The organism is Paraburkholderia sp., assembly GCF_026225065.1.
Taxonomy (GTDB): Bacteria; Pseudomonadota; Gammaproteobacteria; order Burkholderiales; family Burkholderiaceae; genus Paraburkholderia.
Map to the genome: position 1 here is coordinate 1 of NZ_JAMFSB010000237.1, position 41,938 is coordinate 41,938.

39 protein-coding genes are annotated in these 41,938 nt (G+C 61.5%); 25 read left to right on the plus strand and 14 right to left on the minus strand.

Annotated elements, in window-relative coordinates; all coding sequences use genetic code 11:
- Positions 1 to 998: amidohydrolase family protein (locus tag M0954_RS17260; protein WP_297354483.1), on the plus strand; the 998-nt coding region annotated here is incomplete at its 5' end.
- 12 nt (positions 999 to 1,010) lie between these two features.
- Complete coding sequence (locus tag M0954_RS17265; protein WP_297354485.1) at positions 1,011 to 1,682, plus strand: RraA family protein; 672 nt, start codon at positions 1,011 to 1,013, stop codon at positions 1,680 to 1,682.
- 136 nt (positions 1,683 to 1,818) lie between these two features.
- Here the strand turns inward: M0954_RS17265 and M0954_RS17270 are convergent, their stop codons facing one another.
- The gene (locus M0954_RS17270) at positions 1,819 to 2,751 is read right to left on the minus strand and encodes an HAD family hydrolase (protein WP_297354487.1); all 933 of its coding nucleotides are present in this window, start codon (positions 2,749 to 2,751) and stop codon (positions 1,819 to 1,821) included.
- Between M0954_RS17270 and M0954_RS17275 the strand changes: the two genes are divergently transcribed.
- The 6 genes from M0954_RS17275 (at position 2,750) to M0954_RS17300 (ending at position 9,021) form a co-directional block, all read left to right on the plus strand.
- Complete coding sequence (locus M0954_RS17275; protein WP_297354489.1) at positions 2,750 to 2,893, plus strand: hypothetical protein; 144 nt, start codon at positions 2,750 to 2,752, stop codon at positions 2,891 to 2,893. The two genes, M0954_RS17270 and M0954_RS17275, sit on opposite strands and share 2 nt — an antisense overlap.
- Positions 2,894 to 3,469: 576 nt before the next feature.
- Positions 3,470 to 4,264 (plus strand): hypothetical protein, encoded by a 795-nt coding sequence (locus tag M0954_RS17280; RefSeq protein ID WP_122152897.1) that lies wholly within the window; start codon positions 3,470 to 3,472, stop codon positions 4,262 to 4,264.
- A 27-nt stretch (positions 4,265 to 4,291) separates the two neighbouring features.
- Positions 4,292 to 5,707, plus strand: a complete 1,416-nt coding sequence (locus M0954_RS17285) for a DUF1254 domain-containing protein (RefSeq protein WP_297354492.1) — start codon at positions 4,292 to 4,294, stop codon at positions 5,705 to 5,707.
- A gap of 27 nt (positions 5,708 to 5,734) precedes the next feature.
- Positions 5,735 to 7,210: a DUF1254 domain-containing protein gene (locus M0954_RS17290; protein WP_297354494.1), complete on the plus strand. Its 1,476-nt coding sequence runs from the start codon at positions 5,735 to 5,737 to the stop codon at positions 7,208 to 7,210.
- 107 nt (positions 7,211 to 7,317) lie between these two features.
- On the plus strand, positions 7,318 to 8,292 hold the full coding sequence (locus M0954_RS17295; protein ID WP_297354496.1) for a transporter: 975 nt from the start codon (positions 7,318 to 7,320) through the stop codon (positions 8,290 to 8,292).
- An 87-nt stretch (positions 8,293 to 8,379) separates the two neighbouring features.
- Positions 8,380 to 9,021: an acetyltransferase gene (locus tag M0954_RS17300; RefSeq protein WP_122152895.1), complete on the plus strand. Its 642-nt coding sequence runs from the start codon at positions 8,380 to 8,382 to the stop codon at positions 9,019 to 9,021.
- Positions 9,022 to 9,074: 53 nt separating this feature from the next.
- On the opposite strand, the gene M0954_RS17305 is transcribed toward M0954_RS17300, so the two are convergent.
- A complete protein-coding gene (locus M0954_RS17305; RefSeq protein WP_297354498.1) occupies positions 9,075 to 10,190 on the minus strand; it encodes a DegT/DnrJ/EryC1/StrS aminotransferase family protein in 1,116 nt (371 codons plus the stop codon).
- A 122-nt stretch (positions 10,191 to 10,312) separates the two neighbouring features.
- Between M0954_RS17305 and M0954_RS17310 the strand changes: the two genes are divergently transcribed.
- Positions 10,313 to 11,998 (plus strand): hypothetical protein, encoded by a 1,686-nt coding sequence (locus M0954_RS17310; RefSeq protein WP_122152893.1) that lies wholly within the window; start codon positions 10,313 to 10,315, stop codon positions 11,996 to 11,998.
- Positions 11,999 to 12,041: 43 nt separating this feature from the next.
- Positions 12,042 to 12,602 (plus strand): dTDP-4-dehydrorhamnose 3,5-epimerase family protein, encoded by a 561-nt coding sequence (locus M0954_RS17315; RefSeq protein WP_297354500.1) that lies wholly within the window; start codon positions 12,042 to 12,044, stop codon positions 12,600 to 12,602.
- An 18-nt stretch (positions 12,603 to 12,620) separates the two neighbouring features.
- Here the strand turns inward: M0954_RS17315 and M0954_RS17320 are convergent, their stop codons facing one another.
- The 7 genes from M0954_RS17320 to M0954_RS17350 all read right to left on the minus strand — a co-directional run bounded on the left by M0954_RS17320 (position 12,621) and on the right by M0954_RS17350 (position 22,296).
- Entirely contained in the window at positions 12,621 to 13,844 is a 1,224-nt protein-coding gene (locus M0954_RS17320) for a class I SAM-dependent methyltransferase (protein WP_122152891.1), read from the minus strand.
- Positions 13,845 to 13,861: 17 nt separating this feature from the next.
- On the minus strand, positions 13,862 to 14,977 hold the full coding sequence (gene rfbG / locus M0954_RS17325) for a CDP-glucose 4,6-dehydratase (protein WP_297354502.1): 1,116 nt from the start codon (positions 14,975 to 14,977) through the stop codon (positions 13,862 to 13,864).
- Positions 14,977 to 15,753: a glucose-1-phosphate cytidylyltransferase gene (rfbF, locus tag M0954_RS17330; RefSeq protein WP_122152889.1), complete on the minus strand. Its 777-nt coding sequence runs from the start codon at positions 15,751 to 15,753 to the stop codon at positions 14,977 to 14,979. The genes rfbG and rfbF overlap by 1 nt, the downstream gene beginning before the upstream one ends.
- Positions 15,754 to 15,813: 60 nt before the next feature.
- Positions 15,814 to 18,444 carry a tetratricopeptide repeat protein gene (locus M0954_RS17335; protein ID WP_297354505.1) on the minus strand — a complete coding sequence of 877 codons (2,631 nt, stop codon included), beginning with the start codon at positions 18,442 to 18,444 and terminating at the stop codon, positions 15,814 to 15,816.
- 338 nt (positions 18,445 to 18,782) lie between these two features.
- The gene (gene fliT, locus M0954_RS17340) at positions 18,783 to 19,109 is read right to left on the minus strand and encodes a flagellar protein FliT (protein WP_297354507.1); all 327 of its coding nucleotides are present in this window, start codon (positions 19,107 to 19,109) and stop codon (positions 18,783 to 18,785) included.
- Positions 19,110 to 19,121: 12 nt separating this feature from the next.
- A complete protein-coding gene (gene fliD, locus M0954_RS17345) occupies positions 19,122 to 20,648 on the minus strand; it encodes a flagellar filament capping protein FliD (protein ID WP_297354509.1) in 1,527 nt (508 codons plus the stop codon).
- Between the two features lie 175 nt (positions 20,649 to 20,823).
- Entirely contained in the window at positions 20,824 to 22,296 is a 1,473-nt protein-coding gene (locus M0954_RS17350; protein WP_122152886.1) for a flagellin, read from the minus strand.
- A gap of 289 nt (positions 22,297 to 22,585) precedes the next feature.
- Between M0954_RS17350 and M0954_RS17355 the strand changes: the two genes are divergently transcribed.
- Together M0954_RS17355 and rpsU are read left to right on the plus strand one after the other, a co-directional pair.
- Complete coding sequence (locus tag M0954_RS17355; protein WP_297354511.1) at positions 22,586 to 23,539, plus strand: aldo/keto reductase; 954 nt, start codon at positions 22,586 to 22,588, stop codon at positions 23,537 to 23,539.
- Between the two features lie 236 nt (positions 23,540 to 23,775).
- Positions 23,776 to 23,988 carry a 30S ribosomal protein S21 gene (gene rpsU / locus M0954_RS17360; RefSeq protein ID WP_074262890.1) on the plus strand — a complete coding sequence of 71 codons (213 nt, stop codon included), beginning with the start codon at positions 23,776 to 23,778 and terminating at the stop codon, positions 23,986 to 23,988.
- A 126-nt stretch (positions 23,989 to 24,114) separates the two neighbouring features.
- Here the strand turns inward: rpsU and M0954_RS17365 are convergent, their stop codons facing one another.
- Positions 24,115 to 24,540 (minus strand): hypothetical protein, encoded by a 426-nt coding sequence (locus M0954_RS17365; protein WP_297354513.1) that lies wholly within the window; start codon positions 24,538 to 24,540, stop codon positions 24,115 to 24,117.
- Between the two features lie 344 nt (positions 24,541 to 24,884).
- Positions 24,885 to 25,481: a DNA-3-methyladenine glycosylase I gene (locus tag M0954_RS17370; protein ID WP_297354515.1), complete on the minus strand. Its 597-nt coding sequence runs from the start codon at positions 25,479 to 25,481 to the stop codon at positions 24,885 to 24,887.
- Between the two features lie 174 nt (positions 25,482 to 25,655).
- Here M0954_RS17370 and M0954_RS17375 point away from each other — a divergent pair, with 174 nt between their 5' ends.
- Together M0954_RS17375 and M0954_RS17380 are read left to right on the plus strand one after the other, a co-directional pair.
- The gene (locus M0954_RS17375) at positions 25,656 to 26,549 is read left to right on the plus strand and encodes a BadF/BadG/BcrA/BcrD ATPase family protein (RefSeq protein WP_123385068.1); all 894 of its coding nucleotides are present in this window, start codon (positions 25,656 to 25,658) and stop codon (positions 26,547 to 26,549) included.
- Positions 26,550 to 26,612: 63 nt separating this feature from the next.
- The gene (locus M0954_RS17380; protein ID WP_122155478.1) at positions 26,613 to 27,431 is read left to right on the plus strand and encodes a Cof-type HAD-IIB family hydrolase; all 819 of its coding nucleotides are present in this window, start codon (positions 26,613 to 26,615) and stop codon (positions 27,429 to 27,431) included.
- Here M0954_RS17380 and M0954_RS17385 read toward each other — a convergent pair.
- Together M0954_RS17385 and aqpZ are read right to left on the minus strand one after the other, a co-directional pair.
- Positions 27,428 to 28,117 carry a histidine phosphatase family protein gene (locus tag M0954_RS17385; RefSeq protein WP_133892545.1) on the minus strand — a complete coding sequence of 230 codons (690 nt, stop codon included), beginning with the start codon at positions 28,115 to 28,117 and terminating at the stop codon, positions 27,428 to 27,430. The two genes, M0954_RS17380 and M0954_RS17385, sit on opposite strands and share 4 nt — an antisense overlap.
- Positions 28,118 to 28,286: 169 nt before the next feature.
- Positions 28,287 to 29,030 carry an aquaporin Z gene (gene aqpZ, locus M0954_RS17390; protein WP_122152880.1) on the minus strand — a complete coding sequence of 248 codons (744 nt, stop codon included), beginning with the start codon at positions 29,028 to 29,030 and terminating at the stop codon, positions 28,287 to 28,289.
- Positions 29,031 to 29,324: 294 nt separating this feature from the next.
- On the opposite strand from aqpZ, the gene M0954_RS17395 reads away from it, so the two are divergent.
- On the plus strand, positions 29,325 to 29,627 hold the full coding sequence (locus M0954_RS17395) for an H-NS histone family protein (RefSeq protein WP_074262884.1): 303 nt from the start codon (positions 29,325 to 29,327) through the stop codon (positions 29,625 to 29,627).
- Between the two features lie 228 nt (positions 29,628 to 29,855).
- Here M0954_RS17395 and M0954_RS17400 read toward each other — a convergent pair whose 3' ends face one another.
- Positions 29,856 to 30,920, minus strand: coding sequence for a glycosyltransferase family 4 protein (locus M0954_RS17400; protein ID WP_297354518.1), 1,065 nt, complete (start codon positions 30,918 to 30,920; stop codon positions 29,856 to 29,858).
- A gap of 711 nt (positions 30,921 to 31,631) precedes the next feature.
- On the opposite strand from M0954_RS17400, the gene flhD reads away from it, so the two are divergent.
- The 10 genes from flhD to cheD all read left to right on the plus strand — a co-directional run.
- Positions 31,632 to 31,955, plus strand: a complete 324-nt coding sequence (gene flhD / locus M0954_RS17405; protein WP_123385064.1) for a flagellar transcriptional regulator FlhD — start codon at positions 31,632 to 31,634, stop codon at positions 31,953 to 31,955.
- A 60-nt stretch (positions 31,956 to 32,015) separates the two neighbouring features.
- The gene (gene flhC, locus M0954_RS17410; protein WP_122152877.1) at positions 32,016 to 32,591 is read left to right on the plus strand and encodes a flagellar transcriptional regulator FlhC; all 576 of its coding nucleotides are present in this window, start codon (positions 32,016 to 32,018) and stop codon (positions 32,589 to 32,591) included.
- A gap of 180 nt (positions 32,592 to 32,771) precedes the next feature.
- Positions 32,772 to 33,632 (plus strand): flagellar motor stator protein MotA, encoded by an 861-nt coding sequence (gene motA / locus M0954_RS17415; RefSeq protein ID WP_122152876.1) that lies wholly within the window; start codon positions 32,772 to 32,774, stop codon positions 33,630 to 33,632.
- Positions 33,633 to 33,656: 24 nt separating this feature from the next.
- A complete protein-coding gene (gene motB, locus M0954_RS17420) occupies positions 33,657 to 34,664 on the plus strand; it encodes a flagellar motor protein MotB (protein WP_297354520.1) in 1,008 nt (335 codons plus the stop codon).
- Positions 34,665 to 34,743: 79 nt separating this feature from the next.
- The gene (locus tag M0954_RS17425; RefSeq protein ID WP_122152874.1) at positions 34,744 to 35,121 is read left to right on the plus strand and encodes a response regulator; all 378 of its coding nucleotides are present in this window, start codon (positions 34,744 to 34,746) and stop codon (positions 35,119 to 35,121) included.
- 84 nt (positions 35,122 to 35,205) lie between these two features.
- The gene (gene cheA, locus M0954_RS17430; protein ID WP_297354522.1) at positions 35,206 to 37,503 is read left to right on the plus strand and encodes a chemotaxis protein CheA; all 2,298 of its coding nucleotides are present in this window, start codon (positions 35,206 to 35,208) and stop codon (positions 37,501 to 37,503) included.
- A gap of 75 nt (positions 37,504 to 37,578) precedes the next feature.
- Positions 37,579 to 38,094: a chemotaxis protein CheW gene (locus M0954_RS17435; RefSeq protein WP_122155477.1), complete on the plus strand. Its 516-nt coding sequence runs from the start codon at positions 37,579 to 37,581 to the stop codon at positions 38,092 to 38,094.
- 43 nt (positions 38,095 to 38,137) lie between these two features.
- On the plus strand, positions 38,138 to 40,030 hold the full coding sequence (locus tag M0954_RS17440) for a methyl-accepting chemotaxis protein (RefSeq protein WP_297354525.1): 1,893 nt from the start codon (positions 38,138 to 38,140) through the stop codon (positions 40,028 to 40,030).
- A gap of 201 nt (positions 40,031 to 40,231) precedes the next feature.
- Positions 40,232 to 41,182 carry a CheR family methyltransferase gene (locus M0954_RS17445; protein WP_133893072.1) on the plus strand — a complete coding sequence of 317 codons (951 nt, stop codon included), beginning with the start codon at positions 40,232 to 40,234 and terminating at the stop codon, positions 41,180 to 41,182.
- A partial coding sequence (cheD, locus tag M0954_RS17450) for a chemoreceptor glutamine deamidase CheD (protein WP_297354527.1) occupies positions 41,179 to 41,938 on the plus strand: 760 nt, incomplete at its 3' end. The genes M0954_RS17445 and cheD, both read left to right, overlap by 4 nt.

Genomic DNA, 41,938 nt, shown 5'->3' on the forward strand with positions numbered 1-41,938 from the left:
ACACGACCTCGCCGCCCGAACACGAAGCATGGCGCGCCAAACAGATCGCAGCCCTGAAAGACGGCACGCCGGTGCCGCCTCGTCCTGTCATCACGGATGAGCAGATTCGCGAGAGCATCGAACGCGGGCAGCTGCGCGTTCAGCGCGAACGCGGTACCGACCTCACCATCTTCTCGCCGCGCGCAGCCGGGATGGGCCACCATCTGGGCACGGAAGAGGCGAATGCGCGCTGGTCGCAGGAATGCAACGACCTGATTTATCGCGTGTGCAGACAGTTTCCGCGCAACTTTGTCGGCGTCTGCCAGTTGCCGCAGGCGGTTGGCGCAGCGCCCGCGAATTGCATCGCCGAGTTGCGACGGTGTGTGGAGGAACTCGGCTTTATTGGCTGCAACCTCAACCCCGATCCATCGGGTGGTCACTGGAACGGCTTACCGATGACCGACCGCTCGTGGTACCCGCTGTATGAAGCGATGGTTGAGCTCGACGTGCCGGCGATGATTCACGTTTCGTCATCGTGCAACCCGAATTTTCATGCGACGGGCGCGCACTACATCAATGGCGATACCTCGGTATTCATGCAGCTGCTGAGCGCCGATCTGTTCGCCGATTTCCCCACGCTGCGCTTCATCATCCCGCACGGCGGCGGCGCGGTTCCGTATCACTGGGGACGCTACCGCGGCCTCGCTCAGGACATGAAGCGGCCGCTTCTCACCGAATACCTGATGAAGAACGTGTTCTTCGACACGTGCGTCTATCACCAGCCAGGCGCCGAGCTTCTCGCCAAGGTCATCCCGGTCGGCAACATCCTGTTTGCGTCGGAGACGATCGGCGCGGTGCAGGGCATCGATCCCGAGACCGGTCACTACTACGACGACACGCGGCGCTATATCGACGCGATTCCGTGGCTCACGCCCGCTGACCGGCAACGCATCTACGAGGACAACGCGCGCGCGGTGTATGCGCGGCTGTCCAGTCAACTCGAACGCCAACTTTCCTGAAAGGAGACCACTGTGACGAACCCCATTGGATGGCACCATAACGAGTCCGCGCCGCAAGCCAGTCCGGAGATTCTTGAGACGTTGCGCGGCCTGGCCGTTTCGCTGCTGAGCGACAACATGGCACGCGCGAGCGGCACGATCGGGCTGCAGCCGTATCATCGACCCAAGCCGATGGCTGGAACCGCGGTGACGGTCCGCACGCGCGGTGGTGACAATCTCGCGATTCATCGCGCCTTCGATTTTTGCCGTCCGGGCGATGTGCTGGTGATCGACGGCGGTGGCGATCTTTCGCAGGCGCTGATGGGCGAGATCATGTCGAGCTTTGCGGAGAGCCTGGGGGTTCAAGGCCTGGTGATCGACGGCGCCATTCGCGACGTCGGCGCGCTCCGGCAGGGCGATTTCCCCGTGTATGCGCGCGGCGTGACGCATCGGGGGCCGTACAAGAACGGGCCAGGTGAGATCAATGTGCCGGTATCGGTCGGCGGCATGGTCGTGCATCCCGGCGACATCATCGTCGGCGATGAAGACGGTGTGCTGGCGATCCCGGTTGCCGAAGTCGAGGCGGTGATTGCCGGGGCGAAGAAGCAGGGGGAGAAGGAGGAGGCGGCCCTGCGATCTATCGCCAAGGGGGAGTTCGACCGCTCGTGGGTCGTCCCGCATGAAGCGCGGATGATGGGCAGCTGAGCCAGGTGCCCGGCACGCGGCTCGGCGCGGTGGCGGTCAGGGCAGGGCAGGGTCAGGCCAAGCCGCGTGCGCCGCCGCGTCACGGCGTAGGGCAGAGCACAGGGCGTAGCGCAAGGCACCGCCCATCACCGTCCCCTCATTTACCCGCTGGCGCTCCGTCCGCGTCGCCCTTGAACACCCTCCGCCAGTCGTCCTTCATATCGATCAGCAGCCAGCCTTTCACATTCGCTTCCTGTAGCCCCTTGTCCAGCTTCCCGCTGCGTGCCGTCTGATCGTAGGCATATTCGCGCTGCGCGTCGGTGTGATGCAGCAGGGCCGCAAAGCGCGGACCGTCGCCGGAGGTGGTCCATTCGAGCATCGGCAGGTCGCTGTCGGCATTGCCGAACGCCATTAGCGGCCGGCGTCCAGTCACAGCCTGAATGGCTTGCGGCTTCATCGCGCCGTCGTTGAGCGTGTCGACCTGCGCGAGCCGCGTCAGCGTCGCCGTGCCGTTCGTCAGCCCGTACTGATAGCGAACCGTGCTGCCGATCACATCTTCAGGCGGCACGCCGTACATGCTCTGCGAGATCGCGCGAATGAATTCGACGCTGTCGGCCGAGACGATATAGGTTCTGAAGCCGTTGGCGCGCAGGTAGGCGAGCAGCTCGACCATCGGCTGATACGCGAGCGCCGTATAGGGGCGGTTGAAACGCGGATCGCTCGCGGTATCGAACCAGTCGTGCACGATCGAGGCGAAACTGTCCGTCGTCATACCCGCGTGGGTGGCCGCAAGCAACTTCATCGCGCCTGCGTTGCCGCTGCTTGCCACCGGCTTCAGATTGCCGCGCAGGATCGATCGGAACGGCTCCTGGCGTTTCCACTCGGGATGATGCGGCGCAAGCGTCTTTACCTGTTGCAAGGTGAAGACGAGTTGCACGGACGCCGGCTGCTCGACCCAGAGCGTGCCGTCCAGATTGAACACCGCAATCCGCTCGGCGCGCGGCACGAAGTCTTTCGATTCGGGCGTCGTCACGCGCGTGACGAAATCGATGATCGAACGCTCCGCCGGGGTGTCGTTCCACGATGCCATGGTCGAATTACCAGAAGGCGCGCGGGCCGGACGCGAGCCCTGCGTCCCGCTCTGGTGGGGCGTGGTCGTGCACGCGCAGAGAGCGACAACGGTCAAGCCGATCCAGGATCTGCGCATCAAGCCAATCATGAAAGCCTCGTGAGTATGTGATGTCGTGCGGCGCTCGATGCGCCGTTAGTCTTTTCGCGCCTACTAAATAGCACATCCGGCGCGTTTGTTTAACGGTTTGCCGCGTATTTTGCCGACGTCAGGCGGAGGGGGACTCCTGCGCGCCGAGTTGGGACCCTGGTTCGCCTGGCCCAGCCGAATCAGGACCCGCACCAGGCCAAATTGTTTTTATATTCGAATCAATTCCCTGAAATTGACGTCGCCATTTCAAAAGGCGATTTATTTTGATCATTTTCAGCATAATAAAAACTGAAAAATCCGGCTTTCGTTCGTGTTACAAATTTATTCCCATGTTTTTTGAAAACGTTTGCTAGTATTTTCAGACGATGACCACGGCCGGCTACAGCGCGTGGTAGCTATTTTTCGCCCCCACAAGGTCCATGCGGGGTGTGTTTTCGCTTTCAGGCTATTCCTGCCACCGGCTAGTGAGACGGGGCCATCATAGTTCGATCCAGTATTAATCGATTAACTGATTTAATAGTCAGACTTCTATTTGCGTTAAGCAAATGGATACGCTCGTTTGTCAATTGCCATGAAGCCGGAAAATCCAATGACCACGAAGCGATGTCTTGCAGCGAGTGCGGTGTTGTGCGCGGCGGCATTCTCGTCAGGCGCTTATGCGCAGGCTTCGGCAGACGACGCCAACAAGAGCAATAACCCGCTGAATCTGGCGCCCTCATTCAACATCCAGGACTACTACACCCCGAGCCTGTTCGGCGTCGGCGGCCACACCAACGACTTGCTGCTGCGGCCGACTGTTCCGGTGGGGCCGCTCGGACCGATCGGCGTGCCGGAGATTTTCCGCGCGACGGTGCCGATCAGCACGCGCCCGGACCCGACCGGCGGCTATAACACGGGCCTCGGCGACATCAACCTTTTCGACATCTTTCTGCTCTCGCAGTCGGACGTGCAGATCGGCGTGGGCCCGCTGATCACCGCGCCCACGGCCACCGACCCAAGCCTCGGCACCGGCAAATGGCAAGGCGGTCTGGCGGCCGTCGCCGTCAATGCGACCCCTGCGCATCTGCTCGGCGCACTGGTTCAGTGGCAACACTCGTTCGCCGGTCAAAGCGGGCGCCCGACCACCCAGTCGCTTACCGCCCAGCCGTTCGCCATCTTCAACCTGCCTGGCGGCTGGTACATCCGTTCCACCGGTATCTGGAGCTTCGATCTGCAGCATGGCACCTATTACATCCCCGTCGGCCTTGGCGCGGGCAAGGCGTGGAAGAGCGGTTCGACCATCTACAACGCATTCATCGAACCGCAGTATTCGGTCGCTCATTCTGGTCCGGGCGAGCCGCAAGTGACGATTTTTGCCGGACTGAACCTGACGTTCGGCAAGTAGCCGACCCACTTCGAGAGACGCCAATCCATGAAAATATCCAGGCTCCTGCGCATTGGCGCGATATCCCTGGGGCTGACGCTGATGACGTTGTCGCACCCATACGCCAGTGCTCAGGCGAGCGCCGTTCCAGCGACGGTAACCGCGTCACCCGAGGAGGCGCGTGGCATCGCGAAAGACGCGTTCATCTACGCCTACCCGATGCTGTTCAACTACAAGACGCTATACGAGCAGGTGCTCGATCCCGGCTCGAAGTCTTACGTGGGCGGCTTTGGCAAATTCCGCAACTACTCACGTCCGTACGGTCCCGAGAACAAGGAGATCGTCACGCCGAACAACGACACGCCGTACTCGTGGGCGTGGCTCGATCTGCGCCGTGAGCCATGGGTGCTGACTGTGCCGGCGGTGAAGGACGACCGCTACTACGTGTTCCAGTGGATCGACCTGTTCACGTATAACTTTGCCTATGTCGGCTCGCGGGCCACGGGCAACGGCGCAGGCCACTATCTGTTTGCCGGCCCCGACTGGCACGGCGATACCCCGAAGGGCATCGACAAGGTATTCCGCTCGGAGACCGACATCATCCTCACCTTGGGCCGCACCGCCTTGAGCGGGCCGGCCGATGTGAAGAACGTTCAGGCGATCCAGAAGCAATACCAGCTCACGCCGCTTTCCGCGTTCGAACATACGAGTGCGCCGCCACCCGCGCCGAAGGTCACGTTCCCGAAGTGGGACGAAGCGAAAGCGACCTCGATCGATTTCATCTCATACCTGAATTTCATGCTGCAGTTCGCGCAGCCGACGGCGCCGTCTGAAGCGGACTTGATGCAGCGCTTCGCGAAGATCGGCATCGCACCGGGCCAGCCTTTCGATCCAGCCGCGCTGCCTCCCGCGACGCGCGAGGCCATCGAACAAGGCGTCGCCGACGGCAAAGCGGCGCTGGCCGACGCCGAGAAGCACACGACCAGCTCCTACGACCTCTTCGGCAGCCGGCAGGATCTGAACGGCGATTACATGAAGCGCGCGGTCGCCGCCGGGATGGGTATCTACGGCAATACGAAGGAAGAAGCGGTGTACGTCGGCACGCGTGTCAACGCCGATCACGAGCAATTGCTGGGCTCGCAACCCTACCTCATCCACTTCGACAAGAAAGACCTGCCGCCGGCGAAGTTCTTCTGGTCGATGACGATGTACGACCTGCCGGGCCGCCATCTGGTGGCAAACCCGATCAACCGTTATTCGATTGGCGACCGCACCAAGGGCATCAGATACAACCCCGACGGCTCGCTCGATATCTACGTCCAGCACGCCACGCCCGGTGCTGATAAGGAGTCCAACTGGTTGCCCGCTCCCGAGGGGGCCTACAACGTGATTGCCCGCATTTACGGACCGGACGCGTCGGTATTCGACGGCACCTGGAAATTCCCGGCACCGCAAAAGCGATGAACTCAAATGGACGAGTCGGAGCCCGACATGAATAAGAAGGCTGCAACGTGGGTCACCGCTGCGGTGCTGGCGTCGCTCGCGAGTCCGATCCTGGCGCGAGCGCCGAGCGGTTCGCAGGCACAGGCGGCAACCGTGCTCTCAGTTCCGGGCCCCGTGCCTGGCTATGCCATCTCGGAGGCCTACGCGCGGCTGGTGGCGCGCCAGACCTACTTCTGGGCGTGGCCGATGGTCAACGTCTACAACCGCCTGCTGGCAATGCAGAAGGTGCCGCATTCGGGCCTGAATGGCGGAATCGTGCCGGTTGCGCCGCCTAACCACCTGTCGATGCTGCATGACTATATCGAGCCGCAGGAGCGCTTCGTGGCGTGTCCGAATCAGGATGTGGTGTACGGCTCGGCCATCTTCGACCTGAACCAGACGCCCGTAGTGGTGCAGGTGCCGGATTTCGGCGAGCGCTTCTGGGTGTATCAGGCGGTCGATTTGCGCACCGACGGCTTCGCCAGTCTCGGCAAGCTGTACGGTACGAAGCCGGGCTTCTACCTGTTCGTCGGACCCGACTGGCACGGCCAGGTGCCCAAGGGGATCCGCCAGGTGTTCCGCTCCGGCACGGCAGTGGGTAGCTTCATTCCGCGCGTATTCATGGATGACACGCCTGAAGACCGGGTGGCCGTTCAGGCGGTGATCAGCAAGGTTGGTCTATACCCGTTGAGCGAATACGATGGCAAGATGAAGGTGACCGACTGGTCGAAGCTGCCGAGTTTCGGCTCGGGTGACGCGAGTGCCGAGGAGATCAAATGGGTTGACCCCGCAAAGTTCTGGGACGAACTACCGATGGTGCTCGAGCAGGCCCCACCGCAACCCGGCGAGGAGACGTTGTACGCCCAGGCGAAAGCGCTACTGGCGGCCGCACAGAAAGATCCCGCCATCAAGTCCGCGATCGTGGATGAGGCTACGCAGACGGACGCAAAGCTGGTCGCGCCGCTCTTCGACTTCAATACGTTCGGCAAGCCTTTGCCGGCGCATTGGAACACCATCAGCAACGGTGCGGAATTCGGCACGGACTACTTCACGCGCACGGCGGTGGCGAAGTCCAACATTTTCGTCAACAAGCCCAACGAGACAAAATATTTCTATGCCGACGTGGACGCATCCGGCACACGCCTCAACGGCGCGCAGCGCTATACGGTCACTTTCCCGAAGGGGCAATTGCCGCCAGTCAAGGGCTTCTGGTCGTTGACGCTGTACAACGCGCATCACTTCTTCTCTCCCAACGATCAGAAGCGGTACTCGCTGGGCACCAAGAACAAGAATCTGCAATACAACGACGACGGTTCATTGACGATCTACGTGCAGAGTTCGACGCCGGGCGCCGGCAAGGAAGGCAATTGGCTACCGGCGCCGGCTAGCGAGGATTTTTCGCTGTACGTGCGGGCCTATTGGCCGGAACAGGCGGCGCTGGACGGCACGTGGACGCCGCCGGGTGTCGTGCATGAAGCACAGTAGTGGATTGGGCCGAAGTCAGAAATTATCTAAGGGTTACGAAGTAAATAATAACGATGCGGGCAACTGTCCTGACCACGGGAGGTCAGGCGAAATTTGTGAGGATCACCATGAGTAAGCGTCGTCTCCTGTTTCGAGGTGGTTATCTTGCCGCGCGGTTTTCCGCTGGCGCGTTTGCTGTTGCCGCCGGCATGGCGTTTTCGCCGCTGGCTCTGGCCACAGAAGGCGGTATCGGGCGCCCCATCACCGGCATGCAGATCGCCCCGTATGCCGGTATTGTGCCGCCCACGGACGACTGGATCATCTCGGTCACCTCGATCTACTACGAGGGTTCGCTTGGCGCGAGCAAGACGTTGCCGATTGCCGGGAAGGTCACGGCCGGCCTCGACTACCACGTCTCGTACAACATCTTGAACGCGATCAAGACCTGGGGGATCACCGCGGGCGGATGGAATTTTGCGTCGTCGTTCGGCGTGCCGGTCCAGTACACCGATGTGTCTTCGTTTCACGGCCGCTTGCCCGACGACCACGCCACGCAGTTTGCCGATATCTTCTTCACGCCGGTGGTGGCCGGCTATCACCTGACCAAGACCGACCACATCGCGCTGAGCGTGCAGATTTATGCGCCCACCGGGGCGTACAACACCAGCAGGCTCGCCAACGCCGGTCAGAATACGTGGACGTTCACACCGACCTTCGCGTACACCAAGCTGCTGCCGAAAGAGAACATCGAGCTGTCGTTGAATTACGGAGTCGAGTTCTACACCGTCAATGACCAGACGCAATATCACAACGCGCCGATCAGCGTGCTCGATCTGCTGGCGCTCAAGCGCTTCGGCTCGGGCTGGGGTGTCGGCGTGGTGGGCGGCTATATCCAGCAGTTCGGTCATGACAGCGGCGGGATCGCGGACTTCGTGGGCGGCGCCGAAGGGCATTCGGTGGGTATCGGGCCGATGGTCACGTGGAACGGCAAGATCAGCAAAACCCCGGTCGGCGCGACGCTGCGCTGGGTGAATGAATTCAATGTGAGCAACCGGCCGAAGGGGAATTCCGTGGAGTTGTCGTTGAACGCGACGTTTCAGTAGGCGGGGCGCGATCGGGCGTTGGATTGCAACGCGCCTCGGTGCGTGTGCCGCATAATCTCTGTTCATGTCACAACAGAGGTGGTGAGAATGTCTAGGCCAGACATCGTCTTTTGGGGGGGAACCGGGCAAGCCAAAGTGCTGCGTGAACTGATTCGCGACGACTTCGACCTGCGGGCCGTATTCGACAACAGTCCCACGCTGCTGCCGCCGTTTGCGGATATCCCGTTGATCCGTGGCTGGGATGGCTTTCTCGCATGGCACGCTGCGCGGCAAGCTGTCCCTTGCCACTTTCTGGTGGCAATTGGCGGCGATCGTGGGAAGGTTCGCGTGGAGATCCACGAACAGCTCGCGAGTGCCGGGCTGCTTGCTTCGGTTGCCGTGCATCGCACCGCATTTGTGGCTGACAACGCCACGATAGGCGCTGGCAGCCAGATTCTCGCGAACGCGGCTGTGTGTGTCGAAGCCGAACTGGGCACGGCATGCATCGTCAACACGGCTGCCAGTGTCGACCACGAGTGCCGGCTTGGCAACGGTGTGCATGTTGCACCCGGCGCTCATCTCGCCGGCGAGGTCCAGGTCGGAGATTTCAGCATGATTGGGGCGGGCGCGACCGTCTTGCCGCGTATCCGGATTGGGCGTCACTGTATCGTTGGAGCGGGCGCGGTGGTGACCCGCGATTTGCCCGACGCAACGGTGGCCTACGGTAATCCGGCTCGCGTCGTCCGGTAGGCACGCGGGTCCCTTCGACATCCGCCCGAATGCTCAGGTAGCGCAGTGAGGAATCAGGCTGCGCAAACCTGCCGCACAACCGCCGCCACACGCTCAATTTCCGCAACACCCATATCGTGATAGCTCGGCAGGTTGACAGCGCGCCGGTAAATGCCGTGCGAGACCGGCGTATCCACAGGACGGTGCAGCCCTTCCAGGTCGAGCGCGCTGAGTGGCCAGAAGAACACGCGGCCGTCGATTTCGTTTTCCTTGAAGGCGCCCAGCAACGCATCACGATCGAACTTGACGTGCTCATGGAACACCGCGGTCGGCATCCAGTAGCCGTTGACGGTGCCCGGATGCTCGACGTTCAGGCTCAGATGCGAGTCGAGCGGGGCTAACGCGTCCGCGTACATTCGGAAGATGGCGCGCTTTTGCGCTATCAGCTCGTCAATGCGTTCCAGTTGGGCACAGCCGATCGCCGCCTGCAGGTTCGACATTTTGTACTTGAAGCCGATCTGGGACGGCCAGAACTGTCGCGTCTCCCCCTTGGCCCGGCCGTGATTGCTTAACGTCAGCACACGTTCATAGAGCGCCCGGTCGTGCGTGACGAACATCCCGCCTTCGCCAGTCGTCAGCGTTTTGGTGCCGTGGAACGAGAACGTCCCGAACGTACCCAGTGCCCCTGCACGCCTTTCCGCATACGACGAGCCAATGGCTTCGGCGGCGTCCTCAATGACGGGAACGCCGTGGCGGCGACCGATGTCGAGCAAAGCGTCCATTTCGCAGACGCTGCCGTACAGATGCGTCGCGACGATTGCCTTGGTCCGTGGCGTGATTGCGGCTTCGACTTTGGCCGGGTCAAGGCACCAGGTGTCGGGCAGGATGTCGACCAGCACCGGCGTGGCACCGACGTGGATGATCGGCGCAGCCGTCGCGATCCAGTTGATGTCGGCCAGAATCACTTCATCGCCGGTGCCGATGCCGAGTGCGGCGAGACCCATATGCATCGCGCCCGTGCAGCTCGACGTAGAAATTGCATACGGCACCCCCAGAAACGCCGCAAAGCCTTTTTCGAAGCGGTCGATGTACTCATAGCATCGTTCCCCCCAGCCGTTTGCGGCGGCGTCTGTCGCATAACGGACTTCGAGTTCACCGATCGAGGGTTTGGTGTAGTAGATACGGGACACGCGGTTTCTCCAGTTTGATATGCATTTAATAGCACTCCGGCCGGTCGCGTCATTGGCCAAACTGGACCCAAATCTGGCGTCAATTTGTCGGCTCAACCCGGGTTGTCCTCGGACACAATTGGATGACCAAGTCGAATAGCCAGACAGCGATGAACGCAAACATTTTTCAGGTCTTTCACGATGAGTCGGCACGTCAACGACTTGATCCTGGCTTTACGGGACTGGACAACGCCGCGAGCCCCAAACCGGAATGGGGAGAATACTGGGCGATCAGAAATTTCTTTCTTACCTCTTCGCTCAACGAAGACGACCTGTACGGCTTTTTCCCCCCCGATTTCGCCGGCAAGACCGCGCTAAGTGCTGGTGATGTCGAAGCATTCATCCGCAGCAATCCTGGCCACGACGCATACACGTTCTCTGCGTCCATTCAGGACAGCGCTTGCTATCTGAATGTGTTTGAACAGGGCAATCGTCTTTATCCGGGCTTTATCGAGGCCGCAGAAGCCTATCTGCAGGCGATTCAGCTCGACGTCGATCTGCGGACACTGCCGATGGACTTCCGCTCGACCGTCTATCGCAACCATATCGTCGCCAAACCGTCTTTCTGGCAGACCTGGTTTGCGCTTACGGAGAAGCTGTTTGACCTGTTCGAAGGTGAGGATGCCAAATTTCGCGTGCGGCTCGACGCCGAAGTCGCCTGTCGTCCACCCATGGGGATGCAGGCGCTGCTGGTCGAGCGAATCGCATCGCTCGTGCTGACCTTGTGTCCGGATATCAAGGTTTGCGCCTTCGATATCAGGTCGATGCCATTGTCGGAGCCTGCCTTCCAGACCTACCAGCGTCAACTCGCATTTCTTGACAATCTTAAGCAAGGTGCCAAGGGTGCGGCAGGCAGTCGCTGGCTAAATAACTTTTATGCGCTTAGAGGCGCCGTCTTGCAGGCGTGTAATGGTCAACGAATGGCCAAGGCGAAGGACGGCTTCCTCGGGACGCCGCTTAAGACCTCGGGGGACATCCTGTATGCGTGTTTCACGCACGTCCCTTTGGTGTTCGACTATCCGCCACTAGTATCCACATTTTCTCTTGGCGGCGCACAGGGGCCAGGCAAAGCGAATTTGCGAGATCTTGCCCCTGAGTGGGAGCCATACCATCCGCAACTTGGCGCTGTGGCAGGAAGCTTCGCGTTGAAAAACTACATCGTCGAGAATCAGCTTCAACTGCGCCATGTCGGCATTTGCCAGTATCGTAAATTCGTTTCCACGCGACCGATTGCCAAGGTGCCGAACAACGAACCCCGGCTTGCGGATAACTGGAGCTGTGAGGCGCTTGACGACATAGAGCTTGCCAGCTTCATGGCAATGGGGGACCAGGATTTTCTGCTGGTAAGACCCAGTGTGCTCAAGGGCGGATACTTCACCCAGTACAAGGACTTTCACGTTGCGGAAGACTTTCTGCGCTTCACTTCAGAGGCCGTGGAACTCGGCGTATTGTCGGGTAACGACGTGATCCCATTTTTTAACAGCTACGTGTTTATGCTCGGCGGTGTCGAATTGGGCGTCTTCCCGGCAGATTTCTGGGTGCGTACGATTTCGGCGATTGAAAAGGTGGTGCGCGCGTGCTTCACACGTTATCCGGGCAAACGTTCGGGTTATCAGGTGCGCAACTGGGCCTTTTGTGCGGAACGCCTCGGTAGCTACCTGCTACTCAATCATCTCAACTCGAACTACGATCCGAAGACGTGGCAACAGAAGTTCGTTGGCCAGCTCAACGTAGTAACCGGCAACCGGCAAACCGCGCAAATAGCCTGAACGTGACCAAGGAAACTTCCGACCATCATTTCAGGCAGCGTGCATGGCAGACAACCCGTTAAGCGCATTGCCGATCGCAGGCGCGTTCGTGGCCCAAAGCACCCCAAGGGGTGACTCGCGCGGCAGCTTCATGCGGCTTTTCTGCGCGCAAGATTTCGCCGAGGCTAACGGCGCGCGGCAGATCGTGCAGATCAACTGGTCGCATACGGTTCTGGCCGGCACGGTGAGGGGACTGCACTTTCAGCAGGGCGCTGACGCGGACGCGAAGTGGGTTCGGTGCATGGAAGGCTGCGTGTGGGACGTGATCGTCGACTTGCGGCCCGATAGCGCCACGTTTATGCAATGGCATGCAGCGGAGTTGTCTGCGGAGAATTGCCGCGCCGTGTTCATCCCGGAAGGATGCGCGCATGGCTTTCAGAGCCTCGAGCCCGACAGCCGCCTGCTTTATCTGCATACAGCCTTTCACAACCCGGCGGCCGAGCGCGGCGTTGCCTTCAATGATCCTCAACTCGCCATTGCATGGCCGCGCGACGTGACGCTGTTGTCGGATCGCGATCGCGCGCTGCCAACTGTGCAGACGCTATTCGGTCAGGCGGCGGGCTAAGCCACCGCACCGTTCGTGTCACAGGTATCGGACGCGGGGCAACGCTACCGCGAATCGCACATCTGAACCAAGCACCGGCTTCTGTTGTGCGACGACCTCATCCGAGATATTCCACGGCAGTATCAACACGACTTCCGGTCTTGCACTGGCGAGTTCTGCCGGCGAGATGATCGGAATGTGGCTGCCGGGCATGAACTTGCCCTGTTTGGACGGCGCCGCGTCGCACACGTAGGGCAGCAGATCCGGTTTCACACCGGCATAGTTGAGGAATGTGTTGCCCTTCGCTGCCGCTCCATATGCGCCGACCTTGGTACCTGCATCCTTGCAGTCGAGCAGAAAACGCAGCAGACCATTCTTGGCCTCGTCGACGCGTTGCTGGAAATCCCGATAGGTGTCGAGCCGCGTGATGCCGCGCTCCTGTTCGAGCGCGCGAATGCGTTCGACGGAAACGTCATCCGCGCGCGGATCGTCGGCGTGACAACCGAACACGCGCAGGCTCCCGCCGTGCGTTTTCAGCTGATCGGCGCGGCAGACACGCAGGCCTGCTGCACGGAAAATATGCTCGACAGCCTGCAGCGAAAAATATGAGAAGTGCTCGTGATAAACGGTATCGAACTGTACCTCGTCGATCAGATTGACGAGATGTGGAAACTCGAGCGTGATGGTGCCACCGGGTTTCAGTGCGGTCTTCAGGCCGGCGGAGAAGTCGTTGACATCCGGTACGTGGGCAAACACGTTGTTGCCGACAATCAGATCTGCCAGATGACCACGTTCAACCAACGTGCGCGCGAGCTGTTCGCCAAAGAACTCGCGTAGCACCGGCACGCCGAGTTCCTCGGCGCGTGCGGCAGTGCTCGCGGTCGGCTCGATGCCGAGGCAAGGGATCTGCGCCGCGACGAAGTTGCGCAACAGGTAGCCGTCGTTCGAAGCCACCTCAATCACAAACGAGTCGCGGCCGAGCGACAGTTCCTCGATGATCGACGCAGCATAGTGGCGCGCATGCGCCAGCCAGCTTTCGGACACCGAAGAAAAGTACGCGTAGTCCGCATCGAACAGTGCCTCGCGCGCAGCGTGGTCTTCCGTCTGCACGAGCCAGCAGGCATCGCAGACGAACAGCTTCAGCGGATAGTACCGTTCCGGTCGCGTGAGGTCCGTCTCGGTCAGATAGGCATTCGAAGGCGGTGCGAATCCGAGATCGAGAAACGGGAACGTAAGGGGTTGACCACAGTGGCGGCAGTTCAAGACTTCAATCCTCTCAATTACCCGGCGGCAAACTCGGCCGCGTGGGCCGCTTTCTTGCCGATCCTGTCTTCGTATTGCCCGATCTGCTCGAGCGTGATGTGGCGCACGCTCTCGCCGCTTTGTCGAGCGCGATGCCACTTTGCAATCCAGACGAGCGCTTCTTCCAGTTTGAGCAGCGATTCCCAACCAAGCTCGCCGCGCGCCTTGCTGGCGTCGAGCAGCAAGAGTCCGGCTTCGTGCGGCGCATCGGGCTCCGCCTGCACGGTGAAACTTGCGCCTGCGCCGAGTGCGGTGGTCAATGCGGCGGCGATCTCATCGACGGCCCGCATATCGTCGGGGCGTGGCCCGAAATTCCACGCTCCTGCATACTGTCTAGGCTGAGCGTGCAGACGCTCGGCGAGCGCGAGATAGCCGGCGAGCGGCTCGAGCACGTGCTGCCACGGCCGTACCGCGTGGGGACGGCGCACGATGGCAGGCTCGCCGCGATCGAAGGCGCGCAGCAGATCGGGCACCAACCGGTCGATTGCCCAGTCGCCGCCGCCGATCACATTGCCGGCCCGTGCGCTCGCGATGCCAACGCGCGTTTCGGCATCGCCGTCGTGTGCGAAAAACGATTGCCGGAACGCTGCAGTTACGAGTTCCGAGCACGCCTTGCTGTTGCTATAGGGATCGCGGCCACCCAGCGTGTCGCTTTCGATGTACGCCCGCCGGGTTTCCAGATTCTCGTAGCATTTGTCCGTCGTCACGTTGATCACCGCACGTAAGCCGTCGACATGACGCGCTGCATCGAGCACGTGGACGGTTCCCATTACGTTCGTCGAATAGGTTTCGACCGGGTCCGCATACGATTGACGAACCAGCGACTGTGCGGCCATGTGAAACACGACCTCGGGGCGCGCCCGTTGCATCGCATTGCGCAGCGCCGCCGAATCCCGCACGTCGCCGGTTATATGGTCGATTCCATGCGCCACCTCCGCCTCTTCGAACAACGAGGGTTGTGTAGGTGCGTCGAGCGAGAAGCCGGCCACTTGCGCGCCGAGCCGCTGCAGCCAGAGACACAGCCAGCTACCCTTGAAGCCGGTATGACCGGTCACGAAGACCCGGCGCCCCGACCAGAAACTGGGCGTCATCATCACCAGGTCTTCCACGGTGCGTTGCCGGTCGCCCAGATCGCGTCGAGTTGCAACTTGTCGCGCAGCGTATCCATCGGTTGCCAGAAACCGTTGTGCCGATAGGTCTGTAGTTCGCCCGCGGCGGCTAGCCGTTCCATCGGCTTTGCTTCCCAAGGCGCTGAGTCGTCGTCGATAAAGTCGAGTACCCGTGGCGACACGACGAAATATCCGCCGTTAATCCAGGCCGAGCTTTCCTGTGGCTTCTCCGCAAAACCGACTACCGCGTTTTCGTCTTCCGCGAACTGGAGCACGCCATAGCGTCCCGGCGGTTGCACGCCGGTCACGGTCGCGAGACGGCCATGCCGCTTGTGAAATCTGATCAGCTCTGCGATGTTGACGTCGCCTACGCCGTCGCCATAGGTGAAGCAAAAAGCCTGCTCGTCACGCAGCAGGTGCGATGCACGCTTCAGACGGCCACCGGTCATCGTATGTTCGCCGGTATCGAGCAACGTGACGCGCCACGGCTCGGCATAGCGCTGGTGCACTTCCATGCTGTTGTTGGCGAGGTCGAAGGTGACATCGGACGAGTGCAGGAAGTAGTTGGCGAAATACTCCTTGATGACGTAACCCTTATAGCCGCAGCAGATAATGAAGTCCGTCATGCCATGCGAGGCATAGATCTTCATGATGTGCCAGAGAATCGGCCGATCGCCGACGGTCACCATAGGCTTCGGCCGGGACTGGGTCTCTTCGGCCAGACGCGAGCCGAGCCCGCCAGCAAGAATCACGACTTTCATTTCGGTTTGCTTGACACCGATAAGAGCTGCAGTTGAATCGGATCCAGGCGCGAGCCTGGACTATCGGGTAGTCCCGTGAGATACGTCGAAGGACTCCGCAGGGAGGCCTTCACACCACCGTTGCCACATGATGCGAAACGCGCGGTTGGCGCCGGCAGCGATAACATGTGGCTGGAACATCGCCGACTGCTCACACCGCGCGCGCATGCCCGTGCGCAGCGCGGCGAGCGCTGGGAGATCCGCTGCCACCGCAACGGCGCGGCGCACATAGTCCTTCTTGTCTGTCGCGATGAAGCTTTCGAGTCCGACGTGAGACATCGCCGTGAGGCCACTGCGGCCGGGCACCGTCTGGCCAGGCAGCGTGATGGTGGGCACGCCCATCCATAACGAGTGAAGCCCCGTGGTGAGGCCCGAGTAGGGGAAGCTGTCGAGGCAGATATCGACGTGATGATGGTGTTGCAAATAGACGGGCACACTGGAACGCATCCGGTATTCAACGCGCTCAGGCGCGATACCGTCCTCGGCAAACCATTCGGCGAACTGGCCGCGACTACCATCGCCCGGCATCGCGCCGATCATCAGCCTGGAGTTGGGCACGGCATGAAGCAATTCGGACCACAGGGCGATAACCTCACGGCGCAATTTGTCCACGCGGTTGAAACTGCCGAATGTGACGTAACCCTTGTGCATCGCCGGCAGAAGATTGACCGGCGGGTTCATCGGGTCCGCGAGGAAAGGTGCGACCGCCGGAAGGTACACGATCTTCTCGGTGAACTGGTTTCTGAACTGCTCGGATGGCACCCAGAAGCGGTCGGCGAGGAAGTAGTCCACCGCGCTCAAACCGGTTGTGCCCGGATAGCCGATCCAGCTAACCTGAATGGGAGCTGGCTTGCGGGCCAAGGTTAGCAGGCGATTATGGGCCGTGTGGCCGGACAGCTCGATCAGGATGTCAATGCGATCAGCGCGGATAAGCTCGGCAACCTGATCGTCTTTCTGACCGAAGACCTGGTGCCAGGTACCGAACTGTTTGCGAATTCGTTCGGTAACGTGGTCCCGCATCGGCGTATTCGAATAGGCATACAACGACAGGCTGCTATCTTGGGAAAGGTGTGTTAGCAGAGGCTCGATGAAATTGGCGACTGCGTGGTGGCAGAAATCGCCAGAGATAATGCCGATCCGAAGCTGACGATCGGGATCTTTCGTGTTGTCGTGCTGTGGCCAAAGGCGCTTGAGCGGCTTTTCGAAGCGTTCGGCGAAACGGCGATGCTTGGCGAATACCTCGGCCGGAGTGACGTCCTCGCGTGCGGTGTAACAGAAGGCCAGATTGTTGTACGAAAGGTCGTGGTCCGGATCGAGCTGGATTGCGCGAGTGAAACACGCGCTCGCTTCGATGAGGCGCCCGAGCTTGATGTAGAGGACGCCAAGCGTGCAATGAGCGATGGCGGAGTTCGGTGCAACGCGAGTCGCCGTGAGGCAGACTTCCTCCGATTCCCGCACGCGCTGCAAGGACATGAGTACGATGCCCAGAAGCCGAAGCCCCTCAAGGTGATTGGGGTCCAGTTTCAATAGGCTCCTGCACGCTGCTTCCGCCTCGTGGGAACGGCCGCTCGACTCGTGCATTGCGGCAGACGTCTGTAGCAGGTCGATGTCGTCTGGCCAAAGCTTGAGAGCCGTGGTCATGTTTTCCATCGATTCATCGTACTGGCCAGCGCGATATAGCAGGAGAGTTAGCAGCTTCCAGCCGAATCCGTGGCTGGGATGGCGCTTGACGAGATCTCGTGCCGCGATCAGCGCTTCGTCGGTGCGCCCGGTGTTATAGAGGTAGCGATAGTTTTCGAGTTCCGAGTTGTCCGGCTCCGCCTCGGGCACTGCCGGCGACGACAAGGCATCGGGCGTGGATACGGAAACAGTTGGCGCATCCGCGGCGCGAGCGGTACCGGCGATGGCGGAGGATTGATTCGGCTGGATCTTGTGGGTGCCAACGGTCGACATCGCGGTCATGATCGAGATCAGACTATTCACCGTAGGGCCGCTCAGCCCGCGCTGTTGTCCCATCTCGAGCGCCATCCAGGCCGCCTTCATCTGGCCCGACTGCACCAGGGCGTCGACATAGTTCGCCCAATACTGCATCTTGTTCGGATCCGCTCCGATTGCCTGTTCCAGGTAGGGCACGGCGGCGGCGGCCTGACCCAGCCGGATGGCGACGACGCCCAATTTGTGATTGGCATCGGGATGAGCGGGGTGGATAGCTAGAACTTCCTGATAGCGTCTGCCGGCATCGACGAATTCCAGCTTTGCATCCAGCTGGAGACCTTCCTGCATGGCTGCGGCCGCCCGAAGATGGCGCGTCAGTTGGTCGTCGTGGGGCAAAAGCGCAGCTGCCCTCGTCAGCGGCGACAGTGCGCCGGCAAGGTCGCCGCGCCGCAGATAGGCATAAGCGAGTGTTTTCCAGCCGAAGCCGTGCTCGGGCAGCAACTGAACCATTTGCCGTGCAATTTCTTCGACGCTATCGTCGAGCCCCTTTTCGGCAAGCGTTTCGAGCGTCGCAACGAATTCGCCAGCGAGCGCGTCGATCGGTTCGGAGCCCGATTGACCCTCGGATTCCGCAGGTGCAGGCGCGACAGTGGCTTCAGGGAATTGCGTTGCTGGGTGGTGGGCAACCGCCTGCTGCAAGTCGGCATCGGTATTCATTGTTTCCCTTTCGGATTGGAGGCGCGTCGCGGCAATCGGTCTGTTTTTCGCCGACTGCGGCATGGGTGCGTCGACACGCAAGCAATCGCACGGCGATCTTGATATGTAGAGTCTAGAGATCTTCGGTTTCGGTGATCCGGCGAGTAAAGGCCAGATTTGCCCGCTTTTCGCATTCGGTCTCTGACGTGTTTCAGCCCCGCCGACAGGGCGGCCGCATGGGCAGGAAAACGAAAAAAAAAGCCCGCATGAAGCGGGCTTGAGGCGAACGAGCACGCTTGAGCTGCGGCGTGTTGTTGTTATGCGTTAAATGGAAAACCCTGCGATAGGCAGCGGCTGTTCTATCTCCGAAGCAGCGCCATCCGGTGATACTGGCTCGCCGAACGGCTACGCTGCATTGCCGCGTGATATTCCGTTTCCAGTTCGTCTCGCGATCCCTTGGCATCTTGCATGAGGGCGTTGTCGAGAGACTGGACCCGGCGGATCAGTTCGAGCGAGGCGGCGGTCTGCTGTGCGCGGATCGACATCAACAACGGCGAGCGCACGTCGGCCAGACGCGATGCTTCCTGCCAGTCGGCGAGGCTCGCTGCATGGCCGATCGCGAGGGTCAGTTCGTAGACCCGCTCGACAACCTGGGCCTGATCCATATCGTTGCGTTCTGCCGTCATTTTTGGACTCCTTTATTCCGAGCTTGCGGTCGCCATGGCGCCCGCGCTGTCAGCGCCACCGAACAATTGGGTGAGGTATTGCGAATTCTCGTTGGTCGTCGCCATCAGGTTGTTCAGCGCGGTGAACTCGTTGTTGTACTGCGAGGTCAATTGCGCCGTGTAAGCCGCCAACGCCGTCTGCTGCGTCTGAACGCTCGTGATGTCATCGCTGAGCTCGGTCGAACGGTCGGCAATGACGCCGTCTGTCCCCGTGAACGCGTTGATGCTGGTGTTCAACTGCTCGGCGATGCCGTTCGTTCCGTTGAAAACCGACGCGACCTGCGCGGGATCGTTGGTGACCGCGTTGGTGAGCGTGGTCGTGTCGATCGTCAACTGGCCGTCCGATTGCAGCGAAATGCCGAGTGCGCCCAGCGTCGAGCCCCCGGTGGTGCCGCTCACGATATTGCCCAGCGTGGTCTGGATCGTGGTGAGCATCGAATCGCCCACCAGTGCCCCGTTCGCGCTCGACCCGGCCGCCGAGAACGACGAGAGCGACGACATGGCGCTCACGACGTTGTTGTACTCCGTGACGAAGTTCTCGATATCGCTTATCTGGGTCGACGAGTCCGTTGCGACGGTGATTGTTTGTGTTGCGTTGCTTGCGTCGCTCGAACTGAGTACGGCAGACGTCAGATTGATCGTCACGCCGGACAGAGCCGTCGTGATCGAATTGCTGGTGCTAGTGGCCGCAGTCCCGTTGATCGAAAACTCGGCATCTGCTGCGGATGTATTCTGGGTCCATGCAATGCTGCCCGCGGAGGTGACCGACGACAGGCCACCCGAGTCATTGCCCGCGGTCGACGTGACGCCTAGGCTCGATATCCCGTTGTCGCCGGATACGTTGGTGACGTTGACGTTGATGACGTTCGATGCGCCCGTCGCCGTCGAACTGAGCACCAGGTGAGAGCCGTTCGAGCCGGTGACGACAGAGGCCGAAACGGCGACGCCCGAAGTCGAGGCCTGACTGTTGATGGCTGCAGCGATGCCGCTCAACGAGTCGTCCGACGAGGTGATATTGACGTTCATCGACTTGCCGCCGATCGACACGGCCAGCGTCCCGGTGCCCATTGCCGCAGCCTGGTCGGTGCTGAAGGCGCCTGACGACATGCTCTGCGAGGCTGCGATCTGCGACACGACCATTGTGTACGTGCCGGCCGCGGCGCCCGTGCCGGCGGTTGCCGTGATGCCCGTGCCGCTCGCGGTCGCGGTAAAGCTCGACTGCAGTGAGCCGTTGAAGAGTGGCGCGAGACCGATCTGCAACTCGGACAAGACAGCCGAGAGCGAGCCGATCGCGGACAGCTGAGATGTGTCGTTTGCCGCTTCCGTCTCTAGCGCTGCTGTCTGACCCGCAACCTTCGCGTTGACGAGCGTCGACACGAGCGAGTTGACATCCAGCGAGGAATTACCCGTCGAACCGGAAATGAGCGACTGTCCCGCTTCTGCCAGGGCCGCGGATGCGGCGGCGGATGCGCTAGACGTCGCGCTCGAAATAGTTGACATGAATAAACTCCGTACGTGGCGTGGACCACGCGACTGGTGTCGTGTCTAAAGTGCCGGGTCCGTATGCGAGGCGGGAGGACGAGCCTCCCGTTTCAAATGCTTTCGCGGATGAGCCGGTTGGTGTAACGACCGGCTCACCCGCGTCTACTGCTTTACGCTATTGCTGACTTACCGATTACTGCAGCAGCTTCAGAACTTGCTGCGGGTTGGAGTTGGCTTGTGCCAGCACCGAGATACCCGCTTGTTGCAGCACCTGTGCCTTGCTCAGGTTAGCCGTTTCTTGCGCGAAGTCCGCATCGGTGATCTGCGATTGTGCGCTCGACAGGTCGGTCGACTCATCTTGCTGCGACGTCGAGATGCCGGTGAAGCGGTTCTGGGCTGCACCCAGCGTTGCCTGAATGTTGCTGATGGTAGCCAGTGCGTTGTCGACCGTTTCCATCGCCAGGTTGGCGCCTTGCGTCGTGCTGACGTCGATGGCTGCTACTGACGTCGGAGCGTTGTTGACGTTGATGCCGTAGAGCGTCGTGCCTGACGTTTGACCGCCGCCAACACCCGTACCCGCCGCCGTGCTGCCGAACGTGCTGGTCGGGGCGGCAGCGAACGAAATGCCCGTGCCGCTGGTGGTGAACAGGCCGGCTGTCGCACCCGTCGTCAGCTGGTTGCCGTTTTGATCGACGAACTCGATACCGCCGTTGCCGTTCGCTTCGACGGTGACCGACGTGATCGCGTTAGCCGTGCCAGTTGCAGCCGCAAGGCCGGTATTCGGGTCGACGTCGATGCCCGAAACCACGCCGAACACCGTGCCAGCCGAGGTTGCCGTCGTCGATGCGGCGGCGGCGGCCTGAATGCCGGCCATTTCACCCGTCAGGCTGAGGCCGTTGGTTGCGGTTGCGCCAGTCGCCAGCGAGATCGACTGAATGCCGCTGCTCGACGTTGTGGTCACAAACAGATTCGAAACGGCGCTGCTGGCCAGAGCCTGGTTGTTCTGGTCCGTGAACGTGAAGCCGCCCGTGCCATTCGACACCACGTTGATCTGCGTGATCGCGCCAGCACCGCCAGCGGTGTTTTCTGCACCGGTCGAGGTCAGGTCGAGACCCGTGATCGTACCGAGCGTGTTGCCGGATTGCACGAAACCACCACCCAGCGAAGCAGCCGACACGCCTTGGCTCAGGTCGAGGGCAACGGTCTGGCCGACGTTGGAGCCGACTTGAACGTTGATCAGGCCAGCCGAACCGTTCAGCAGGTTGATACCGTTGTACGTCGTTTGCGAAGCAAGGCGGTTCACTTCAGCAACTTGCTGCGCCACTTCCTGTTGCAGGGCTGCCTGGTTGGTTGCCGACAGCGAGCCACCTGCTGCCTCGTTGGCGAGCGAGCGGATCGTTTGCAGGCTCTGCGTGATCTGGCTCAGACCGGTCGAAGCCGTTTCCACCATCGACACGCCGTCGTTGGCGTTCGACACGCCTTGGTTCAGGCCGTTGATTGCCGTTTGCAGCGTTGTGGAAATTGCCAGGCCAGCGGCGTCGTCTGCCGCGCTGTTGATACGCTTACCCGACGAGAGGCGCGTGATGGCTTGCTGGAGAGCATCGCCCGAGCTGTTCAGGTTTTCCTGAGCCACCAGCGAGCTGATATTACTGTTAATGCTGAGCATGAAAATCTCCCAAGAGGCTGTTGCCTAAAGTTACTGCCACGTTGACATGGGCGGTGCACTCGTTCATTGCTAGCCGCCTCTGAGCAGGATGTCGGCGTGAGAAAAAAAAACTTGAGGGACTTTGTTCAACTCGGACCTAATTGTCTTACCAGGAATTACGGCGCCGGACGGTCGAAAAGCGGTTTAACCAGCCTGTTGGCGGGACGTTGACCGGCTGTCGGCGCCGACGACGAAGGTTGAAAAGTCGGCGTATTCTTTTTCTTTCCAAATCGCATTCCCTGGAGAAATCATGCAAAGACGCAGGATTGGCAATTCGGAATTGCAGGTGACGCCGGTCATGTTCGGCGGCAATGTATTTGGCTGGACCGCCGATGAGGCGACCTCGTTCGCGATCCTCGATGCCTTCGTCGACGCCGGTCTCGACTTTATCGATACCGCCGACGTCTATTCCGCCTGGGTGCCCGGCAATAAGGGCGGCGAGTCGGAAGCGATTCTCGGCAAGTGGTTTCGCCGCAGCGGCAAGCGCGACCAGATCGTGCTGGCCACCAAGGTGGGCAACCATCCGGAGCACAAGGGTTTGACCGCCGGCAACGTCCAGGCGGCCGTCGAGGATTCGCTGCGCCGTCTGCAAACCGACTACATCGACGTGTATTTTTCGCACAAGGATGCGGCCGAAACCCCGCTTGCCGAGACGCTGGGCGCCTATCAGCGCCTGATCGAGGCGGGCAAGGTGCGGGTGATCGGGGCGTCCAACTACAGCGGCGCGCGTATCCGCGAGGCGCTGGCGGTGTCGCGGCAACACCGCCTGCCCGAATACCAGATTATTCAGCCCGAATATAATCTGTATGACCGCGAGGCTTATGAAACCGATCTCGAACCGGTGATTCTCGAAGAGCACCTCAGCGCGGTCGTGTATTACAGTCTTGCAAGTGGCTTTCTGTCGGGCAAGTACCGTTCGTCCGCGGATCTGGCTAAAAGCGCGCGCGGCGGCGGCATCAAAAAATATCTGAACGAACGCGGCACTCGCATCCTCGATGCGCTCGACAGCGTGGCCGACCAGCACGGCACCACGCCCGCCACGGTGGCGCTGGCATGGCTGATCGCCCGTCCCAGCGTGACGGCGCCCATCGCCAGTGCGACTTCGGTGCAACAGCTGGACAGCCTTGCGGCGTCAGTCCACCTGATGTTGACCGGCTCGGACATGCGTCTGCTGGATGACGCAAGTGCCTGGCGGAATGGCTAAAATGGTGGTAGGCACGGTATTTTCCTGATATTATCGGGAGTGAATTGAGATCTTTGCCTGTTTCGTGGTGAACTCCCCACCTCTCTTTTCCGGCCTCCGTGGCCGCTTTGCCTTTCGTTTCGCTCATGGTTTCGTTTGCCTGTTATTGGCCATGATGTGGAACGACCGGAGGCCGGCGCGTAGTGGCACACACCACTGCGCAATTACCCGTATCCAGCGATTTAGTTAGGAATTACATGACGACGATTCTTCTGAAGGAAAACGAGCCGTTCGAAGTGGCGATCCGCCGCTTTCGTCGCGCAATCGAAAAGAATGGCCTGATCGCAGAACTGCGTGAACGCCAATCGTACGAAAAGCCGACGACGGCCCGCAAGCGTAAGAAGGCTGCTGCTGTGAAGCGCCTGCACAAGCGCCTGCGCAGCCAGCAACTGCCGAAAAAGCTGCACTAAGCACGCTTTTCAAGCACGGCCGAACGGCGGTGTGAGCTTCGCAAGAAGCCACATCGCCGTTTTGTATTTAGGGGAGCAATGCCTGTAATGCTCCCCAGGATGTTCCTGGAGAGCCTCCTGGCGGCCTCAGGCGGCGGTCTTCAGCTGCGCTGTGGACAAGCCGAACTGGCGGGCGATCGAAACCAGCCGTTCCTGCCATTCCCACGTGCCGAATACGTCGTGCACATTTTGTAGGCAACTGAGCAGGTCAACGGTGGCTGGGTCGAAGATATTGATATGGGCTCGCAGCAGCGCTTTCTTGAGTGCGGCCACTCCGACATCCATATAGGCAGGCACTTCGATTGGTGTTTTGCCGATATAGCGCACCGGAATGCCTTCCATTGCCGTCATATAGTCGCGCGGATTGATGAAGCTGCCGACTGGGCATCCGCCACAGTAGCCCCGATAGGCACCGCCGCCGCGCGGCAGAAGTGCGGCGCGCCCCTGACCGTCCAGATGGCTGGCGGCCCGATCGAATATCTCCTGATACGTCAGGAAGTTTGGATTTTTCATGGTTGTTCTCCCCCTGCGTCTACGCGCAGCGGTCATTCATGGGTGGTTCAAGCGCATCTGTTGTCCCTTCAATCGTTATAACGACTGAATCAGGTAAAAACGTAGCGGTGCAGCGCGCGAGTCCGCAATTTTGACATGATTTGGGAGGTCGGCCGACAGCCGGGCGCCTGCAAAGCCAAGCTGGATAAGGCTTTGACCATGTGGCCGGGGCGGGCTCGGGACTTTCCCGCAGGCGCTGGGTTTCGTGCCCGAAGTGTGGTGAAAACCACACGGGGTCGGAGTACAGATCCGAGGCCGACGACACGCGAAATGCGCCTTCCGTTCCGTTAGCCCGCAGATACCCCTCACCCGGCCTTTCGCTTGCGCCCCTTTTTGCCGAGGGCGGCGCAGCGGGCATAGCAATCGCAATCGGTCTGGTGGTCGTTCACCATGCCGACGGCCTGCATGAACGCATAGCAGATCGTCGAGCCGACAAACTTGCAGCCATAACGCTTGAGCCCCTTGCTCAGTGCGTCGGAAATCTCCGTTGAGGCCGGCGCATGCTGGTAAGTGGTCCATTCGTTCTGGATCGGGGTGTCATTGACGAACGACCAGATGAAATTCGCCAGCGACCCATGTTCCGCCTGGATCTGTTGCACGGCGCGCGCATTGGTAATGGCCGCCTCGATCTTGCCGCGATGCCGCACGATCGATTCGTCAACCACTAACGCGTCGACATGCTTTGGCGTGAAGCGGGCCACCTTGTCGATATCGAAGTTGGCGAACCCCCTGCGGTAGCCACTGCGTTTGTTCAAGATCGTGGACCATGACAGACCGGCTTGCGCGCCCTCCAGCACGAGCATTTCAAAGAGATGCTGATCGTCGCGCGAAGGGACGCCCCACTCGGTGTCGTGGTAGTGTGCGAGCGCTTCGCTCGATACCCAGTTGCATCGCTGTGTCACGTTCCGGCTCCCGCAGGGTCATGTATCGAAAATCCCGGTGCGTCCGGGCTTTGCCAGCATAGCGGAATGCCCGCGCATCGCAACTAGGCCATTCGGCCAGTTGCCGGATCGATATGGGTCTGCCACGCTATGCGGCATTCCGATTCTGCAACTCTCTTTATCCTCACTCACTTGATGAATACAGACCTCTTTCTGATCGGCGTCGACGGCGGCGGCAGCGGCACGCGTGTCGTACTCGGCGATGCCCACGGCCACGAACTGGCTCAGGCGGCGAGTGGCCCTTCAGGTTTGGGCCTCGGCGTCGAACGCGCCTGGCAGGCGATCCTGGCAGGCTGCACCGAGGCGTTCAAACAAGCCGGGGTCGCGCCGCAATGGGAGCGGTGCGTGCTCGGCTGCGGATTGGCCGGGGTCAACAACCCCGACTGGCTCGCCTCGTTCCGGGCTCAGGCGCCGAAGCTTGCAGGCCTTGCCGTGGAGAGCGATGCATACACGACCTTGCTCGGCGCGCACGGCGGGGCGCATGGCGTGATCGTGGCGCTTGGCACCGGCAGCGTAGCCGCAGCGGCAGACGGCGAGGGCGATTACAGGATCGCCAGCGGTTTCGGCTTTCCGTCGGGCGACGAGGCAAGCGGCGCCTGGCTCGGCTTGCGCACGGTCGTGTACGCGCAGCAGGCGGTAGATGGCCGTGCTCCGTTGGATGCGCTGGCTCAGGCATTGCTCGAACGGGTGGGGGCGCAGGATCGCGACGGCCTGATTCTCTGGCTTTGCTCGGCCAATCAGACGGCTTATGCGAGTCTCGCGCCCATCGTAATTGCCCATGCCAATCATCCTTTTGCCGCCCGCCTACTAAAGGAGGCGGGGGAAGAAATCGGCAAGATGATTGCCGCGCTGGATGCGTCCGGCGAGCTGCCGGTGGCTTTGTGCGGCGGCCTCGGCAAACCGTTGCGCGACTACGTACCGCAGCATTTCCAGGCCCGGCTGCGTGCGCCGTTGGCCGATTCAGCGCACGGCGCGTTGCAGCTTGCGCAGCGGGAAGCCACCCGGCTTGGTTTGAACCTGGCGGGCTAATCCGGCGAAAGCATCGAAAGCAACGATAAAATGGCGCCTTCGACGCTGCCGGCTGCTCACACCATGTACCAAGTCATCGCCACCGATCTCGACGGCACTCTGCTCGATGGAGACCATCAACTCGACCCGTTCACCGTTGCCACGGTGCGGCGGCTGGAGTCGGACGGCCTGCAATTCATCATTGCGACCGGCCGCCACTACCGCGACGCGGCGGGCATCCGCGATCTGCTGGGCATCCGTCCTTACCTGATCACATCAAACGGCGCGCGCGTGCATGCGCCGGACGACACCATGATCTACGGAGACGATCTTCCGCCCGCCACCGTGCACCGGCTCGTGCAGCCGGAAATCGCGGGCGCGCACGGCCGGGTGATCGTCAATCTGTTTGCAGATCACGATTGGCTGATCGACCGGGACGCACCGGAGCTTTTGCGTCTACATAAGGATTCGGGCTTTGGCTACGAAGTGACCGACCTGCGGCAGCATCACGGCGAGGGCATTGCGAAGGCGCTGTATATCGGCGAGCCCGCCGATCTCGCACCGGTCGCGGCCAATCTGCAACGCGAGTTCGGCGACGCGCTCTATGTCACCTATTCGCTGCCCGATTGCCTCGAAGTCATGACATCGAACGTGTCGAAGGGTCGCGCGTTGAAGTTCGTGCTCGACCGCCTGGGGGTAGAGACCGGCCTATGTATTGCGTTCGGCGACAACATGAACGATATCGATCTGCTCGAGACCGCCGGCCATCCGTTCATGATGAAAAACGCCAATCCGGATCTGATTACGCGCTTGCCGAATGTGCCGCGGATCGGCAACAACTTCGAAGCGGGCGTCGCGCACCATCTGCGCAAGCTGTTTGCCATGGACGATGAGCTTGCCTAATGCGTAGGACCTGAAGCCGCCGCAGGCGGCAACGCTGCGCACGGGCAATCCGTAGACCGTCCATTCAGCCCTTCGTCGCTATGCTGAAAGCTCGCGTGCGGCGAGCCGCCCTGCCAGTCGAGCTTGACGATATAAATACTGTCGAAATCGTCGCTGTGCCACTTCGGCACGTCGGCGGCGTTGCCGCCGTGGGCGCTCACCATCTGGCGCACCAGCTTCTCGATCAGCTTGTGCTCCCATGCCACCACCACCAGCTTGTTGCGATATGCCGGATCGATCAGTGTGGCGCTGAGCCGGTCGATCTGCGTCAGGCCATAAGGCGTTTGCACCGGCATCTCGAATTGAATGGCGGTCGGTTCGATGGTGGCCAACGGGCGCACATAGTAATAAGGATGGCCGCCGTCGTTCTTTTGCTCCCCCGGATCCGGCGCGAAGATCGCGTCAGGTTTGCCGAACTTGGCGGCGATCACCGCGGGCAGCGCCAGCGCCCGGTTAAGGCCCTGGCAATTGAGCTGGCCGAACCCTTGGGCCGGCTTCTCGCCGTGACGGACAAACACTAGCGTTTCAACGGCTTGGTTGGCCGCCTGGCTACTGGCCGCGTGCGCGGTGGCGGGCAACATGGCGCCGCCACACGAGGCCGCGAGCCAGAGTGCGACGCCTTGCAGGAATCGACGGGAACGGTTCATCGGGAGCCTCTTTGCGTGCCGTGTGAAAGTCGGACGATTCTAGCAGCGGCGTTGCGCCTTGCCGCGCGTCGGTTGCACTAAGGGCCGCTCGTCCATAAGCCTGTCCATAAAGCAGAACGGGCGCTATAGCGCCCGTTCTGCAGATTCATCCTATGGCGTTTCAGCTACGTCAATCGGCCAGCGCAGAGCGCGACGCGACCGGCGCACGGCTCGCCGCGACAACCGGATACACGAATCCGGCAATCACAGCGCCGAGAATCGGAGCGACCCAGAACAGCCAGAGCTGGTCGACGGCGGCGCCACCTACGAACAGCGCCGGCCCCGTCGAGCGGGCCGGATTGACCGAGGTATTGGTAACCGGAATGGAGATCAGGTGGATCAGTGTCAGGCACAGTCCGATGGCAATCGGCGCGAAGCCTGCCGGCGCGCGCTTGTCAGTGGCGCCGAGAATCACGAACAGGAAGAAGCCAGTCATGACCACTTCGCAGATAAACGCCGCCATCAGCGAGTAGTGACCCGGCGAGCGGTCGCCGTAGCCGTTGCTGGCGAAGCCGCTGGACACGAGGTCGAAGCCCGGCTTGCCGCTGGCGATCAACGACAGCACGAAGGCGCCGAGCACGGCGCCGATCACCTGGGCGACGATATACGGTACGAGATCGCGTGCCGGAAAACGGCCCGCCACGGTCAAGCCGACGCTCACCGCCGGATTCAGGTGGCAACCCGAGATATGGCCGATGGCGTAGGCCATGGTCAGCACCGTAAGGCCGAATGCGAACGCGACACCGACGAAGCCGATGCCCAGCCCGTGCACCGGACCGGCGAAATTGGCAGCGAGGACCGCACTGCCGCAGCCCCCGAGGACGAGCCAGAATGTGCCGAACAGCTCGGCAGCGAGGCGCTTTGACAACTGCATGATATGGAATCCTAAAAAGTTTGACTTGCTGGAGGCGGTACATGGGTATTCGGGCACCCACCTCCGAGCGCCAAATTCTAGGGAAATATTGGCGAATCGGGTGTCAAGAATTGTCAATGTCGCTGCGGGCAGTTTGGATTATTTACCGATAAAGACCGAATCGACTTAACAATTCATCGCTCTTTAATAATTATCAGACGATACCCTCAATTGTGAGTATTACTGTCCATTGCGAAATTCGGTAATTACGGCTAGTCTCCGTGACAATGCGTTCTACAAAAAGGGAGAAGGGAAATGTCGCAATATGCAGAACTTAAGGCGCAGATCGCCAGATTGCAGGCTCAGGCGGACGAAGCGCGACGCACCGAACTCGGCAATGTAATCGAGGAGATCCGCGGCAAGATAGCCGAGTATGGATTGACTGCCCAGGACCTGGGCTTTGCGGTTGCCGCCCGGCGCGGACGCCCGCCCAAGAAGGCGCCGCTGCCGCCCAAGTATCAGGATCCGAAGTCCGGCAATACGTGGAGCGGACGGGGCAAGCCGCCCAAGTGGATTTCCGGCAAGAATCGCGAACGCTTTCTGATCGAACAGGTTTAGTCGCCGCGGTTAATTGTCACGGCGAAAGCTTCCTGAAGGTTAATGGCATTCGGGAAGCTTAAGCGGCGAAATATGTATCAGATTTGTGTCGGAATTGGGCGGTAAAAAAAGCCGCCTTTGAGAGGCGGCTTTTATGAAGATGAGCGGCTAATCGACGCGGTTCTGCTCGCGCAAACGATTCACACGGGGTTTTTCGCGTATTTAGCCGGCATCAGATGCATAGACCGTTTAGCCTACCGCTACCTGGCGCAACATCGGACGGCGTTCAGCTTCGATAAGCGCCGTATAGCCGTCGAGATAGTTCTGCGCCATCGTCTTCGCGCTAAAGCGGCGTTCGAACTGGGCGCGGATTTCCGTACGCGACAGCTCGTCCACTCGCTGCAGCGCCGCCACCGCACCTTGCACGTCCTCGACCACGAAGCCGGTTACGCCATGGTCGATCACTTCCGGCACCGAACCGCGGTTAAAGGCGATCACCGGCGTGCCGCAGGCCATCGATTCGATCATCACGAGACCAAACGGCTCCGACCAGTCGATCGGGAACAGCAGCGCCTTGGCGCCTGACAGAAACTCCGGCTTTTGCGCTTCGTTGATCTCACCGACGAATTCGACGTGTGCCTGCGACAGCAGCGGTTCGATTTCCGTCTTGAAGTATTCCTGGTCGACCTTGTCCACCTTGGCGGCGATCTTCAGCGGCAGACCGCTTTGTGCGGCGATCTTGATGGCTGTATCGACGCGCTTCTCCGGACAGATACGGCCGAGGAACGCCAGGTACTCGGGCTTCTTGTGGGTCTGCGGCGTGAGCAGATTCTCCGGCAGACCGTGATAAATCGTGTTGAGCCAGTTGGCCTGCTTGAGCGGCAGACGCTGCGAGTCCGAGATCGACACCACCGGCGCTTGCGAGAACGTGTCGAAAATCGGTTGCAGTTCGGGCAGGTCGAGACGGCCATGCAAGGTGGTCACGAACGGCGTGTCCATCGTCGAGAACAGCGGGAACGGCAGATAGTCGAGGTGGAAGTGCAGTACGTCGAACTCATGGGCGATGCTGCGCACCCGCTCCATCAGCAGGACGTGCGGCGCCATGGCGTCGCGCACCGTCGGGTCGAGGCGCAGTGCGCGCGGCCAGGCGGCCTCGAGCTTGGCGGAGGTGACCGAATCGCCGCTCGCGAACAGCGTCACGTCGTGGCCGAGCTCGACCAGAGCCTCAGTCAGGTACGACACGACGCGCTCAGTGCCACCGTAAAACTTCGGCGGGACGGCTTCGTATAGGGGCGCTATTTGTGCGATTCGCATGCGTACTCTCCTGTGTCGGCTGGAGTCGGCCCTTAAGAGCAAACACTCCAGCCCATGCAACGTAAGTTGCGGTTCATAACGGCGTTCGCAAAACGTGCTCGGATCGAGCGAAGAGCGAATACCTGTCGGACGGACGGGCGCGGTAGGCCGCCGCCCGGTGGCAACCCGAAACTGCATCGGGTTATCCCTTAAGGCCATTATCGGGATCAACCGGCGCAATTCGAGTTATTTTTCAAACGCTTAATGTTGTTACAGCGCGAAACACCGTGCGTAACAGGTGAAACCGGGGTGCAGCATAGCTGGCACGACACCCCTCAGCAAGCACCGTGCCGCGCCTTGCGGCCCGCCCAGAAAGGTGGCGCGATGCATTGCGCATAGCAGGCGATTGTTGCCGCAGCGTGAAAAAGATCTATAATTTGCTCGCACCTGTAACGGTGCAAGAAACCGCGCGGGGTCGCGCACCGATCGATCCCCAAAAGCTGTCAGCCACCTTTCATCCTCTCCCCGCTATGCGTTTTGTAGGAAAAATTCCTACAGAATTTATGGAAAACTCCGGCAACCAGACGGGGTGTCTGTCCGATTTCAGTCGCAGTTACATTTAGACACAATGCTTGCAAGACCATAAACGAGCCGTTCGTGCGGTGTGCGGTGCGCGCGTTCGAGCAAACGTTTCCGTAACGGCCTGACCAGCCAGATCGACTCGGGGGAATCATGAGCACCACTAGTGACATGCTCAATGAGATACGAGAAGTGAACCTCTCCTATCTCCTGCTCGCTCAGCGTCTGCTGCGTGAGGACAAGCCCATGGGGATGTTCCGCATGGGTATATCGGAGCAGTTGGCAGACGTGATTGCCAATCTGTCTCTGGCGCAGACCGTCAAACTGGCTGCATCCAGCCAGGTTCTCTGCCGCTTTCGCTTCGACGACCACGCCGTCCTGTCCGCGCTTGCAGACAAGGGCAAGACCAGCAGTGCCGTTGCTCAGGCGCATTCTGCGATCTTGATGGCGAGCCAGCCCGTGGAACAGATTGGCTGAGGCCGGCGTTCCACGGCGGCAAAACCGACCAGCAACACCAGGACGCGGGAAGCGCAGCGCATGGCCACTAAAAGCGTAGTACTCGAAGTCAGGGAAATTACCCTGGCGATCGAACTGATCGAACTCGGCGCGCGTTTGCAGTTGCTCGAGGCCGAGACCAGCCTGTCGCGCGACCGGCTGATCAAGCTTTACAAGGAGTTGAAAGGGGTCTCGCCACCCAAGGGCATGCTGCCGTTCTCCACGGACTGGTTCATGACCTGGCAGCCGAACTTCCATTCCTCGCTGTTCTATAACATCTACCGCTTCATGGTGGCCCATGGCGGTTGTGAAACGATCCAGTCGATCGTCAAGAGCTACCGGCTGTATCAGGAACACGTCCACCTGCACGACGACGAGCCGGTCCTCAGCCTGACCCGCGCATGGACCCTCGTGCGCTTTTTCGACTCCGGCATGCTGCAGATGACTTCGTGCTGCCGCTGCGGCGGCCAGTTCGTCGCTCACGCTCACGATCCCCAGCACGGTTTTATCTGCGGGCTGTGCCAGCCGCCGTCCCGCGCAGGTAAGACAAAGAAAGTTGCCGAAGCCAAAGTCCGCGCGACCCAGCTCGCCGAACTGGACGCCGAACTCGAACTTTGAGCCGCGGGCGGCCAGGGCCGCCCCGCTTGCATCGCAGCCCGGGCGGCTTGCCGCGCGCCCGCATCTTCAGCCCGTGGTTTACACCGGCTCGCCAACTTGCTTTTCCACCAAAGTTTTCCGCTCCGTTGCCGTAAACCAGTCTAACGGCGGTCTCCGTCGCTTCCTTGTGAGGGCTCGGCTGTGCTGATTTTCGTGGGAACACTCGTGACGCTGTTGTCCGTCTTTGGCGGTTATGCCATGGAAGGCGGCCATCTGGGCGCGCTGATGCAGCCAGTCGAACTGCTGATGATCGGAGGCGCCGGCGTTGGCGCGTTCGTTCTCGGCAACGGGATGAAAACCATCAAGTCGACGCTGGGCGTGCTTCCGACCCTCTTCAAAGGGTCTAAATACAACAAGGACGTCTACATGGAGCTGATGGCGCTCCTGTACGTCCTGCTGGCGAAAGCGCGCAAGGAAGGGACGCTGACGCTCGAAGCCGATATCGACGATCCGTCGAAGAGCCCGATCTTCACGCAGTATCCGAAGATCCTCGCCGACCACCACATCATCGAGTTTCTGACCGATTACCTGCGTCTGATGGTCGGCGGCAACATGAACGCGTTCGAAATCGAAAGCCTGATGGACGAGGAAATCGAAACCCATCACACCGAGGGCGAAGCGCCGGCGCACGCGCTCGCCAAGGTCGGCGACGCCATGCCGGCATTCGGGATCGTCGCGGCGGTGATGGGCGTGGTGCACACCATGGCCTCGGCCGACAAACCGCCTGCGGTGCTCGGCGAGATGATCGCCCAGGCGCTGGTCGGCACCTTCCTCGGCATTCTGCTTTCGTATGGGCTGATCGGGCCGCTCTCGAGCGTCGCGGAACAACGCGTCGCCGAGTCGACCAAGATGTTCCAGTGCATCAAGGTGACGATCCTCGCGAGCCTGAATGGCTATGCGCCGGCGATCGCCGTCGAATTCGGCCGCAAGGTGCTCTTCTCGACTGAACGTCCGTCGTTCGCCGAGCTGGAAGAGCACGTGCGCCGCGTGAAAGCCAAGTGACCGCGCGGACCAGGGACTGATTCGATGAGCAAGGACAAAGACCGCGCAATTGTCGTCAAGCGTGCCGCGCCGAAGAAGGCGGGGCATCACGGCGGCGCATGGAAACTCGCCTACGCGGACTTCATGACCGCGATGATGGCGTTCTTCCTGCTGATGTGGCTGCTCAGTTCGGCGACCACGGTGCAGTTGCGCGGCATTGCGGACTACTTCAACCAGCCGCTGAAGATCACGCTGTGGGGCGGTGATCGCAGCGCGGAAGATTCGAGCATTCTGAAGGGTGGCGGCCGCGATGTTTCGACCGACTCGCAAGGCATTACGCGCCAGAGCGATGGCACGATGGCGCGCGCGCAACACACCGTCTCGCATAGCGACGACGAAGCGGTGAACCAGGCGCAGGGGCAACTCGAGCGCCAGGAGCAGGCCCGCCTGCACGATCTGCAGGTCAAGCTGATGGCCGCGATCGAAGCCAATCCGGTGCTGCGTCAGTTCAAGCAGCAGATTCGCATCGATTCGACCTTGACGGGTCTGCGCATCGAGATCGTCGACTCGCAGACGCGGCCGATGTTCGACACCGCCAGCGACGAGGTCCAGCCGTACATGCGCGACATCCTGCGCGCTATCGGCAACACGCTGAACGACGTGCCGAACCGCATCATCGTGCAAGGTCACACCGACGCCGTGCAGTACGCCGGCGGCGAGAAGGGTTACAGCAACTGGGAGTTGTCGGCGGACCGCGCGAACGCTTCGCGCCGCGAGCTGGTCGCGGGCGGCATGGACGAAGCGAAGGTGATGCGCGTGATCGGCATGGCGTCGTCGCAGAACCTGAACAAGAGCGATCCGCTCGACCCCGAAAACCGCCGTATCAGCATTCTGGTTCTGAACAAGAAGTCCGAGGACGCAATGATGCACGACGACTCGACGACGACCACTTTGTCGGACGATGCCGCTGGTTCGGGGCAGGCGCCCCTGCTGCAACAGATTGCGCAACCGCCGACGGTTGCACCCAAGGCGCCCACCGTGGCGCCCCATTGAAGGACACGATGGCCTGAGCCGTGCCGCCGCGTATCCGCGGCACAGCCAGGCGATTCATAGTGAGCGCAGCGAGGATTTAATGATCAGGCACATTCTGGCAATCGACGACTCGGCATCGATGCGGCAGATTCTCTCCGCCACGCTGACGACGGCCGGCTATGAGGTGACGCTCGCCGCGGACGGCGAAGAGGGCCTCGAGAATGCGCTCGCGATGCCGTTCGACCTCGTGTTGACGGACCAGCATATGCCGGGCAGGACCGGCCTCGATCTGATCGCTGCGCTGCGCGACAACCCGGCTTACCAGGCGACGCCGATCCTCGTCCTCACGACGGAATCCGGCGAACCTTTCAAGGAAGCGGCGCGAGCGGCGGGGGCGACAGGCTGGATCGAAAAGCCGCTCGACCCGGACATGTTGACCGAGCTGGTCGCGGCGCTTGCCGAGCCCGGCGAGGCCTGAGCCACACAACTTTTTAAACAGCGCCTTTAGACAAAGCGGCACGGCTGCCAAAGCCCAGACAGGATCTCTCGCGGTGACCCAGGCATGACACTCGATATCACTCAGTTCTATCAGACGTTCTTCGACGAAGCGGACGAACTGCTCGCGCAGATGGAGCAGTTGCTGCTCAATCTGGACATTGGCCATCCGGACCCGGAAGACCTCGCGGCGATTTTCCGCGCGGCGCACTCGATCAAGGGTGGCGCGGCGACTTTTGGTTTCACCGCGCTCACCGAAACGACCCACATCCTCGAATCGCTGCTCGATCGCGCGCGCAATAACGAACTCGTGCTGCGCAAGGACATGATCGACACGTTCCTCGAGACCAAGGACGTGCTGTCCGGCCAGCTCGCGGACTATCGCGCGAGCGCCGAGCCGGATGCGGCGGTGGCTAAAGCGATTTGCGCCAAGCTCGAACATCTCTACGCGGAAAGCGTCCGCGGCGAGAGCGAGCCGGCACCGGCTGCCGTAGCGGCACCCGAGGCGGCTGCGCCGGCTCCGGCAGTCGCCGAGGCCGACGAAGGGCCGCCGCCGGCGCACGTGGTCGAGCAGGCCGTCGACGTGGCTAGCGAAATATCAGGCATCGAACCGGCACAGACCGGCGCAGCAACAGCAGCAACAACCGGGACCGCAGCCGAAGACAGCGGCCCGCATCTGAAAATCACGCTACGGGGTGTAGGTGAGAAGGACCAGGACCTGCTGGCCGAAGAGCTCGGCAACCTGGGGCGTATCGTTGGGCAGGTCAAGGCGGGCGGCGATTTCACGCTGTGGCTGCAGACCGATGTCACGTCCGACGACATCATCGCCGTGTGCTGTTTCGTGATCGACGACAGTCAGATCTCGATTGGCCGCGGCACAGCACCGGTGGATGAATCGCAGGAAGGCGAACCTGGAACGCCTGCCACTGCGGAGCACGCACCGGCGCCTGCACCGGCACCGGCCCCCGCGCCGGTTGCCGCACCGCAGGCAGGCGCAGCAACGCCGACGCACGGACTGTTCAATGAACCGGCGCAGGCAGCATCAGCTGCGGCTCCGGCGCCCACTCCGGCGGCGGTCGCACCGGCCCCTGCTCCCGCGCCGGCACCGGCCGCGGCAGCAGCGGGCGCTGGCGAATCCGACCGCAAGAGTGGGCGTCCGGCGGCTGCGGCTGCAGCCGAAGGCAGTTCGATCCGGGTCGGCGTGGAGAAGGTCGATCAGCTGATCAACCTGGTCGGCGAACTGGTGATCACCCAGGCCATGCTGGCCGAGACCACCAGCGCCTTCGATCCGGCATTGCACGACCGGCTCTTCAACGGCATGGCGCAGCTGGAGCGCAATGCCCGCGATCTGCAGGAAGCGGTGATGTCGATCCGCATGATGCCGATGGATTACGTCTTCAGCCGCTTCCCGCGTCTGGTGCGCGATCTGGCGGCGAAGCTCGGCAAGGAGGTCGAACTCGTCACCTTCGGTCAGGCGACCGAACTCGACAAGAGCCTCATCGAGCGGATCATCGACCCGTTGACCCACCTCGTGCGCAACAGTCTCGATCACGGCATCGAGACGGTGGAGGCACGGCGCGCGGCGGGCAAGGATTCGACAGGACAGCTGGTGTTGTCGGCCGCGCATCATGGCGGCAACATCGTGATCGAAGTGAGCGACGACGGCGCCGGTCTGCGTCGCGACAAGATTCTCGCCAAGGCGGCCAAGCAGGGCATGCAGGTCAGCGAAAGCATGACCGATGACGAAGTCTGGAATTTGATCTTCCTGCCGGGCTTCTCGACCGCCGAACAGGTGACCGACGTGTCGGGCCGCGGCGTCGGCATGGACGTGGTGAAGCGCAACATCCAGTCGATGGGCGGTCACGTCGAGATCAGCTCGCAGGCAGGCAAGGGCAGCACCACACGTATCGTGTTGCCGCTCACGCTGGCGATTCTCGACGGCATGTCGGTGAAGGTCGGCAACGAGATCTTCATCCTGCCGCTGAACTTCGTGATGGAGTCGCTGCAGCCGCGATCCGAAGACATTTATACGGTGGCCGCCGGCGAACGCGTGGTGCGCGTGCGCGGCGAATACCTGCCGCTCGTCGCGCTGCACGAAGTGTTCTCGGTGGCGGACGCCAAGTCGGAACCGACCCAGGGCATCGTCACCATCATGCAGACCGAAGGACGACGCTTCGCCATGCTGATCGACGAACTGGTCGGCCAGCAGCAAGTGGTCGTAAAGAATCTGGAAACGAATTACCGCAAGGTGCACGGCATTTCCGCCGCGACCATTCTCGGCGACGGCAGTGTCGCGCTGATCGTGGACGTGGCGGCACTGAACCGCGAGACGCGCAACGCGCACGGCGCAATGAGTCTCGCGTAAATATCGAGGCAACCCCGGGCGACCTCGGGCAACTTTTTACTTAACTTGTTTCATCCCAACCGTTTGGGGGCTAACGTGGCAGAAGTCCAATCCATCAATTCGAGCGTCGGGCGCCGCGACGCGCTGCAGGCAGACGCCGGCGGTCAGGAATTTCTCGTCTTCACGCTCGGCGCGGAAGAGTACGGCATCGACATCCTGAAGGTGCAGGAAATTCGCGGCTACGACAGCGTGACGCGCATCGCAAACGCACCTGATTTCATCAAGGGCGTGATCAATCTGCGCGGCATCATCGTGCCGATCGTGGACATGCGCATCAAGTTTCATCTGGGCCGCGTAGAGTACGACCACCAGACGGTGGTGATCATCCTGAACGTCGCGCATCGCGTGGTCGGGATGGTGGTGGACGGCGTGTCGGACGTGCTGACGTTGCAGGTGGACCAGATCATGCCGGCGCCCGAATTCGGCGCGACGCTGACCACCGAATACCTGACGGGTCTCGGTACGGTCGACGGCCGCATGCTGATCCTGATGGACATCGAAAAGCTCATGACCAGCCGCGAAATGGCGCTGATCGAAACGATCGGCGGCTAAGCGCGATCGGCAAGCATGTGACGGGAAAACAGGGAGCATCAAGATGCTAAGCAGGTGGTCGATTCGTACCTCATTGACCGTGGTCGGAATCGTTCTGGTGGCGCTGACGCTCGTAGTCGGCGCGCTCGGCCTCACCGCGCTCAGCCGTGCGAGCCAGTCGCTCGACGGCATTGCGCGCGGCGATCTGGTGGCTATTCATGCACTCGACGATGCATCGGGTTATCTGTTGCGCTCGCGCATCGCAGTCGACCGGTACAACACGCTCACTGCCGCCGGCAATGCCGACGAAGCGAAAAAGGTGCTGGGCCGCGGGCAAGAACTGCTTGGCAAGGGTAATGAGAGCTGGCAGGCGTTTCTGGACGCGCCCAAGTCCGGCATCGACCAGGCGTTGCTCGACGACCTGCTGGCGCGTCGCGCGACCGTGATGCACGAAGGCGTGGAGCCGGAGTTCGCGGCGCTGCACGCGGGCGACCAGGCCGGTTTTCATGCGATTGCCGACACGAAAATCAGCCCGCTCTTTATCGCCTACGACAATTCCGCCTCGGCGGTTGTGAAGGCACTGCAGCAACGCGCGGCCGATCAGCAGACGGCGGCCCAGTCGAACGTCACGCTCATGACCTCGCTGATCATCGCGGTGGGCGTGTTCGCGCTGGTGCTCGTCGTGGTGATCCGGATCGCGCTGCGCAGCCTGATCGTGCAGCCGCTCCTGGACGCCACCGAGTGTTTCGAGCGGATCGCCGCAGGCGACCTGACGCACCCGGTAGTGGTGTCCAGCGCCAACGAAATCGGACGCCTGTTTCGCGGCATCAAGCAGATGCAGGACAGCCTCTCGACGATGCTCAAAGGCGTGCACGGCAGCACCGAATCGATCGACACCGGTGCGCGCGAAATTGCCATGGGCAACACCGATCTCTCGCAGCGCACCGAGCAGCAGGCCGCTTCGCTGCAGCAGACTGCATCGAGCATGGAACAACTGACGGGCACCGTGCGGCAGAACGCCGAGAATGCCCGCCAGGCGAGCCAGCTTGCGGTCAACGCGTCGGACATCGCGACGCGCGGCGGCGACGTGGTGGGCCAGGTCGTTCACACGATGCAGGATATCGCCACCAGCTCGAACAAGGTGGTGGACATCATCAGCGTGATCGAAGGGATTGCCTTCCAGACCAACATCCTCGCGCTGAACGCCGCCGTGGAAGCGGCCCGGGCGGGTGAGCAGGGCCGCGGCTTCGCGGTGGTGGCCGGCGAAGTGCGCAACCTCGCGCAGCGCAGCGCCAGTGCCGCCAAGGAAATCAAGGAACTGATCGGCGACTCGGTTGCCAAGGTGCAAAGCGGCTCGACCCTGGTCGGCCGGGCAGGCACGACGATGGAAGAGATCGTCCAGGCCGTGCGCCGCGTGACCGACATCATGGGCGAGATCAGCGCGGCATCGGAAGAGCAGTCGACTGGCATCGAGCAGGTCAACCGCGCTGTGGTGCAGATGGACGAAGTTACGCAACAGAACGCCGCGCTCGTCGAAGAGGCGGCCGCTGCGGCGGCGTCGCTCGAAGAGCAGACGCGTCAGTTGCGCAGCGTGGTGGGCGGCTGGCACGTGGAAGGCGGGCAGCGTGGCGCTTCTGCTGCACGCAGCACGAGCGCGCCGCGCGCGGCTCAAGCTGTTGCAGCAACAGCGAAGGCTGCTGCACCGAAGACGGCAGCACCGAAGACGGCAGCACCGAAGGTGGCCGTGGCGAAGGCGGCAGCGGCGCCAACCCAGGCTGCGCCAGCAGCGGCGGCTAGACACGACACAAAGCACGACGCATCACGCGCGAGCGCGCCAGCACGTACCGAACCAGCGCTCAGGCCGAAGACTTCGGCCAGCGCCAGGGCGCCGGCAGCACGGCCAGCCGTAACGGGCGCATCGACGGCAGGTTCGGATGCGGATTGGGAAACGTTTTAAGGGAAGATGGTTAGTTATGCAGGCTTTCGGCTCCTCGCCGCAGTACGGGCGATTCATTGAAGCACGCTCTCAAGGCGTGGTTCGAGCCGTCGGTCAGGAAACATTCGCGGGCAGGCGCGACCCCGCGATGCAAGTTTCTCGCCCCGCAGGGAGTCTCCCTGAGGCAGCGAGCGACGCTTCGTATCGCAGGCAGGAACTTTGATAATGGCAACGCGCGCACAGCTTCGTCCCGACAAGGCCGAACCGGCGAAAGCCGCTGACCCGGGACGTGATTTCGAATTCACCTCGGCGGATTTCGCTCGCATTCGCGAACTGATCCACCGCGGCGCCGGCATTTCGCTATCGGACCATAAGCGCGACATGGCCTATAGCCGGCTCGCGCGGCGTTTGCGCGCGCGCGGCCTCGACAGCTTCCGCGAATACCTCGATCTGCTCGAGTCGGAGAACGATCCCGCCGAGTGGGAGGCGTTCACCAATGCGTTGACCACCAACCTGACTGCGTTCTTTCGCGAGGCGCACCATTTCCCGATCCTCGCCGAGTTCGTCGCACGTCGTCAGGCACCGGTGTCGGTGTGGTGCTCAGCGGCTTCGACCGGCGAAGAGCCGTATTCGATCGCGATGACGCTGATCGAAGCGCTCGGCGACAGCGCCGCGCGCCAGGCCACGGTGCTCGCTACCGACATCGACACCCAGGTGCTCGCCAAGGGTGAAGCGGGCATGTACCAGTTCGATCAGGTCAAGCACCTGTCGCAGGAACGGCTCAAGCGCTTCTTCCTGAAGGGCACCGGCGCGCACGCGGGGATGGTGAAAGTGCGCCCTGAAGTGCGCGCGATGATCCGTTTCCAGCAACTGAACCTGACCGACCGCGACTACGGTTTGCGCTCGCAGTTCGACGCGATCTTCTGCCGCAACGTGATGATCTACTTCGACAAGCCGACCCAGTCGCAGGTGCTGTCGCGCTTCGAGCCGGTGATGAAAGGCGGTGGCCTGCTGTTTGCCGGTCACTCGGAGAACTTCACCTACGTGACCCAGGCATTCCGTCTGCGCGGCCAGACCGTCTACGAACTGACTCGCGACGGCGGCGCTGCGCGCGCCGGCCAGCGAGGCCAGACCCAACCGGCTCACTCGTCGACTAGTGGGGTGACAGTATGAGCAGCGCCCTGCCGATCGCCACCAATCTGTACTTCGACAATCACTTCCAGCGCCCCGGCGTGAAGTTATTGCCGAACGAGTTTTATACAACCCACGACGACATGGTGCTCGTCACCGTGCTCGGCTCGTGCGTGGCCGCCTGCATTCGGGACCACACGGCAGGCATCGGCGGCATGAATCACTTCATGCTGCCGGACGACGGCGCCGACCTCGGCCAGGCCGCCTCGGATTCGATGCGTTACGGCGCCTACGCGATGGAAGTGCTCATCAACGAGCTGATCAAGGCGGGCGGCCGGCGCGAACGTTTCGAGGCCAAGGTATTCGGCGGCGCCGCGGTGCTGGCCGGCATGACGACGATGAACATCGGCGATCGCAATTCGGAATTCGTGCGCCGCTATCTGGCGCTCGAAAAAATCCGCATCACCGCCGAGGATCTGCAAGGCGGTCATCCGCGCAAGGTGGCTTTCATGCCGCGCACCGGCCAAGTGATGGTGAAGAAACTGCGTCTGCAGCAGGAAGCCGGGGTGGCCGAGCGCGAACAGGCGCTCGCCCGGCAGACCTCCGAGCAGCGCGCCGAGCGTCTCGCAAAGGCCCGCGAACGGGTCGAGTTGTTTGCCGCGCCAGCCGGTGGGCGGCCAAAGATCGAGCTGTTTGGTGCAAGGGCCGCTGCCGGCTCAGGGGCGGGTGCCCCGGCTGCGAAGCCACGCATCGAGCTATTTGGCGCGAGCCAGCGTCCGAATAATTCAAACAACGCCA

Excerpts from the sequence above, each read along its gene's own strand:
- M0954_RS17275 (WP_297354489.1), top strand. The coding sequence starts at position 2,750 with ATGGTCGAATTACCAGAAGGCGCGCGGGCCGGACGCGAGCCCTGCGTC.
- M0954_RS17270 (WP_297354487.1), bottom strand. The coding sequence starts at position 2,751 with ATGGCATCGTGGAACGACACCCCGGCGGAGCGTTCGATCATCGATTTC.
- M0954_RS17280 (WP_122152897.1), top strand. The coding sequence starts at position 3,470 with ATGACCACGAAGCGATGTCTTGCAGCGAGTGCGGTGTTGTGCGCGGCG.
- M0954_RS17285 (WP_297354492.1), top strand. The coding sequence starts at position 4,292 with ATGAAAATATCCAGGCTCCTGCGCATTGGCGCGATATCCCTGGGGCTG.
- M0954_RS17290 (WP_297354494.1), top strand. The coding sequence starts at position 5,735 with ATGAATAAGAAGGCTGCAACGTGGGTCACCGCTGCGGTGCTGGCGTCG.
- M0954_RS17295 (WP_297354496.1), top strand. The coding sequence starts at position 7,318 with ATGAGTAAGCGTCGTCTCCTGTTTCGAGGTGGTTATCTTGCCGCGCGG.
- M0954_RS17300 (WP_122152895.1), top strand. The coding sequence starts at position 8,380 with ATGTCTAGGCCAGACATCGTCTTTTGGGGGGGAACCGGGCAAGCCAAA.
- M0954_RS17310 (WP_122152893.1), top strand. The coding sequence starts at position 10,313 with ATGACCAAGTCGAATAGCCAGACAGCGATGAACGCAAACATTTTTCAG.
- M0954_RS17315 (WP_297354500.1), top strand. The coding sequence starts at position 12,042 with ATGGCAGACAACCCGTTAAGCGCATTGCCGATCGCAGGCGCGTTCGTG.
- rfbG (WP_297354502.1), bottom strand. The coding sequence starts at position 14,977 with ATGATGACGCCCAGTTTCTGGTCGGGGCGCCGGGTCTTCGTGACCGGT.
- rfbF (WP_122152889.1), bottom strand. The coding sequence starts at position 15,753 with ATGAAAGTCGTGATTCTTGCTGGCGGGCTCGGCTCGCGTCTGGCCGAA.
- M0954_RS17335 (WP_297354505.1), bottom strand. The coding sequence starts at position 18,444 with ATGAATACCGATGCCGACTTGCAGCAGGCGGTTGCCCACCACCCAGCA.
- fliT (WP_297354507.1), bottom strand. The coding sequence starts at position 19,109 with ATGACGGCAGAACGCAACGATATGGATCAGGCCCAGGTTGTCGAGCGG.
- fliD (WP_297354509.1), bottom strand. The coding sequence starts at position 20,648 with ATGTCAACTATTTCGAGCGCGACGTCTAGCGCATCCGCCGCCGCATCC.
- M0954_RS17350 (WP_122152886.1), bottom strand. The coding sequence starts at position 22,296 with ATGCTCAGCATTAACAGTAATATCAGCTCGCTGGTGGCTCAGGAAAAC.
- M0954_RS17355 (WP_297354511.1), top strand. The coding sequence starts at position 22,586 with ATGCAAAGACGCAGGATTGGCAATTCGGAATTGCAGGTGACGCCGGTC.
- rpsU (WP_074262890.1), top strand. The coding sequence starts at position 23,776 with ATGACGACGATTCTTCTGAAGGAAAACGAGCCGTTCGAAGTGGCGATC.
- M0954_RS17365 (WP_297354513.1), bottom strand. The coding sequence starts at position 24,540 with ATGAAAAATCCAAACTTCCTGACGTATCAGGAGATATTCGATCGGGCC.
- M0954_RS17375 (WP_123385068.1), top strand. The coding sequence starts at position 25,656 with ATGAATACAGACCTCTTTCTGATCGGCGTCGACGGCGGCGGCAGCGGC.
- M0954_RS17380 (WP_122155478.1), top strand. The coding sequence starts at position 26,613 with ATGTACCAAGTCATCGCCACCGATCTCGACGGCACTCTGCTCGATGGA.
- M0954_RS17385 (WP_133892545.1), bottom strand. The coding sequence starts at position 28,117 with ATGAACCGTTCCCGTCGATTCCTGCAAGGCGTCGCACTCTGGCTCGCG.
- aqpZ (WP_122152880.1), bottom strand. The coding sequence starts at position 29,030 with ATGCAGTTGTCAAAGCGCCTCGCTGCCGAGCTGTTCGGCACATTCTGG.
- M0954_RS17395 (WP_074262884.1), top strand. The coding sequence starts at position 29,325 with ATGTCGCAATATGCAGAACTTAAGGCGCAGATCGCCAGATTGCAGGCT.
- M0954_RS17400 (WP_297354518.1), bottom strand. The coding sequence starts at position 30,920 with ATGCGAATCGCACAAATAGCGCCCCTATACGAAGCCGTCCCGCCGAAG.
- flhD (WP_123385064.1), top strand. The coding sequence starts at position 31,632 with ATGAGCACCACTAGTGACATGCTCAATGAGATACGAGAAGTGAACCTC.
- flhC (WP_122152877.1), top strand. The coding sequence starts at position 32,016 with ATGGCCACTAAAAGCGTAGTACTCGAAGTCAGGGAAATTACCCTGGCG.
- motB (WP_297354520.1), top strand. The coding sequence starts at position 33,657 with ATGAGCAAGGACAAAGACCGCGCAATTGTCGTCAAGCGTGCCGCGCCG.
- M0954_RS17425 (WP_122152874.1), top strand. The coding sequence starts at position 34,744 with ATGATCAGGCACATTCTGGCAATCGACGACTCGGCATCGATGCGGCAG.
- cheA (WP_297354522.1), top strand. The coding sequence starts at position 35,206 with ATGACACTCGATATCACTCAGTTCTATCAGACGTTCTTCGACGAAGCG.
- M0954_RS17440 (WP_297354525.1), top strand. The coding sequence starts at position 38,138 with ATGCTAAGCAGGTGGTCGATTCGTACCTCATTGACCGTGGTCGGAATC.